The organism is Bifidobacterium parmae, assembly GCF_002860365.1.
Taxonomy (GTDB): Bacteria; Actinomycetota; Actinomycetes; order Actinomycetales; family Bifidobacteriaceae; genus Bifidobacterium; species Bifidobacterium parmae.
The window spans coordinates 1-57,671 of record NZ_NMWT01000009.1 but is presented as its reverse complement, the minus strand read 5'-3'; the positions used below and the strand labels follow the sequence as shown (position 1 = coordinate 57,671).

Genomic DNA, 57,671 nt, shown 5'->3' with positions numbered 1-57,671 from the left:
TTCCGGGATTGTCCGGCACAGCGCTCAGCCGCGCAACCTCATCCAGCCTATCTACAAGGTTGTCCGGCATAATCCCCTGCCGTATAAGCTGCGTAAAGCCGTATCGCGGGTTGTCCGGCACGATTTCCAGCCGCGCAACCTCGTTTTCCCCTGTTCGCAGGTTATCCGGCGCGACGATTCCACCGGCTCTCAATGACGCAGTCGGTTCAGGGCGCGACGGGCCACGTCGTGCGAGGAGCCCGCGCCGTTGCCGCGCACGCCGAAGGCGACGAGCAGCACCATGATGAAGCACAGGAACGCGGAGATGCGCAGCGCCCACTGGATGCCGGCGATGTTCGCGAGCGTGGCGGACATGCCGCCCGCATGGTACATGGCGGTGAACGTCTCCATCAGGATCACGAGGATCGGCGCGCCCATCGCGCCCGCCACCTGACGGGCCGTGTTCGTCACGGCCGACCCGGCGGAGATCTCCGACGGCTCCAGGCAGTTGAGCGACCACGTGGTGATCGGCATCAGCAGCGATCCCATGCCGATCTGGCGCACGAACTGGCAGATCGACACCCACCAGATCCATGTGTCGGCGGCGATCAGGCTCATGCCGATCGTGCCGACGGTGAGCGTGACCGCGCCGAACAGGGCGACGGGCCGTGCGCCGAACCGGTCGAGCGCCTTGCCACCGAACAGCTGTGAGATGCACTGGCCGATCGCGCCGGGCAGCATGATGAGGCCGCTCATCGTCGCGGAGTAGCCGCGGTCGTTCTGGATGTAGAGCGGCATGATCACGAGGATCGAACTGAACGCGAAGAACGCGAGCGACGCGGTGACCGTGCCGACGGTGAACGAACGGTTCCGCAGCACGCCCAGGTCGAGCAGCGCCGGTTCCGGCCGCTCCCCGCGCGCGACGCCCTCACGGTAGCGCCGCGCGTGCCGCACCTGCCGCGCGACGAACCAGATGATGCCGACCACGCCGACGAGCATCGACGCCCACACCATCGGATGTGTGAACGGATAGTTCTCGATGTTCGTGAATCCGAACATCAATCCGCCGAATCCGAACACGGACAACGCGACGGAGAAGAAGTCGGCGCGCGCGGCCGCGTCGTTCTCGCCGAAATCATGCAGCCACAGCACGGCGGCGGCGAGCGAGAGCGCGCCGATCACCGTGAGCGTGAGGAAGATGGAACGCCATCCGTTCGCGTCGGTCTGGAGGCCGCCGAGCGTCGGTCCGATGGCGGGGGCGACGCTCATCGCGATGCCCACCATGCCCATCGCGCCGCCGCGGCGCGACAGCGGGAATATCGAGAACACGGTGATCTGCAGGACCGGCCACATCACGCCGGTGCCAACGGCCTGCAGCACGCGGCCGGCGAGCAGGACGAGGAACGTGGGCGCGAGCCACGCGCACACGGAACCGAGCGTGAAGACGATCATCGACGTGATGACGATCTGACGCGTGGAGAAGCGGCGCGTGAGGAACGCGGTGAGCGGCACCATCACGCCCATCACGAGCTGGAACACGGACGTGAGCCACTGTCCGGTGGTCACGTTGATGCGGAATTCGTCGACGATCGACGGCAGCGCGGCGGACAGCTGCAGCTGCGTGAAGTTGCCGACGAACGTGATGAACGTGAGGATGGCGAGCGAGACGAACGCCGTGTGCGTCAGATGCCCGTCGACGTATGACTCCTCACGCGTGAGCGTGCGCTTCGATCCCAGCTTCGTCACCATATGCCGCATACTTCTTCCCGTGCGATTCCCGAAGGGGCGGCCGCCGTCGACCACGATGCGGCTCCCCGAAAGCACGCGAATACGCTATACCCAGCCGTGCCCAATCCGCGCCCAATCTCGCTGTGAGCGAGGTCACGGCGATATCGCGGGGAATCCGCGACATCTTCCTTGCCTCGCCGGGAGCGGTCATTTATATTACGGAATCGTGAGCGAACTGAAGGGCAAATCGATCGAACCGATCCACGATCACCGCGCGAACGTGCTCTACCAGCACGGCACGCTCGCATTGCTCGTGCCGGGCCTGCTGGAAGGCACCACGACGATGGGCGAGCTGCTCACCCACGGCGACACGGGCATCGGCACCGGCGAAGGGCTCGACGGCGAGATCATCGTGCTCGACGGGCACGCGTGGAAGGTGGGACGCACCGGCGAGGTGGAGGCCGTGCCGGACGACCTCACGCTGCCGTTCGCGAACATGCACCGGGCGGCGTTCCAATACCAGTGCGAACGCAGCGACATCGGCCTGGAGGAGCTCAACCGGCGCATCGTCGAGGCGAACGGGCGCGCGAACACGTTCTTCTCCGTCATCGTGCGCGGCACGTTCAGCTTCATCAAGACGCGCGCCGTCATCAAACAGCAGGCGCCGTACCCGACGCTCGAGGAGGTCGCGGACCGGCAGGCGATCTTCCTCGCCCACGACGTCAAAGGCACGATGCTCGGCTACTTCTCCCCCGTCATGTTCCACGGCGCGGCCGTCGCCGGATTCCACGAGCATTTCCTCGCCGACGACCATTCGATCGGCGGCCACGTGCTCGACGCGGTGCTCGAACGCGGCGAGATCCTCAGCCAAGTGTTCGACACGATGGTCACGCATCTGCCGGTCGACAATCCCGACTACCGCAATCACGACTTCACCCGCGACAACATCGCCGAGGCGATCACTAACGCGGAAGGCGACGTGAAGACGGACTGAACCGGCCCGACGTCGCGCCGGAACCGTCGCGCCGCTCGTGCGCGGGCTGGCGTATACTGTCTGCGATTCGACCGCAACCGCGAGACAGAGGACCAGAGAGATGAGCGACAGCGAAGCCGGCACGACGGCGGAGGCGCGCGCCGACGCCATGACGGCGACGGCGGAGGCGCGCGCCGACGCCATGACGGCGACGGCGGAGACGCGCACCGGCGCGACCGCCGACCCGACCACCGGCACCGAGAAACACACGAAGCACGCGCTGCACACGAACCTCAAGCGCGGCATGGAGGCGCGGCACCTGCAGATGATCTCGCTGGGCGGCGTGATCGGCACGGGCCTGTTCCTGAGCTCCGGCTACACGATCCAGCAGGCGGGCCCGATCGGCACGATCCTCGCCTACGCGATCGGCGCGGTCATCGTATACCTGGTGATGCTCACGCTCGGCGAACTGTCCGTGGCGATGCCGGTGACCGGCTCGTTCCACGTGTACGCGGAGAAGTTCATCGGACCGGGCACCGGCTTCGTGATCGCCATCCAGTATTGGCTCACATGGACGGTGGCGCTCGGCTCCGAATTCACGGCGGCCGGCCTGCTCATGCAGCGATGGTTCCCGCACACGCCCACATGGGTGTGGTCGGCGGCGTGCATCGCGCTGATCTTCACGCTGAACGCGCTCTCCGTGCGGTTCTTCGCCGAGGCGGAGTTCTGGTTCGCCTCGATCAAGGTGTTCGCGATCTGCGCGTTCATCCTGATCGGCACGCTCACGATCTTCGGCATCATCCCGATGAAGGGGTACACGCACGCGCCGATGTTCGACAACCTGTTCAAGGACGGCGTCTTCCCGAACGGCTTCATGCCCGTGTTCGCGACGATCCTCACCGTGAACTTCGCGTTCTCCGGCACCGAGCTGATCGGCGTGACCGCCGGCGAGACGCGCGACCCGGAGAAGGCGGTGCCGAAGGCGATCCACACGACGCTGTGGCGTCTCGTCCTGTTCTTCATCGGCTCGATCGTCGTGATGAGTGCGCTGATCCCGTGGCGTCAGGCGGGCGTGGGCGAAAGCCCGTTCGTGCTCGTGCTCAACTCGGTGGGCATCCCGTACGCGGCGGACATCATGAACTTCGTCGTGCTCACGGCCGTGCTCTCCGCCTCGAACTCCGGCCTGTACGCCTCGACGCGCATGGTGTGGTCGATGGGCCACGAGGGCATGATCCCGCGCTGGTTCGCGAAGACGAACCGCCGCGGCGTGCCGATGCTGGCCCTGTGCGCGGCGATGGCCGGCGGCCTGCTCGCGCTGCTCTCCTCCGTGGTCGCGGCCTCCACCGTGTATCTCGTGCTCGTGGCCCTCTCCGGCCTGTCGGCCGTGGTGGTATGGATCGCGATCGCGTACTGCCAGATCGTGTTCCGCCGCCGCTGGATCGCCTCCGGGCATACGGCCGCCGAGCTCAAGTACGCGACGCCCGGTTACCCGTGGACCTCGTGGGGCGCGTTCATCCTGTGCACCGCCTCGTTCCTGCTCGTGTTCTTCGACAAGGAGCAGCGGTTCGCGCTCGTCGCCGAGCTGCTGTTCATCGTCGTGTGCTACGCCGCGTACTTCGTGCAGAAGTGGTGGCGCGACAAGCATCCGGCGGCCGAGGTACAGCTGCCGTAGCGCGTCGGGTGAACAGCCCGCTACGCCGCGATGAAATCCGTCACCTACGTAGATACGGACCCGCGTGCGCTCCCTACACTGGGAATCGTGAACATCATCGCGTCGCGCCCCCTGCGCGTACTCGTCGTCAGCGAATCGTCGCTGGAACAGACGAACGGCGTGTCCGGCAGCATCCGGCACATCCTCGACCGGTTCGCCGAACGCGGGTTCGACGCGCGCGTCATCGCGCCCGGACCGGCGCCGGAGGGCGGCGCCTACGCGGGATACCCCGTCGAGGAGGTGCCGTCGTTCCCGATCCAACGGTTCAACGTGGCGGTCACGACGAAATCCTCGGTCATCCGCGACATCCTCGACGGTCCGAGACCGGACGTCATCCACGTGGCCGCACCGATCTCGAAACTCGGCCATGCGGCGCTCATCGCCGGCGACGAACTGCACGTGCCGACCGTCGCCATCTACCAGACCGACGTGGCGCAATACGCCCGCCGGTTCGCACGCGAGGCGGTAACCGGCGAGAAAGGCGTGGACGGCACGGCACCGGCGGCGGGCGGCACGGGCGATGCCGCCCCGAAACGGGACGGAGCGTGGCCGAAGCACACGAAATGGCTCCGGCGCATCGGCAAGGCGGCCGGCGAACAGGCGGAACGCATCGTGGCCGACCGCATCGCGCGCATGCACAACCTCGCCACCATGACGCTCGCCCCCACCGAGGACGCACGAGGCCGGCTCGAAACATTCGGCGTGGAGCCCGAACTCATCCGACTGTGGGGCCGCGGCGTCGACACCGCACTGTTCTCGCCCGCACGCGCCGACGACCCGCAGGCCCGCGCATGGCATCGGGAATGGAGCGACGACGGGCGGCTGCCGGTCGTCGGCTACGTGGGCAGGCTCGCCCCGGAGAAGCAGGTGGAGCGTCTCGCCGCGCTCGCGGGGCTCCCCATGCGGCTGGTCGTCGTGGGCGGCGGCGTGAGCGAGCCGGAGCTGCGCGAGCGCCTGCCGCACGCGGTGTTCACCGGAATGCTGCACGGGCGCGATCTGGCCGACGCCTACGCGGCGTTGGACGTGTTCGTGCATACGGGCGCGGAGGAGACGTTCGGACAGACCATCCAGGAGGCGATGGCGAGCGGCCTGCCCGTGGTCGCCCCGGCGAGCGGAGGCCCGCTCGATCTGGTCGACGAGGGCGCGACCGGACTGCTGTTCGACCCGCGCGACGAGGACGATGCCGACCTGCGCGACCGCGTGGACAGGCTCATCGGCGACGGCCCGCTGCGGCGAAGCATGGGTGCCGCCGGATTGGAGGCGGTCCGGGAGCGCACGTGGCCGGCGATGGTCGACCGGCTCATCGACTACTATCGTCTCGCCATGGAACTGCGCATGGCGCAGGACGGATGAACGTGTTCCGCGAGGCTAGGAGGCCGATATGACCGGTCGGATCAGGGCATGCCGCTTCGGCGTGACCATGCTGCGCATCTTCTGGTGGACGACGCTGGTCGCGAGCGTCGCGTTGGCGGTGACGCTCGCGACGATGCTGGCGGTCTCATGGCCGGTCTCCTGGGGTTCCGGAGGCTGGGTGCCGTGGCTCATCGCGCTGGGCGTCGTCGTGGTGGTCGAATCGGTGGTCTTCTGGATCGGCATCATCACCGTGTATCTCACGTCGGTGCAGCTGGGACTGAAGATCCGCGTGATCGGCGTCCTGTGCGGGTGGATCCCGATCGCGAATCTCATCGCGTTGCACCGCATCATCCGCACCGTGGCCGAAGAGGTGCGCTTCGAATCGGCGAAGGAGACGCTGGACCGGTCGCGCGCCGCCGCACGCGTGTGCGCGACGCGCTACCCGGTCCTGTTCGTGCACGGCGTCTTCTTCCGCGACACGAAGGCGCTCAACTATTGGGGGCGCGTGCCGGCGGAGCTGGAGCGCAACGGCGCGGTCGTCTACTACGGCGAACATCAGTCGGCGGCGTCCGTGGCGGACAGCGCGCGCGAACTGACCGCACGCATCCGGCGGATCGTCGAGACGACCGGATGCGGGAAGGTGAACGTGATCGCCCATTCGAAGGGCGGATTGGACATGCGCTACGCGATCGCGCGATGCGGCGCCGGGCGGTGGGTGGCGTCGCTGACGACGATCAACACGCCGCACCGCGGCTGCGGGTTCGCGGACTACCTGCTGACGAACATCCCGATGGCGGCGCAGCGGCGCGTCGAGGCGGCGTACAACATGGCCGCCTCGCATCTGGGCGACACACGGCCCGACTTCATGGCCGCGGTGCACGACCTCACGCAGGCGGGATGCGCGCGGCTCAACGCGGAGATCGGGGATGCGGCATTGCTGGAGGAGGGAGCACGTGCGGCGGCGATGTCGGGCGGTGCGGCGGGCACGGTGACGATGTCGGTGCCGGGCAGTGCGGCTGGTCGCACGGCGCCGGGGGCGACGGGGCCGGTCGGCGCTGCAGGACGCACGGCGGCCGGGCCCGGTCTCGGGCCGTTCGCGGGCATCCTGTGCCGCAGCGTCGGTTCGAAGCTGGCACATGCAACGACCGGCAAGTTCCCGTTGAACTTCACGTACCCGCTGGTGAAATGGTTCGACGGGCCGAACGACGGACTGGTCGCGCGGCCGTCGTTCCCGTGGGGCGAGAGCTTCACCTGGCTGGAGCCGAACGGCGTGCGCGGCATCTCCCATGCGGACATGATCGACCTGAACCGCGAGAACATCCCCGGCTTCGACGTGCGCGAGTTCTACGTCGGTCTGGTCGCGGACCTGAAACGCCGCGGTCTGTGAGCCACGTCTCCGGGGTCATGGACCCATGGCCTTCGGATATGCGAAAGGCCACCGCTTGTGGCGGTGGCCTTGGTGGTGGGCGATGTAGGAATCGAACCTACGACCCCTTCGGTGTGAACGAAGTGCGCTAGCCGCTGCGCCAATCGCCCATATCGCGCGTCGATTCCGCTCATCCGAGCAAAACCGGCGTTTCGACGAAAAAACCGGCGGACGCCGGTTCCTTCTTCGAGTGGAGCTAAGGGGATTCGAACCCCTGACCCTCTCCATGCCATGGAGATGCGCTACCAGCTGCGCCATAGCCCCAGATTCTGTTATCACGCGCCTGCCGAAGCAGTCACGATCGTGGGCGATACAAGATTCGAACTTGTGACCCCTTCCGTGTCAGGGAAGTGCGCTACCTCTGCGCCAACCGCCCGGTTGACTTCCAGCCGAATCGCTTCGGCCTTCCGAGAGCGGACAACGGGACTCGAACCCGCGGTCTCAACCTTGGCAAGGTTGCGCTTTACCAACTAAGCTATGTCCGCAGTTGTTTGCTGCTCCGTGAAGCAACGAGTGAATAACATACGCGGGTTTGCGCCGTTACGCAAATCGAGACGGTCCATCGGCGTGTCGCGCACGATTCCAAGAGCTTCGCGACGTGCCTCCATCATCGCGAAAACCGCACGAAATCGCCGATAATGACGCATGGAAGCCGCCTTAAGCACGACTAGACTGAGTGGTTGAACGCGACGGACCGCAATCAAGCGCGAGGAGGCCACCGGACGGCCGGACGGATGGACGACCGGACGGATGGACGACTGGACGACCGAACGCCGGCATCGCGGCATCGCACGGCAAACGCACGGAAGGAGACGCCCATGGGCAACGTGTTCGACTATGTGGCCGTTGAACGACGCCCGCTCACCGATCCGGACGCGCCGTTCAACGAGGTGGACGCGCTCGTGTTCGCCTCGCTCTCCTACGAGGATGTGGCACGCCTCTCCCCCACGCTCGCGCTCGACGAGACGAAAGGCGCGGGCAGCGGCAAACGCGGCGGACTGGGCGGCTCGTTCGCGGCCCGGCTGCGCGCGTTCGAGCCGCGCCACCCGTGGCTGTGGATCAAGGGGCTGGTGCGCGAGCCGTTCGAGTCGGTCACGCTCGCCGAGGCGGAACAGGCGCTGCGCCGCGAGCTCGACGGCGGGAGCGGCGACGGCGATACCGGCACAGGCGGAGACGCCGACGGCGCCGCCGGCCGTGTCCGCGACGACGTGACCGGCGACGGCGACGGCAACAGCAACAGCAACGGCAACGGCGAACACACGCCCGACACACCCGCCCCGGCCGACACGGGCAAGCCGGATGTGCAGATGGTCGGTCTGACCGATCCGAACGAGACGCACGACTTCTTCGCCGCCGTGGCCGCCTCGCCGCGGTTCGCGGCGACGCGGCTCGGCGCGGTGGTCGAACACGTGAATCCGGGCGAGCAGACGCAGTTCGCGGCGATGACGTTCCGACTGCCGGACGGCCGGGATTGGCGAGGCCGCCCGCGCGTCAAGGATCCGACGCGCCGCGGCACGCTGGTCATCGCGTTCCGCGGCACCGACGATTCGCTCATCGGCTGGAAGGAGGACTTCAACATGGCCTTCCAGTACCCGGTGCCGGCACAGCGGGCGGCGAGCGCGTACCTCGACATGGTGGCGAGGCTGTGGCGCGGGGACATCGTGCTCACCGGGCATTCGAAGGGCGGCAATCTGGCGGTGTACGCAGCGATGAACGCGGACGACGAGGTGCGCCGGCGCATCCGTCACGTGTATTCGCTGGATGGTCCGGGATTCCCGCCGAACGTGGTCACGTCGCGGCAGTATCTGGACATCCAGCCGCAGGTGACGAAGATCGTGCCGAGCTCGTCGATCGTGGGGCAGATCTTCGAGACGCCGGAGCCGTGCCGCGTGGTCACGTCGGATTCGGACGGGATCATGCAGCATTTCTCGTTCTCCTGGCAGGTGGAGGGCGATCGGTTCGTGACGGAGCCGGATCTCGCGTCGAGTTCGCAGCTGTTCAACCAGTCGTTGAACGCGTGGATGGCGGGGTTGACGATCGAGCAGCGCGAACGTGCGGTGGACGCGTTGTTCGCGGTGCTGCATGCGAACGGCGCGACGACGTTCTCCGAGGTGATGGCCGGGTTCCCGGCGTCGATTCCGGCGATGATCGCGTCGATGCTGGGATTGCCGGCGCAGGATCGGCGTCATCTGCTGGAGGCGGTGGCGATTCTGGTGCGCGCGACGATGGCGCGCAGCAGGCGCCGCGGCGGGAGCGTCGGCGCGTCCGGCGGGACCGTCGACAGGACCGATACGGCCGATGCCGCCGCCAAGACCGGCGCCGCAGCCAAGGCAGATGCCGCCGACGATTCGGACGTCTCCGCGGCGTGAACCGCGCCGCGGCTTCCGGGAAGGCCGGCGGCGCTCTCTTCTCATGTCGCGTTATTGGTTATACTGTCTAGACAAGTTGTCTAGACATAGTGCTGGTACAGCCATCATCGATACGCCCACAAGGAGGGACCATGCCACGCCCACGCAGCGACTCGAACATCCCACCGGCCAGGGAGCGCATGGAGAACGCGTTCTGGAAGCTGCTCGCCGACCGTGAATACCGGCGCATCACCGTCACCGACATCGTGCATCTGGCGCAGGTGAACCGCAACTCGTTCTACTACCATTTCTCCGGATTGTCGGAACTCGCCGACGCGGCGATCCTCGCCGAAGTGCAGACCTCGCCGCTCATCCAGGAGGCACCGAAGCCGGACGCCGACCCGCAGGAGCAGTGGCGCAAACACGTCACGCACTTCATGAACACGCCGCGCGAACAGCAGCGTCTCGACCGTCTCGCCCTGCTCGCCGGACCGCACAGCTCCCCCGAACTCGTCGAATCGCTGCATGATTTCGCACGGCTGTCGCTGCTCCAGACGCTCGACCTCGACGCGGACCATCTGGACCTCAAAACCGACCTGCTGCTCGACTTCACGGCGGGCGGACTGCTCACGATCCTCAAACGCTGGCCCGAACTGCGCCAGAACGTCTCGATGGACGACCTGCTCAACGAGGACGTGGCCGTGCTCGCGATGGGCATCTACATGTCCATGTCCAAGGAGAACATGCTCGCCTACTGGAACCGCATCTTCAACAAGTAGGGTGTGCGGTTTCTCACAGAGGGGAATCATCGCTCCGGCATGGCGTTTTCCGCGTCGAGGCGACATCATGGAGACATGACGAACGAGACGAACGCAATGAACGCGGCGGACGACGGCACGATGCGGACGGGCGGCGCTGCGGCGCCGGTCCGCATCGAACACGACTGCATCGGCGAGCTGGCGGTGCCGGCGAACGTGTATTGGGGCATTCACACGCAACGCGCGATCGGCAACTTCCCGGTCTCCGGCATCACCGACTCGCAGCATCCCAAACTCGTCCGCGCCTACGCGACGGTCAAGCGGGCGTGCGCGAGCGCGAACGAGGAGCTGGGGCTCATCGACCCGGACAAGGCGCGGTTCATCCGCGAGGCGTGCGTCGAGATCGAGGGCGGCAAGCTCGCCGACCAGTTCCCGGTGGACGTGATGCAGGGCGGCGCCGGCACCTCGTCGAACATGAACATGAACGAGGTGATCGCCAACCGCGCGCTGGAGCTCGCCGGGCGCAGGCGCGGCGACTACGTGTACATCCACCCGAACGACGACGTGAACGAATCGCAGTCCACGAACGACACGTACCCGGCGGCGTGCAAACTGGCGCTCATCGACGCGATCCATCCGCTCGCCGAGGCGACGAAGCGTCTCGCGAAGGCGTTCCACGATCTGGCGGACAAGCACATCAACGACGTGACGCTCGGCCGCACGCAGCTGCAGGACGCCGTGCCGATGACCTACGGTCAGGAGTTCCACGCGTTCGCGACGCTGCTCAAATCCGATCTGGCGGGCTTCGAACGGCTTGTGCCGCAGCTTGCGCAGCTCAACCTCGGCGCGACGGCCATCGGCACCGGCATCTGCGCGGATCTGCGGTTCCGGCGCGCGGCGACCGAGCATCTGGCGCGCATCACCGGCCTGCCGATCACGGCGGCGCCGGATCCGGTGGCGGCGATGACCGACATGGGCGCGTACGTGTCGACCTCCGCCGCGTTGAAGAACCTCGCCGTGCACCTCAAGAAGGCGGCCGACGACCTGCGTCTGCTCAACTCCGGCCCGCGCGCCGGATTCAACGATCTGGACGTGCCGGCGAGGCAGGCGGGTTCGAGCATCATGCCGGCGAAGGTGAACCCGGTGATCCCGGAATGTGTGAACCAGTGCTGCTTCATGGTGTTCGGCATGGACGTGACGGTGAACTGGGCGGTGGCCGAGGGCCAGTTGCAACTCAACGCGTTCGACCCGGTGATGGTGCACGAGCTGCTCACCGGCATGTCGCTGCTCACGAACGCGATGGACGTGTTCCGCGCCAACTGCATCGAGGGCATCGTCGTGCACACGGAGATCGGGCGCGCGCACGCCGAGTCGACGCCGTCGATCGCGGCCGCGCTGAACCATTACATCGGCTACGAGAAGGGCTCCGCGATCGCCGCCGAAGCGGTGCGTTCGGGCCGCACGGTGCGCGAGGTGGCCGGCGAGATGACCGACCTGCCGGCGGAGAAGCTCGACGAGATCCTCGACCCGATCCGTCTGGCACGGGGATTGGGCCAGACCTGCCGCGAACACCAGGAGTAGGGAGCGCGTTGTTCTTTGCTCCCCCCTCAGGAGGGTGCGATTCTTTGTCTTGCTCCCCCTTGAGGGGGAGCTGGCGCGGAACGCGACTGAGGGGGTGTCCGCCGCACGCGACACGCCGGCACGCGGTTTTGCGGATATTTTCCGGTAGATATGTACCGGCTTCCAGCGGCCGTGTTTATCGTGGTGCGCATGGAAAACTTCGATGACATGATTGCGGCCTGGTTCCATGCGAACGCAGGCAAACTGCTGTGGCTGTGCATGGTGGTCGTCGCCGCGTGGGTGGCGGACCGCGCGCTGCGCCGACTTCTGCGCAAGGTGCTGGATAATTCGCAGATTCCCAGCGCCTCCATCTTCATCAACCTGATGCGCGTGGTGGTCTGGTGCGCGGCCGCCACGATGGTGCTGCAACCGGTGTTCGGCATCAATCCGACGACGCTGGTCACCGCCCTCGGCGTCGGCGGCGTCGCGCTGTCCCTTGGTCTGAAGGATACGATCGCGAATGTGATCGGCGGGTTCGGGCTGATGCTCGGCCGCGTGATCCAGCCGGGCGATCTGGTGTCGATCCAGGGCGTGACGGGCACGGTGGTGGACATCACGTGGCGCCATTCGATGATCGAGACGCGTGCGGGCGACCGGATGGTCATCCCGAATTCGATCCTCAACACCGCGTCGCTGACGAAGCTCACGACGGTCACCGAGGGCATGGCCACGGTGCCGTTCACGGTGAAGGGCAGCGCCGACCCGGACGAGGTGAGCCGCGACATGCTGCGCCGCGTGGAGGCGGGTGCGAGCGCGGTGCTGCGCCCGGAGAATCCGCCGCTGGTGAAGTTCACCGGGTTCTCCCCGTACGGCGCGGAGGGCGAGATCCTGCTGTTCGTGCGCGAGGGCGTGCTGCTGTCCACCGCGAGGGACCGCGCGGCGCGCGCCATCGCCACCGCCGACTATCTCGTCAAGGACGGCGGCGCCTCCGAATGAACGCAACGGGCATCGCGGTCAGAGGAGCGTGATCAGCCTCATCTGCCACAGTCCGAGCACGATGGTGAGCACGACGTAGACTGCCATGCCGGGGTTGAGGAACGCGAGGCGCGCGCCGTACCATTTCGGCAGCTGTTCGGGCGGATCGTAGAATTCGAGCCGCCTCGCGTGCAACGCGATGATCACCGCGCCGGCGATGGTGAGCGCGACCAGCAGCACCCCGTACAGGCCGAGCAGCATGACGCCCGCCATGGCGGTCGGATTCGTCTCGGCGAGACGCATCATCTCCGCTTCGCTCATCGAACCGTCGGTCAGCTTCGCGACGTCGCCGCCGCCCGAGCCGACGAGTTTCAGGATGGCCGGTCCCACGAGCGAGCCTGACGTGTTGATCACCATGTGCATGATGATGCAGTAGCGCAGACGGCCGGTGCGCATGTACGCGTAGCCGAGCACGAGGCCGATGCCGAACGCGTAGAAGAACTGGTACAGGTTCATGTGGAACAGCGCGAACGTGAACGCGGACAGCACGATGGCGGTGCGTTCGCCGTAGCGGCGCGTGCGGTCGATGATCTGCCTGCGGAACAGCCATTCCTCGAAGATGGGGGCGAGCAGCACGACGAACAGCGCGTTCACCCACGGGTCCGACTGCATCACCATGTCGGAGACGCGGTTCGTGGTCGCGCCGCCGGAGACGGCTTGGGACAGCCAGTTCCCGATGAGACCGCCGACGGTCATGATCGGGAAACATGCGACCATCAGCATCCAGAACCGTTTGCCGCCGAGCGGGAACTCGCGGGCCTTCAACGCGGGCACGCGGGAGAGCACGGTCAATCCCAACGGCATCGCGACCGCGTACAGCGGACCGGACGAGATGAGCATCGAAAGCCACATGGGCGCGCCGCCCGGGCCGGGGAACAGCGGCCGCAGCAGTCCGGACAGGACGATGTTCAATCCCACCCAGAACGCGATCGTCACGCACAGGCCGACGCCGATCAGCGTGAACCGCCGGTGCGCCTCCAGAAAGAACGGCCGATACGGGTCCCCCGGCTGGGACTGCTGGGACTGCTGGGACGGTGTCATCTGCGACGGTGTCATCTGCGGCTGCTCATCACTCATACACCCAGCTTACGGCACTCGGTTCCGGCGCAAAACCATGACCGTCAGTCGAACAGGTCACTCATGCCCACCAGCCGCACCGCATCGTCCGCCGCGGCGATGGCATCCAACTGTGGCGTGAACCCATGCAACGAGAACATCATGAGCAAGCGCTCGTCGACCTTGAGCTTCGCCGCGCGGGCGCGCAGCACGTCGAGCATGGCGGGGTCCATCGGATTGTTCCGGAACTTACATTCGCCGGCGATGGCCTTCCGCCCGGTGCGATCGAGGGCGACCACGTCGATCTCGTCGGTTTTGTCCCACCATCGGCCGACGCGGTTGACCCGGTACGGCAGTTTGCCGCGCAGGCTTTGCCGACGCAGCCATTCGCGGCACATCCGCTCGAAGGCGCTCGCCGCGAAATCGTGGAGCGCGGGGGCGACGACCTCCTCATACACGCCGTCCATGTCGCCGCTTTCCAGTTCGGAACGGTTCGGGTATACGAACGAATACCAGAATCGGAAGAAATCGTCCGCCAGCCGGTAGAGTCCCCGCGTGCCCTTGGCCTGTTCGGCGAGTTTCGCCGTGACGGGGAACTCGCGTTCCACGATGCCGACCTCCATCAGGGACGACAGGTAGAACCCCAGGGTGCCGATCGGAATCAGCGTATGCGTGGCGATGTCATTGAGCTTGGTGTCGCCCAACGCTATCGCGCGGATGATCGTGTTGTATTTCGCGGTCTCGCGGAACTCCTCGCGCATCAGCACATCGGGTTCGGCGTACAGGGCGGCGCCACGGCGGAGCACGTACCGTTTCAGGTTCCATGCGAGCGGCCGTTCCGGGTCGAAGGTGGCGAGGTATTGCGGCACGCCGCCGAGAATCGCATAGGCCAGCGCCTTGTCTTCCGCGGAGTAGTCGGGGAAGAACCGCACTGCGTCCCAGTACGGCATGGGCAGCATCTTCAGCACGCCGGTGGCGCGGCCGTACAGGGGGGCCTTTTCGGACAGGATCTCCTTTTCGATGAAGCTCATGGCGCTGCCGCACAGCACGATCATCAGGTTCTCGTGGCGGAGCCGATGGTCCCACAGGTTCTGCAGGACGGACGGCAGCGTCGGATCGGATTTCACCAGATACGGGAATTCGTCGATGATGACGAGCCGTCGTCTCCCGTCGGCGGGCTCCGGCAGTTCGGTCAGATCGCCGAGGGCGTCGCTCCAGTTCGCGTATCGGCTGAGGTATTTCCCGGCCGGCGCGCCCTGTACGGCCATGCGTTGCGTGAATTCGGCGAGCTGCTCCTCCTTGGTGCCGGTCTGTGCGACGAAGAACAGTGTGGGCTTGTCTTGGGAGAAATGCACGAGCGTCTCGGTTTTGCCGATGCGCCGACGGCCATACAGGATGACCAGCTGCGCCTTCGCATCGTCATAGCAGTCCTGGAGAAACGCCAGATCGTCGTCGCGTCCGATGAACACCATGCCGCCCACCATAAACTATGGGCGTGACTATTATAGTTACGACTATAATAGTCACGCCCATAGTAAAGGCCGCATCGAATCAGAACACGACCGGAGCAACAGATTCCGCCGGGCTCCATCACAACTTTCCCCGTACGTTGTTGTCAAAAGTGTGTTGTTCCGACACTTTTAACATGTTAAAAGTGTGTTGATTGCACACTTTTGACAACAACCGCCGTGGGAGGCCGTGCAAGACGATGCAAAGCGACGCGGAACGGCGCATGCCACCAGCACGCCGCCGACGCACGCCGCGCAGGCGCTCAGCAGGCGAGCGCGGCGACGGGACGCGGCGTGACGACCACCTCGTCGCCGACGGCGAGACCGGCGGGCAGCTCGTTCGCAGGCAGCTGCACGGTGACCTTGAGCTGCTCGCCCTTGTTCCAATGCTGGTATTCGCCGCTGGAGATCTCGCAGTCGACGCGGGCCACGGCGCCGAGGAAGTGGATCACCTCGACGCGGGCGCGCTCGCCGGCCGCGGACGTGGCCGCGTCGGCGCGCACGAGCGCGATGTTCTCCGGGCGCACGAGCACGGCCACCGGATCGCCCTTCCTGGAGCCGGGCAGCAGCGGCACGCGCTGGCCGAACACGACCGCCTCCTCGCCGTCGGAGGCGCCGGGCAGACGGTTCGTCAGGCCGATGAACGTGGCCACGTATTCGGTGGCGGGACGCTGGTAGAGGTCCTGCGGGGCGGCGATCTGCTCGATGCGGCCGTGGTTCATCACGCCGATGCGGTCGGCGACGGCGAGCGCCTCCTCCTGATCGTGCGTGACGAACACGGTGGTGGTGCCGGTGTCGAGCTGGATGCGGCGGATCTCGTCGCGCAGCTGGACGCGCACCTTCGCGTCCAGCGCGGAGAGCGGCTCGTCGAGGAGGAGCACGCGCGGCTTGATGGCGAGCGCGCGGGCGAGCGCCACGCGCTGCTGCTGGCCGCCGGACATCTGCTGGGTGAACTTGTTCGCCTGGTCGGCGAGGCCGACGAGTTCGAGATGCTCCATGGCGGTGCGTCGGCGTTCGGCGCGGCCGACGCCGCGCACTTCGAGACCGAATTCGACGTTTTCGACGGCGGTCATGTGCGGGAACAGCGAGTACGCCTGGAACACCATCGACATGCCGCGCTTGTTGACGGGCACGCCGGTGACGTCCTGTCCGCCGACGAGGATGCGGCCGCCCTGGATGTCCTCAAGGCCGGCGAGGGAGCGCAGCGCGGTGGATTTGCCGCAGCCGGAGCCGCCGAGCAGCACGACCATCTCGCCGGGCTTGATGTCGAGGTTGAAGTCGTCGAGCGCATGCACGGTGGAACCGGGGTAGATCTTGACGACGTCCTGCATCTGGATGCCGCCGCCGCGGGTGGCGGAATCCTTGAGCAGGGCCTTGGCGGCCTTGGTCACGTCCTTGCCGCGCACGCCTTCGAGCGTGGCGGTCGGATCGTTCTTGAACTCGTGTTCGGTCTGCTTGGCGCCGCCGGCCGTGACGTCGTTCTGTTGTACGAGGGACATATCGGTTACTTGCCTTCCTTGGTTTCGCCCGCGCGCGTCCTGCCGATGTGTTCGGAGATGAGGTCGAGCGCGACGAGCAGCACCACGCCGAACAGCAGCGCGAGCAGCGACATGGCGGTGGAGATCTGGGAGTTGGATTGGCCGAGCTGGTAGAGCGCGACCTGCAGGTTCATGCGGCCGAGCAGCGAGGCGACGGTGTATTCGCCCAGCACCACGGCGATGGAGATGAAGCTGGCGGACAGAATCGACTGCCACAGGTTCGGGATGATGACGCGGAAGAACACCTTCGGCCAGGAGGCGCCGAGCGAGCGGGACGCCTCGACGAGGGTCTTCACGTCGATGGAGTTGAGTCCGACGGCGATGGCGCGGAAGGCGAACGGCATGACGAGCACGACGTAGGCGAAGCACAGCCAGATCGGGTTGGTGTCGAGCACGGCGGAGCTCAGCCAGCGGTAGATGGGGCCGAGGCCGACGACGAGCACGATGGCGGGGATGGTCAGCGGCAGCGTGGCGACCCATTCGATGGCGCGTTCGAGCGCCTTGGAGCGGATGTGCACGATCACCATGGTGGGGACCATGAGCAGCAGCATGAGCACGACGGTCACGGCGCACAGGGCGAGCGAGGCGCCGAGTCCCTGCCACAGGACGGTCAGGTCGGCGCCGAGCGATTCGCCGTTGCCGGTGAAGATCGCGATCCACGGGGCCGCGGACCAGCGTCCGGACAGCGGGTGGCGCAGCGTGAAGACGAGCATGGAGATGAGCGGCACGAACAGGAACGCGAGCGTGACGAACAGGATGACGAACTTGATGACGCTCTGCTTGCGCACGCGGGCGGCGCGCAGCTGCGGCGGCATCGCGCCCTTGGCGGCGGCGCCGGTCGCGGCGGCGCCGGTGGTTTCGATGGTGGTGTTCACTGCCAACGTCCGGCCCTCTTTTCCACGGCGTGGCTCAGCAGCATGACGATGGCCACGACGATGATCATCGCGAATGCCAGCACCTGGGCGAATCCCTGCTGGTTGGGATCCATCTCGTTGCGCATCGCGCCCTGGATCATCAGCGGCACGAGGATCGAACGCTGCGAGAACAGGGCCGCTGCGGTCGCGTACGCGGAGAACGCGGAGGCGAACAGCAGCAGGAACGCGGAGATGAAACGGGGGGTGAGGATCGGCAGGGCGATGCGCGTCCAGTACTGGAACGTGTTGCCGCCGAGCGATTCGCATGCCTCGCGCCACTGCGGTCGGATCGAATCGACGGCGGGCAGGAAGATGATGATCATCAGCGGGATCTGGAAGTAGCAGTACACGGTCACGAGGCCCGGCAGTGAGCTCAGCCAGTTCGGGTTGACGGTCAGTCCGGTCACCTGTTTGATGAGCATCGTGCCGATGCCGTTGATGCCGATCGTCGCGATGAACGCGAACGCGAGCATCACGCCGCCGAACTGGGCGAGCACGGAGGAGATCGCGGAGACCATGCGGCGCAGCAGGCCGTTCGGCTTCGAGCCGATGACGAGCGCGTAGGAGGCGAGGCCGCCGACCACCGCGCCGATCACGGAGGACGCAACGGACACGAGGATGGAGGTGACGAACGCGGAGACGGTGTTCGGCTCGAACAGTTTGCCGAAGTTGTCGAGCGTGAAGCCGCCGTCACGGGTCTGGAACGCGCCGACGACCACGATGACGGTCGGGGCGAGCAGGAAGCACGCGGTGTACGCGAAGAACGGGATCGTCACCGCGAAGGTGCCGAGCTCCTTGCGATGCCGCGCGATGGCGGAGGAGGTAGCGGACGGACCCGCGGCCTTGCCGGCGACGGGTCCGTGCTGTGCGATTGCTGCGGTCATGGGGTATGTTCCCTTGGACGCTGCGGATGTCCGACCGGCTCAGTTGCCGATCGTCTTGTCCCAGTTGTTCTGCAGCCAGTCGGTGATGCGGGTGGCGTCGTCGTTGGTGTAGCTGACCGGCTTGCCTTCGATGGTGACGGCGTCCTTGAGGGTGGCCTGGTCGACGGTGCCGTCCTGCTTCATCGAGTCGAGCAGCACCGGGTTGGCGCCGCCCTTGAACCACAGGTTCTGGGCTTCGGCGGTGTACAGGTACTCCTCCCACAGGCGGGCGGCTGCCGGGTGCGGCGCGTCCTTGTTGATGGCCTGGTTGTAGTAGCTGACGACCTGTGCCTTCGGGAAGGTCTTGTACTCCCAGTTGACGCCCTTGCTCTTCAGCTCCTTCTTGTAGGAGGCCTGGTTGTAGGTCCAGTCCATGACGACGCCGGTCTGGCCGGAGTCGATGGTGCCGTTGGTCACGTCGACGGTGGTGAGGTTGCCGGCGTCCTTGAGCTTCTTGAAGAAGTCGAGGCCGGGCTGGACGTTCTTGATGTCGCCGCCGGCCAGCTGGTTGACCATCAGGTAGCCGTTGAAGGCGGCGCCGGCCTCGGCGGGCTTGCCGTTGAGGGCGACGGTGCCGGCGAACTTCGGGTCGAGCAGGTCGTTGAAGGACTTGATTTCGCCGTACTTGTCCTTGTTCCAGCCGATCGACATGATGCCGGTGTAGTCGGCGTAGTAGGCGCCGTTCGCGTCCTTGTCCTCATCCGGGATCTTGTCCCACGCCTGCACCTTGTACGGGGCGAAGGAGTCGGTGGAGGTGGCGGCGATCTGCTGGCCGAGGTCGAAGACGTCCGGGGCGGCGTCGGTGCCCTTGTTGGTCTTGGCGGCGTCGAGCTCCTCCTTGGAGGAGGCGTTCGGGTTGAGTTCGGTGATCTTGATCTTCGGGTACTTCTTCTTGAAGGTGGAGATGACCTCGCCGTAGTTGGACCAGTCGTGCGGCAGGGCGATGACGTTCAGCGCGCCTTCCTTCTCGGCGGCCTTGACGAGGTCGTCCATGGTGCCGAAGTCGGCGAGGGAGGTGGCCTTGGCGGACTTCTGGTCGACGGTGACGGACTTGCCGGTGGAGCCGGAGCCGTTGCTGGAGGAGGCGTTCGACGAACCGCAGGCGGCCATCGAGAACGCGAGCACGGTGGCGATGGCGCCAGCCGCGATCTTACGCAGGTTCTTCATGGGTGTTCCTTTACTCAACTTGCCTCTAGGGAGTTGCCTCTAGGGAATCGGGGTCTTCGTCCGCGCCGTGGGCGCGCGACCCGTAATCCAATTGAGAAAGGTACGTCCGTTATCCGTCCCGACACCGACGCCCCGGTGAACGCCGTGCGACCTTGCGCGACGAATCGATGAACACTCGGAATCCGCAGATGAATTGTGACGCTTACGTTGTTTGCGTCAACATCGGGGCGAGGGGGAAAAACGCGGGGAGGGTCCCGCCGCGACGGCGGGACCCTCCCCGACGATCGACCGGCGTGCATCACCGGCCCGACATCCAGGCGTCTAGCGCAGCACGCCTTCGATGAGGCGGGTGATGAGCGCGGTGTAGCTCACGCCGGTCGCGTCCCACGCCTTCGGATACATGGAGATCGGCGTGAAGCCGGGCATCGTGTTGATCTCGTTGACCATCACGGTGCCGTCCGCGGTGACGAACGTGTCCACGCGGCTCAGGCCGGCGCCGTCGACCGCGACGAACGCGCGTCGGGCGACGTCACGCACGTCCTCGAGCACGCTGACCGGCAGGTCGGCGGGCACTTCGACATGGCTGGCGGACGCGTCCATGTACTTGGAGTCGAAATCGTAGAACTGGTCGTCGTCCTGATGGTCGAGCACGATCTCGCCCGGCCAGCTGGCCTCCGGCTCGTCGCCGGGGGCGGCGGCGAGCACCGCGCACTCGATCTCACGGCCGTCGATGCCCTGCTCGATGAGCACCTTCCAATCATGCCTGCCGGCTTCGGCGATGGCGGCGCCGAGCTGGGAGGCCTGCGCCTCCGGCGAATCGGCCTCCTCGACCTTCGTCACGCCAAAGCTGGAGCCGGCGCGCGACGGCTTGACGAACAGCGGGTACGCGAGACCAGCCTCGGCGACGCGCTCCAGCGCCTCCTCGGGGCGGACGGAACGGGCGTCGACCATCACGCCGGGCGCGGTGGAGATGCCGGCCGCGTTGAGCACGACCTTCGTGTAATGCTTGTCCATGCACGCGGCGGACGCGAACACGCCGCATCCGACGTACGGCACGTCCATCATCTCAAGCAGGCCCTGCACGGTGCCGTCCTCGCCGTACGGGCCGTGCAGCACGGGGAACACGGCGTCGACGTGGCCGAACGGCTCGAGCGTGCCGTCCGCATTGCGCGCGAAGAAGCCATCCTGGCCGCGCGCCACGTCGAGCACGACGTCGCGCGCGCCGGCGGTCCTCTCGACGGTCGGCAGCGCGCCGCCGTCGAGGTTCCAGCCGCGCGGGTCCTCGCCGTCGACGATCCACTTGCCGTCCTTGGTGATGCCGACCGGCACCGCCTCGAAACGGTCGGCGTCGAGCGCGTTCAGCACGCCGGCGGTCGAAATGCAGGAGATCGAATGCTCGTCGGCCCTGCCGCCGTACAACACCACGATGCGCTTCTTGGTCATAGTCGTTTTCTCGTCCGTTTCTCTAGTGCTCTTTGCCGAATTACCGAATCGTTCCGGATACCGTATCCTACTCCGCGGTGATTTCGCGGCCGAACAGCTGGGACAGCATCTCGGCGCAGGAGATGCCCTCGTCGAGCACGCGGCTCATCGCGTAGGCGAGCGGCGTTGGCACGCCGAGCTCGTCGCCGAGCGCGACGACCGCGTCGGTGGTGGGCACGCCTTCGGCGACGCCGTTGCTCACCTTCGTCGCCTCCTCCTTGCTCAGGCCCTTGCCGAGGTTCGCGCCGAACGTGTAGTTGCGGCTCAGCGGGGAGCCGCACGTGGCGATCAGGTCGCCCACGCCGGCGAGACCGGCGAAGGTCTTCGGATCGGCGCCGGCGGCCTTGCCGAGCGCGGTGAGTTCGGCGAGACCGCGCGTCTCGATCATCGCGGCCGTGTTCTCGCCGTAGCCGGCGCCGCGCGCCATGCCGACGGCGAGCGCGACGACGTTCTTCAGCGAGCCGCACATCTCCAGTCCGATGACGTCGGTGGTGACGAACGCCTTGAAGTAGTCGGTGGTGCACGCCTTGGCGACCTTGGTCGCGTTGTCGAGGTTCTCGCAGCCGACGACGGTCGCGGCGGGCTGGCGCAGCGCGATCTCCTTGCTCAGGTTCGGGCCGGAGACGGCGGCGAAACGCTCGGCCGGCAGGTCGAGGGATTCGCGCACGACCTCGTCCATGCGCTTGTTCGTGTTGCGTTCGATGCCCTTCATGAGGCTCACGACGATCGCGTCGTCGGGGATGAGGCCCTTGAATTCGGCGAGCGCGACGCGCGCGAACTGCGCGGCGATCGCGACGACGACGATCTCGGCGTCCTTGACCGATTCGGCGCGGTCGCCGGTGGCGGTCATATTGTCCGGCAGATGCTCGATGAACGGGAGCCTCACGTGGTTGCGGTGGTTGTCGCGGATGCCTGCGACGATTTCGGGCTCCATCGCCCACATCGTCACGTCATTGCCCGCGTCGGCCAGCACCTGGCCGAATGCGGTGCCCCATGCGCCGGCGCCGAGAACAGTGATCTTCATGCTGTGTGATTCCTTACTTTCGATTCGTGACTGTTTCGTGACCTTCGTGCCATGCTACTCGCCGCTCACGCCGAAGCGATCGGCTTGCGGCTCATCGTGCGGTAGTCCCAGTAGCCTTCCGCCGGGAACTTCTCGCCGCGGATCTCCTCAAGCAGTTCGTTGAGGCGGATGAACATGCGCCATTTGAGCGTTTCGACGGCTTCGGCCGGCGGCTCGTCGCCCCAGTGCTCCATGCCTTCGAGAAGGTCCGCGTAGTCGAGCTGGTGGTCGTAGCACATGACGACGTTCTTGCGCGGCCACGGCCACCAGTGGTTGATGGAGGCGGCGCCCCACGTGGCGGCGCAGAACAGCGGCACCTGCCTGCCGAGCCGGCGGGACGCTTCGAGCGCGATGTAGGCGGCGCCCTCCTTGATGCTCATCACCCATTTCTGCGGGTCGCGGGTGACGGTGCCTTCGGGCCAGACGGTGAGCGGACGGCCGGAGACGAGGATGTCGATCGAGGTCTCCTCGATCTGTTTGGCCTTGCCGGAGTGGCGTTGGACGGGCTGCATGCCGACGATCTGGAACCATTTGCCGATGAGCGGCCATTTGGCCATCTCGGCCTTGGCCATGTAGCGGGGGCGGCGGCCCATGTGGAACATGCTGGCCATCGGCACGAACACGTCGAACATGGTCACGTGCGAGGCGGCGGTGATGAACGGGCCGTCCTCGGGGATGTTGTCGAGTCCCCACGCGCGAGTCTTGCAGCTCGCGTTGAAGACGACGTCGACGCCTTTGAGCAGGCGGCGCGTGCCGTTCGGGTTCTGCGCGTCGATCTCGCGCTGGTTGATGCGGCGGTCGGGGCCGGTGGGCAGGTCGCGCATCGGGTCGACGAGATGATGCTTCTTCGCGAGGTTCGCCACCTGCGCGTCGGAGAGCGGTGTGACCGCGGAGCGCGGCGACGGTTTTCCTTTGGATGCCATGCGCCTTATTCTACGTTCGCCCCCTACCGCGGCCCGTGCGCCGAGCCTTCCCCGCCCCCGCCGGCAAAGCGGACCCGGCCCGACCTTTTCCCTCGCCCCGCTGGCAAAGCGGACCCGGCCCGGCCTTTTCCCCCGCCCCGCCGGCAAAGCGGACCCGGCCTTTTTCCCCGCCCCCGCTGGCGGGGGCTCCCGCGAAGCGGGTGGGGGTGGTCTCAATCGCACCCGCGAAACCACCCCCAGTCAGCCTACGGCTGACAGCCCCCGCCAGCGGGGGCAAACAGTCCGCCAGCGGGGGCGAGCATGACGGCGACGTCAGTCGATGTCGGCGCCGAGCTGGTGGAGTTTACCGCGGAAGTCGGCGTAGCCGCGGTCGATGAGGCTGATGCCCTGCACGTTGGACGGGCCCTTCGCGGCGAGCGCCGCGATCAGGTGGCTGAAGCCGCCGCGCAAATCCGGCACGTCGATGTCGCGGCCGGTGAGCGGGGTCGGTCCGAAGATCACCGCGGAATGCTTGTAGTTGCGCTGCTGGAAGCGGCACGGCAGGGAGCCCAGGCACTCGCGGTACAGCTGGATCGTCGCGCCCATCTGCACCAGGGGCTTGGTGAACCCGAACCGGTTCTCGTACACGGTCTCGTGCACGATCGACAGGCCGTTCGCCTGCGTCAAAGCCACGACCAGCGGCTGCTGCCAGTCGGTCATGAAGCCGGGGTGCACGTCCGTCTCGATCGCGACCGGCTTCAAGTCGCCGCCCGGATGCCAGAAGCGGATGCCCTTGTCGGTCACGTCGAACTCGCCGCCGACCTTGCGGAACACGTTGAGGAACGTCATCATCTCCGGCTGGGTCGCGCCCTTGACGAAGATGTCGCCGCGCGTGGCCAGCGCCGCCGACGCCCACGAGGCCGCCTCGATGCGGTCGGTGAGCGACGTGTGCGTGTAGCCCTTGAGCTCCTTGACGCCCTCGATGCGGAACGTGCGGTCCACGTCCACGCTGATGATCGCACCCATCTTCTGCAGCACGGCCACCAAATCCATGATCTCCGGCTCGATCGCCGCGCCCGACAATTCGGTCTTGCCCTCCGCGAGCACGGCCGCGAGCAGCGTCTGCTCGGTCGCGCCCACCGACGGGTACGGCAGGTGGATCTTCGCGCCCTTCAACCCGTTCGGCGCGGTGATGTGGATGCCGTCCTTGTGCTCCTTGTCGACGTTCGCGCCCAGCTTCCTGAGCGTCTCCAGATGGAAGTCGATCGGACGGCCGCCGATGTTGCAGCCGCCCAGCGCAGGGATGAACGCCTCGCCCAGACGATGCACCAGCGGGCCGGAGAACAGGATCGGGATGCGCGACGAACCGGACAGCGTGTCCACGTCCGCCACGTCGGCGAGCTGGACGTGCGTCGCATCAATCGTGACGACGCCATGATCGCCGTCCACATCGACGTCCACGCCGTGCAGGCGCAGCAGGTCCGACACGACATGCACGTCGCGGATCTCCGGAACGTTCTTCAGCACCGACTTGCCCGGCGCGAGCAGCGCGGCGACCATCGCCTTGCTGACGAAGTTCTTCGCGCCACGCACCTTGATCGTGCCGTTCAGCGGCTTGCCGCCTTCGACGTGCAGCACGTCGTTCTCGTTTTCGCCCACGATTACCTCTTTCGATTCAACAGGACCGCGAAACACTATCAAACAGTGTGCCATAAGGCATGTGCGAACACCGTGAAGCACGTGGCGATGCGGCTGGCGGCGTAATCGCCGCCGCCATCGCCGCGACCACCGCCGCGATTGTGACGCGCGTCACAATCGCCGGCGATCGCCGCGTGCCCGGCGGACCCGTCGTCGCCGTTTTGCTATGGTGGGCAGCAGAGGTGAACGTTCACGGAAGGCAGGCGATCGGAGACTGCCGGAACGCGCCACCCGCACCACTACGCAAAGGAGCATAATCCATGACCACCGTCGCCATCGTCGGATGCACGCACGCCGGCACCTTCGCCGCCACGTCGATCCTCGCCGAGCATCCCGACTGGACCGTCCACGTGTTCGAGCGCAACGGCACGCTGTCGTTCCTCTCGTGCGGCATCGCGCTGTGGGTCGGCGACCACGTGTCCGACCCGAAGAAGATGTTCTACTCGTCGCCCGAGGCGCTGGCCGAGGCGGGCGCGACCATGCACATGCGCACCGACGTGACGTCCATCGACGTCGCCGCCAAGACGCTCACCTACCGTCCGGTCGACGCGATCGGCGTGGGCGTGGGAGACTCGGCCGGAGAGGAGCGGACGCTGCACTTCGACAAGCTCGTCGTCACCACCGGCTCGCGCCCGGTCGTGCCGCCGATCCCCGGCATCGACAGCCCGCACGTGCTGCTGTGCAAGAACTGGGACCACGCCATCGCCATCAAGGAGAAGGCGAAGGAGGCGAAGTCCGCGGTCGTGATCGGCTCCGGCTACATCGGCGCGGAGATCGCCGAACAGTTCTCGCTCACCGGCGTCAAGACCACGCTCGTCGACGGCCTCGACCGTCCGCTCGCCAACAACTTCGACAAGCAGATCACCGACCAGGTAGCCGCCGCGTTCGAGGAGCACGGCGTCACGCTCGCGCTCGGCCAGAAGGTAACCGCCTTCCGCGACAACGACGACGACACCGTCACCGTCGTCACCGAGAAGGGCGAATACACGGCCGAGATGGCGATCCTCGCGGTCGGCTTCCTGCCGAACACGGACCTGCTCAAGGGACAGGTCGACATGCTGCCGAACGGCGCAATCGTCGTCGACGACTACATGCGCGCCTCCGTGCCGGACGTGTACGCGTGCGGCGACTCGGCGACCGTCTTCTACAACCCGACCGGCAAGCACGACTACATCCCGCTCGCCACGAACGCGGTGCGCCAGGGCCTGCTCGTCGGCCGCAACATCGCGGAGCCGACCGTCAAGTACCTCGGCACGCAGGCGACGAGCGCCGTGCAGCTGTACGACCTGTCGCTCGCCGCGTCCGGCCTGACCGCGGCCGGCGCGGAACGCCGCGGCCTGACGGTGCGCGAGACCGAACTGACCGAGGACTACCGCCCCGACTTCATGCTCACCACCACGCCCGTCACGTCGATCCTCACGTGGGATCCGGAGACGCGCGAGGTCAAGGGCGGCCAGTTCTGCTCGAAGGCGGACATCTCCGGCGCCGCGAACGTGATCTCGATGGCGATCCAGGCGAGGTTCACCATCGACCAGCTCGCGAACGTGGACTTCCTGTTCCAGCCGAACTTCGACAAGCCCGTCTACTACGTCGGCGCCGTCGCCATGAAGGCCGCCGCCGAAGCCTGACAATGCCGCCCCCGAAGCCTGACACATGCCGCCCCCGCTGGCGGGGGCTCCCGCGAAGCGGGTGGGGGTGGCTCGACGCGTCCCCACGCGCAACCACCCCCAGTCGGCTGACGCCGACAGCCCCCGCCAGCGGGGGCATGACGGAACGGTACCCCTCGTCTACGGGGCCGATCTTCTCAAGACCGCTACAGACTCGCCTTGATCTTGCGGGCGAGGTCGGCGTCCCACATCGCGCCGGTGGCGGACATCACGCTGTCCGCGCCGGCGCGCTTGTACGCGGCAAAATCATCCGGCGTCACGACGCCGCCGACGCCGTTGATCGCGAAATCGAGTCCGCTCTTCTCGCGGATCGCGGCGAGGCGCGAGACCATGTCGAGACCCGCGCCGCGGATCGCGTGCCCGCACACGCCGGAACGGTCGCGGCCCTTGCCCGGCAGGGCCTGGCGGCCCTCCGCGTCGACGAGACGCGCGGAGATCGTGTTGATCGTGCTGAAGCCCTGCACGGTGCCGCGGCCCACGGTCGACCGCACCATGAGCTCGAGCGCCGCATCGTCGGGGATGTAGGCGAGCTTCACCATAAGCGGCGTGTCGCCGATCTCGTTCTTCACCGCCTCGGCAATACGGCCGACGAGCAGCGGGTTATGGCACAGCAGCACGTTGTGGCCCTCGTTCGGGCAGCTCGTGTTCATCACCATGACCTTCGCGCCGGTCTCCTTGACGAGGCGCGCGGTGGTCGCATGGTCGGCGATGTACTCCTCCTCGGTCATGCCCTCCACGCGGGAGCCCTGGAAGCCGGGGACGAGCAGCTGGCCGGGGCCGGCCGCCGCGATCGCGCGGAACATGTCCGGCTGCCACAGGTCCGGGTCCTGCGAGGGCACGCCGAAGCTGTTGGAGATGGAGATCGGACGCTCGTAGTTCGTGTCGGCGAGCACGCCCTCGTCGAGTTCGGGACTGCCGGGGGTGAGTGAGCCGTCCGCGGAGCGCGGGTGCACGGCGAGCACGTTCGGGAACGGGTTGCAGCCCCACGCGCGCGAGCGCACCGTCTTGTAGGTGGCCAGGTCGAAGCCCATGCGGAACGCGGCCGTCGTGAAACGGCTGTTGAGCAGCGGCCCGGCCGGGATGCCGAACGCGAGGTTCACCGGCACCCCGAGGAACGAGTCGGCGGGAGTCTCGGCGGAGACAGCCTCCTCATCCCGCTGCAGCGCTTCGGCGAACGCGCCGAACGGGCCCTGCTCGTAGTTGTCCTCATAGGTGCGGTTCACGTCGTAGAACGGTTCGGACTGCTGGATGTCCTGACTCATGGTGTTCTCGATTCTCCTCGGCTCTGTGCGTGTGGCTGTGCGCGTGTCCGTGCGCAGAGAACGACTGCGCGATGACGGTGCGTCCCTGCGCGACGTCGAGCGGAAATCGCCGCAATCGGCGGATACGCTCGCCTATCTGTCCATTCTCCAGCATAAGCACCGTCATACACAAACGACGCGCCTTCAGAGGTACATCGCTCGCCGCGCAATCCCCCATCAGTCATGGTGCGTTCCCGCTGATCATGGTTCGTTCCCCGATTCGCCACGGAAAACCGATGGAAATCACGGAGCGAATCCATGCATACCCGGGAGCGAACCGGGCCGCCCGCGGAACGAACCGCACGAAATAAGACAGGATGGAGGCCGCATGCGAGCACGGCATCGCTCCGTTCAGCCGAGCATCGCGGAGACGAACGAGATGATCGCATACAACGCGTTGAGCACGACGAACACGATGAACGCCCACGACGTCCAACCGAAATACGTGTCCTGACCGCTGCGGTTGACGCGCAGGAACCCGCCGATCTGTTTCCGCCCGACGATCAGCACGATGATCGCGCCGACCACGCCGACCAACGCCAATGCGAGCGAGAAGATGCCATACCCCATGTTGCTGAGGAAATGGCTGGCGAGACCGTCGACCACGCCGGACAGAATCGCGTTGTTGAAGATGTGCAACGCGATCGACCAGACCAGCGAATACTCCATCGCGACATAGCCGAGCACCAGACCGAACAGGAACGCGAAGAATCCCTGCACCACGTCGTCATGGAACAGACCGAACGCGAGCGCCGACGTGAAGATCGCGAAGTTCTTGCCGAGCGGCTTCAATTCCTTCATCAGCACGCCGCGGAACATCATCTCCTCGCAGATCGGCCCGACCAGACCGATGTACAGCCACATGCTCACGGTGACGGCGGATTCGTTGATGCTGTCCGACGTGGGCGATGCCAAATCAGTGCCGAGCATCGAGAACGCGAGCTGGATGAGGACGATCACGCCCTGCACGCCCAACGCGACCACGATGATCGCGAGGCAGGCGAGCGGCGTCATGCGCCGGCCGCCATACTGGCTGACCGTACCCACCTGGTTCATCTCGCCGTAGGTCTCCCGATGCGGGCCGCCCAACCAGTATTCGCGGGTGAAGATGTCGCGGTGGCGCATGAGGATGAGGAATCCGACCGCGGAGAACACGGCGATGAGACTCATCACGCCGGTCCACCGGTTGAACGCGCTGTCATAGGACGACGAGCCGCCGCCCGGATTCATCGCGGCGTAGATCACGCCGAAGACGATGCCGACGACGATGCTCATGCCCACCATCACGGCGTCATAGGCGAGCGTCAGACCCATCGCGCGGTTGACGACCTTGCGCCGCCATGTGCGCCACCATGCGCGCGGGTCGATGGCCGCGAACGTCGGCACCGCCATCGGCATGGGCATCGGCTGTGCGTAGTAGGTGGGCCACATCGGCTGGGGTTGGTACTGGGGCTGGTACTGGGACTGGGGTTGAGGTTGAGGTTGGGATTGGTACTGAAGCTGGGGCTGAGGTTGGGATTGGGATTGAGGCTGCGGCGGGTAGATGGGAGCGGCCCCCGGCGTAGCGATGGCAGCGGCCCCCGGCGTAGCGACGGCACCCGGGGCTCCGGCGGTCCCCGTCGGCGCGCCCATCGGAATCGTCGGCATGCCGGCGGCCGCGGGAACCGGGGAAGCCGGCGAAGCAGCAGGGGCGCCCGCAGCATACCGCGGGTACTGCACGGATTGCGGCGCGTATTGGGCGGGCCTGAGCTGGTACTGGGAGGGTTGCGGCTCGTACTGAACGGATTGCTGCGGATACTGGGCAGGCTGCGCCGGGTACTGGGCGAAGGGCGCCGCCTGCCGGGAATACGGCGTGGGTTGCGGCCCCATATCTACCGCCCACTCCCCCGGATTCGGCTGCATCGGCTGTTGATATGGGGAACCGGACCATGACGACGAGAAATCCACGGGAGAAGCCTGCGGATTCACGTCGCCGGACTGCGGCACGCCACCTTGGGAGACACCGCCTTGCGGAACACCGCCTTGTGGAACACCGCCTTGCGGAACACGACCTTGCGGAACACGACCGACCTGCGGTGCTCCAAGGCCAACCTGCATGGTTTCGGCACCTACCTGCATGGTTTCCGGTGCAACGTGCGGAGTTTCGCCGGCAACGTGTAGGTTTTCAGTCGCAACCTGCGCAGTCCCCTGCTGAAGACCGGCGCCCGGCACTGTCACCGGGTTTTCGGAAACCGCGGTATTCCGCGGATTTCCCGAACCGGCAAACGGTCCGGCAGGAGCTTCTACTCGACCACCCCGTACAGGTTGGCCCGCGGCATCTACACGTTCGTCCCCAAAACCTACAGGTCGCCCCTCGGACCCTACACGTCCGTCCGAAAACCCTACAGGTCCATCTCCAGACCACGCAGGTTCGCGCCCCGACCATGCAGGTTCACCCGGAACCCCCACGGTCCCCTCCTCGTTTCCTGCGGATTCCGGAGGCCGTACCGATTCCGCTGGCAATACCGGCTCCCCCGGCCTCACCGGCTCGCCTGCCTGCGCAGGGCTCCCGTACCGCGACCGCTGTGTCGCATCCCATTGTTCCCGTTGTTCCTGCTCGGATTGTTGCGCCTGTGGATTCGCATCCCCCTGCGGACGCCCTTCATTCGTATTCATGGTGCCAACCTATTCCCCGTTCCTGAACGTAACATGACCGTTCATTGAACATCATGGCCAAGCATCGTGAGCCGACCACCATGGCGAATCGCAAAGCCCGCAAGCATACGTATGGACGGCAGCGCCACGCCTCGCTCGATACACCTCGATTCGATATATTCGATACAGTGAAGCGTATGAACGGACTCAAGGAGGGCATCAACAACATCAGAGGGTGGGAGCACGACCACCCCCAGTCGGCTGCGCCGACAGCCCCCGCCAGCGGGGGCAGAACGGGGAACCCGGACGGCACGGACGGAACGAGAAACCCGGACTACGCGGGCGGAACGGGGAACCCGGACGACGCTGGCGAAACAGGGAACCCAGACGGCACGGGCGGAACGAGAAACCCGGACTACGCTGACGAAACAGGGAACCCAGACGACGGAGCGGAACAGGGAACCCGGACAGCGGGAGCAGAACGAGAAACCCGGACAGCGGGAGTGGAACGAGGAACCCGGGAGGCGGCAGACATGACGCGCAACGACCACACGGGGAGCGGCGACATGGCCGAAACCGTGTGGCGTGCGCTGCCGGAGCGGGTGCGGACGGTGTGGCTCATCAACGAGGCGATCCAGTGCGCGGTCTGGCTGGCGGCGTGCGGCGTGTTCATGGCGATCTGCATATCCCACGATTGGTGGGGGTTCTGGACGCAGCTGGTCGCCGCGCTCGCCGCGGCCTACGCGGTCGGCGACCTCGCGACCCAGCCGTTGCAGACGAAATACCGGTACGCGTTCACGCGTTTCCGCATCGGCGAGCGCGACCTCGCCACACGCACCGGCTGGTTGTGGCGCAGATCCACGACCACTCCGTACAACCGCGTGCAACATGTGGACACGCGGCAGAATCCGGTGCAGCGCCGGTTCGGATTGACCACGGTGGTCGTGCATACAGCGGCCGACACGACCGAGATCGCCGCGTTGGACACCGCGGAGGCCGAACGCATGGTCGCGACGATCGCGGACCGCGTGGCCGACGCCAGGGAGGACCTGTGATGCCCTCTCCCGCCACAGCCTCAGCCCCCTCAGCCCCAACTCCCGCAGCACCCGCTCCCGCCACAGCCGCACTCCGCTGGCGTCGGCTCCACCCGGCGGCGCTGATCGTGCGTGTGGCGTCGAACGCGAAGGGCACGGTCTCGCTGCTGCTCTCGTTCATCGTGATCGTCCGCGTTTCGCTGATGCGGCATGAATGGTGGCTGTGGCTGGCGGCCGCGGCGATCGTCGCCTACGTGGCGGTCGCGCCGCTCTGCGCGTGGCTGTCGACCCGATACCGACTGTCCGCCACGATGCTCGAATACCGTTCCGGCGTGCTGTTCCACAGGCGTCGCGCCATCGCCTATGGTTCGATCCATGCGGTGAACAGCGCGAGCCCGTGGTGTCTGCGCCCGTTCGGCGTGATCCGCCTGACGGTCTCTCCGGTCGGCGACGACGCCGACATCGATCTGAGCGCGGTTCCGGCCGCATTGCAGGATGAGTTGGAACGCCGACGTGCCGACGCGTCCGGCGCGGCACGATTCGGCACCTCGACACCGCGGACCGACGCCGATTCCCCGACCGGAGCCTCCACGACCGGGACCGCCACGGATGGGGTCGCCACGGCAGCCACCGACACGGTAACCAGCACCGCGACCGTCCCCACCACTCCGCGCGCCGGCATCGTCACCTCCTGCCCCACCCGCGCACCCGTGTTCCGTGCATCGACGCGCGACATCCTTCTGTTCGCCGTCACTGATCCGCGTATCGTCGCGGCCGCGATCGTCGTGTTCGGGTTCGTCCAGAATGCGCAGGACATGCTGCCCCACGCGCTCACGCGCACCGCGGAACGGTCGATCGGCGACTACGCCTCGCAGGGCGCCGTTGCGATCGCGCTGCTCGTCCTGGCATGCGTCGTCCTGCTGATGCTCGTCAGCGTCGTGATCTCCCTGCTGCATTTCCACGGGTTCGAGGTGCGGCGGCGCGGCGACGACCTGATCGTCGAACGCGGCCTGTTCACGCGTCGCGCGACAACGATTCCGACGGCCCGCGTGCAGACGATCGTCGTGTCGCAGTCGTTGCCGCGCCGCGCGTTCGGATTGTGTTCGGTGCGGCTCGGATTGTCAGCCGCGACGAAGGATGACGATGTCGCGTCCGCCGCGGTCGTGTTGCCGGTCATCGGCGCACGCCGCGTGGCTGTGACGTTGCGCGTGATGCTGCCCGAATGGGATGTCCCGGACATGTTCGCCGCGACGGCACCGACCCGTCGCACGGGTCTCGGCCTCGCACGGTACTACGTGACGATGCCGCTCGCCGCGACGGCCGTCGCCACACTGCTTGTGGGCGTGGGCGGCCCGGCGACCGGCTCGTGGCCGTGGTGGGTGATGATCGTGCCGCTTGCGGCGGGATCGTGGTGGACGGTCTGCCGGTGGCTGCAATCGCGAACCGAGGGGTACGTGATTCTGCCGGATGGCGATGCTCTTCCGCACCGGATTCTGGTGACGGGGGCGACGCGGTGGGGGTTGTTCGCGATGGTGACGCGGCGGGCGCGCGTGCAGTCGGTGACGCGCATGACCACGCCGTGGCGCGACGCGCGTGGCGTGGAGGGTCTGCGCATGCGCCTGTTCGTGATGAACGGCATGGCCCGGATCCGGTTCCGGTTTCTGCAACGTGCCGACGCGGACGCGCTCGAAGCGTGGTTCACCGGGCGGTGACGGCCCGTGATGTGGGGCGAATACGCGAAGTGGCCTCCTTCCCGGATGGGGAAGGAGGCCACTTCAGGGGGCTGATTCGTCGGCGGCAACTACCGCTGACCGGTTTCACGCGTTCGGTTCAGCCCTGCGGACCGGGGCGCGTCACTGCTTCTTGCGCTTGGTGAGAACGAAGAGCGCGACGGCGGCGATGACCAGCAGCACGACGATGACCGCGATGATCGCGACGCTGGAGCCGGTGGTCGTCAGCGTGTTGTTCGCGTTCGTGTTGTTGCTCGGGGTCTGCACCAGCTTGTCGCCGGAGGTGACGGTCACGGTGGCGGTCACCTCGTAGTCGGTGCCGTTCACGGTGGCGACGCCCTTCACGGAGAAGGTGCCGGCCTTCGCGTACTTGGCGGCGGGCACGTCGTTCCACGTCACGGCCGCGTCGGTCGTGGAGCCGTCGGACCAGTGGGCCTTGACGGTCTTCGGCAGGACGGGCGCCTTGCCGGCGGTGGTCGTGACCTTCACGTCGCGGTCGACGGACTGCACGGTGGCCGCCGTCACGGTGACGGTCGCCTTGATCGTGTAGTCCTTGCCGTCCACGGTGAACGGGTTGCTTTCAAGCTCGAACGAACCGGTCGTGTCGAGCTTGTCTGCGGCGATGGCCGGCCACGTGACGGCGATGGTGTCGGTCTCGCCGTTGGACCACTCGGCGGTGGTGTGATCCGGCAGGTTCGGCTGCACGCCGACCGTGGTGCCGATGGTCACGGGCTCGGTGTGGACGGTCACGGTGGCCGGGTTGACCTTGACGGTGACGGTCACGTCGAGTCCGGTGGCCTTGCCCTTGACGGTGAAGGAACCGCCCTCGCGCTTCGCGTAGTCGTCCTTCGTGTAGGACGTGGTGACCCACGTGATCGGGCTCGTGGTCGTGTCGCCGTTGGACCAGGTGACGGTCGCGGTCTTCGGCAGCTCGCCGGTCGGATCGGTGCCGGAGTCGACGGTGACCGTGGTGGTGCCGTCGGCCAGCTCGGCCTTCTGCGCGGTGGCCGGATTGACCTTGTAGGTGGCCTTCACCGGGTAGTCCGTACCGGCGATGGTGACGGTGCCGTTGACGGGGAACGTTCCGCCCTTACGGTTGGTGTAGTCGGCCTTGTTCGGCTCGTCCCATGTCACGGATTCCTGCGTCGTGGTGCTGTTCGACCACGTGACGGTCGCCTTCAGCGCGTTGAGCGCGGTTTCGGGCGACGTGCCGGAGTCGACGGTCACGTTGGCGTCGGCGCCCGCGGCGAGCTGCGGGGATTCGACCTTCGTGACGGTGGCGTTGACCACGGTCACGGTGACGGTGACGTCATGCTTCGTGTCGTCGACGGTCACAGAACCGGTGACCTGCACGCGGTCGCCTACGGTCTTGAACTGGTCCTTGGTGAGCTGCGGCCAGTCGATGCCCGCAGTCTCGGTGTCGCCATTGGAGTAGGTGACGGTCGCCGTGATGCTGCTCAGGTCCGGCGTCTGGTCGACGACGGTCTGCGCGGTGGTGGCGGACGGCTCGACGGACTGGACGGTGGCGGGCTTGACGGTCACCTTGAAGGAGACGCCCTTCGCGTATCCGTCGACGGTGCCGTTGACGGTGAACTCGCCGCCGGCGCGCTTGCCGTACTCGGCCTTGGTGAGCTTCGTCCACGTGACGTTCGCGGTGCCGGTTTCGCCGTCGTTGTACGTGACGTCGACGGTGTCCGGGTACGTGGGTTCGTTGCCGGAGTCGACGGTCTGGTCGGCCGGCGCGGTGACGGACGCGATGGTGCGCGCGGTGACGATCACCTTCACGGTGACGGTGAAGGACTTGTCGCCCACGGCGACCGTGCCGTTCACGTCGAAGCCGTTGGCGTTCTCAGAGGCGTACTGGTCCGGGGTGACGGCATCCCACGTGACGTCGGCCTGCTGCGTGGCGCCGTCGGAGTAGGTAACGGTCGCCTTGACCTGGCTCAGATCGGGCGCGTGCGTGGCGATCGTGGAGACGGAGGACTGCGCGGCGACGGCACCGGTCGGCACGGCGTCGGTCACGTTCACCGTGACCTTGGCCTTGATGGCGGTGCCGCTGACGGTGCCGTTCACGGTGAAGCGCTTACCCGCCGTGGCGTACTTGTTCGGGGCGATGGAATCCCACGTGACATCGACCGGCTGCTCGGAGCCGTCGCTATAGTGGGCGGTCACCTGTGCGGGCAGGGTCGGGGCCACGCCGGCGGGCGTGGAGACGGCGGTGGCGTCATCGAGCGAGGTGATGGTGATCGGATCCCACTTCGCGTACAGGGTGATGTTGCCGGTGACGCCGGAGTTGAAGTCGTACTTGGTGGTGAGCTTCGCGTCGGAGTACCAGCCGCCGAACGTGTAGCCGGACCTGGTCGGCGCGGTCGGCGAGGTCGCGACGCTACCGGAATCCACGGTCTGCGTGGCCACGGCGGAACCGCCGTTCGAGTCGAACGTGACGGTGTACTTCTTGCCCAGCTCATTCACCTTGGCGACGTAGGCCTTGAAATCGCTGAGATAGTTGGAAGCATCGTATTCATACCCGGATGAACCCATCCACTGCATGCCTCCATACACCTGAGATTGAGTCATGCCATTCGCATAATCGTTTCCATTGAAATTCGCGTGCCGAGCAATGGCCAAACCAGTCGTGGAGAACGGAAGAACCTCAACCTTGGTCTCATTCGTGACACAAATCTTATTGGTCAAAGCACGGTAATGGCCGATTTGGGCAGAAGAGCCACAATCCAACGGATGGTCATCGTAATTACTGATTTCCGAATACCAGCTTTTTACCGCCGCAGACTGATTATCCGAGGTCCACGGATTGTAGGCACTACTGGTATAGAGATTTTCGAGAGCGAAATCCCAATTCTGACCGTTATTGGCCGCATGCCCCCAATGATGCGATGAATAATTGACATTGGACTGCGACGCGGCCATCATCTTATCGGTGACCTTCAGAGGAGTCAGCCCGCTACCATTATCATCACATGCACGAGCCGGGTTTCCCTTCGGCAAATCAGTGCGGCACGGCTCATTCGTCAATGAAGAGCGGAAAGCATTGATGGAAATAATCTGTTCGATGGAAACTTCCATGTTAGCCAAGGACGTTGCATCATCCGCGGCTCCGATATTGGTCAAATCCTTAAAATGGGCGGTCTTCAACAAATCGGCCGCATCCGCAGCGGTGGCCTTCTCGGAGGCATCCGACGCGTTCTCGGACTTCCAGACGAAGTAGCCGTAGGACGACTTCTTTTCCGTAGTGGACAGCGCACTCCAACCGGTGGCCGCCTGAGCGGGCAGGGCACAGAAGAGCATCGCCGCGCTGGCGAGCGCGCCGACGACCCCCATCCCCACTCGCGTCATGATGTTCTTCGACATCTTCCTTCTCCATACTTCACGATCGTGAACGCCCCGGAGCGCCCGCGGCGGCGAAGCCGACAAGCGACGGCGAGGGCATCCTTGCATACGCGGTCAAGTATAGAGCGATGTCTTGATAGACGGAACGAATGGCCCACAGGAGGAAAGCAAAAGGCGCCCCCACCGGCGGAGGGCGGTCGCCCGCGCGACGATAAGGAAGAAGTCGCCCCAAGCCCGCCCCACCGGCGGAGGGCGATTGCGCATCCCGGCTGTCGGGCGCCCTACGGGTCAGAGCTCGCCCCCGCTGGCGGGGGCTGTCGGCGAAGCCGACTGGGGGTGGTTAGTGGCGCGATATCGGGGCCGGCCGGAAGACCACCCTCAAAGACCACCCTCAGTCTCACTGCGTTCGACAGCTCCCGCCAGCGGGAGCGAGAGCACTCAGCCGGCCTGCAGGCGTCAATCCCCACCGGCGGGGAGCACTCGGCCGGTCACAGCCGACGCCTCCCGTCGGCGGGGCCACCCTCAGTCAGCCTGCGGCTGACAGCTCCCGCCAGCGGGAGCGACAAGGTCAATCAGATGATGCCGCGATCGGCCAACGGGCCCGCCCAATCGTATTCGGGCTCGCGGGCGGAGGCTACGGGCTCTTCGGGGAGGTGCTTGGCGGGGATGGTCTTCGGCTTGAACGGGAACTTCTCGGCGCGCATCTTCTCGTAGGCGGCGATGTCGTCCTCATGCTGGAGCGTCAGGTCGATGTCGTCGTAGCCGTTCATCAGACGCCAGCGCGTGTAGTCGTTCACCTCGAACGGGAGGGTCACGTCGCCGCAGGTCACGGTGCGGTCCTCGAGCGAGACGGTCATCGGGCGGCCCGGCTCCTCTTCGAGGAGCTTCCACAGCAGTTCGACGCTCTCCTGCGGCATGATCGCCGCGAGCACGCCGTTCTTCGCCGTGTTGCCGTAGAAGATGTCGGCGAAGCTCGGCGCGATGACGACGCGGAACCCATAATCATGCAACGCCCACACCGCATGCTCGCGGGAGGAGCCGATGCCGAATTCGGGGCCTGCGACGAGGATCTGGCCCTTCGCGTATTCGGGCTTGTTGAGCACGAACTCGGGATCACGGCGCCACGCGTAGAAGAGCGCGTCGTCGAAGCCGGTCTTGGTGACGCGCTTCAGGAACACGGCGGGGATGATCTGGTCGGTGTCGACGTTGGAGCGGCGCAGCGGCACGCCCACGCCGGTCAACGTGGTGAGTTTTTCCATGATGAAAGTCCTTTGTGATGTCGCCCCGCTTGTGAGGGGGGGCTGTCGGCGGAGCCGACTGGGGGTGGTTGGCGTCGTGACCGCACGGACCACCCTCAGTCGGCCTTGCGGCCGACAGCTCCCGCCAGCGGGAGCGGAATGGGGGCGTCCGTACGATCGGGCACGGGAATCGTCCGCGCGTCCGCGGCGCGCGGTCCGTTTACAGATCGGCGGGGCTGGAGATCGTGCCGCGGATCGCGGTGGCGGCGGCGACGGCGGGCGACGCGAGGTGCGTGCGCGAGCCCTTGCCCTGACGGCCTTCGAAATTGCGGTTCGACGTGGAGATCGAGCGCTCGCCCGGCACCATCTTGTCCGGGTTCATGCCGAGGCACATCGAGCAGCCGGCGTTGCGCCATTCCGCGCCGAAGTCCTCGAACACCTTGTCGAGTCCTTCCTTCTCCGCCTGCAGGCGCACGCGCGAGGAGGCGGGCACGACGAGCACGCGGTGGATGTTCTTCGCCTTGTGGTGGCCCTTCATGATCGCGGCGGCCTGACGCAGGTCGTCGATGCGGCCGTTCGTGCAGGAGCCGATGAACACGGTGTCGACGGCGATGTCCTTGATCGGCATGCCCGGCTTCAGGCCCATGTACGCGATGGCGCGCTCGGCGGCGGAACGCTTGGTCGCGTCGGCAATGTCCGCCGGGACCGGCACGTTCGCGGTGATCGGCAGGCCCTGGCCCGGGTTGGTGCCCCACGTCACGTAGGGTCCGAGCTGGGACGCGTCGATGTCCACCTCCTTGTCGAAGACGGCGTCGTCATCGGTCTTCAGCGTCTTCCAGTACGCGACGGCCTTGTCCCACATCTCGCCTTCCGGCGCGTGCGGACGGCCCTTCAGGTATTCGAACGTGGTCTCGTCCGGCGCGATCATGCCGGCGCGCGCGCCCGCCTCGATGGACATGTTGCACACGGTCATGCGCTCGTCCATCGTGAGGTTGCGGATCGCCTCGCCGCGGTATTCGATGACGTGGCCCTGGCCGCCGCCGGTGCCGATCTTCGCGATGATCGCGAGGATGATGTCCTTCGCGGTGGCGTCCGCCGGCAGCTTGCCGTTCACGTTGATCGCCATCGTCTTGAACGGCTTCAGGGACAGGGTCTGCGTGGCCATCACGTGTTCGACCTCGGAGGTGCCGATGCCGAACGCGAGCGCGCCGAACGCGCCGTGCGTGGAGGTGTGCGAGTCGCCGCACACGATGGTCATGCCCGGCTGGGTGAGGCCGAGGATCGGGGCGAACGCGTGCACGATGCCCTGGTCGGCGTCGCCGAGCGCGTGCAGACGTACGCCGAACTCCTTGCAGTTCTTCTCCAACGTGCTCAGCTGGAGGGCGCTCGTCTTGTCCGGGTTCGGACGGTCGATGTCCACCGTGGGCGTGTTGTGGTCCTCGGTGGCGATGAGCTGATCGACGTGGCGGGGCTTGCGGCCTGCCAGTCGCAGACCCTCGAACGCCTGGGGGCTCGTGACTTCATGCATGAGCATCAGGTCGATGTACAGCAGGTCGGGCGCTCCGTCGCTGCCCTTCCGTACCAGATGATCGGCCCAGACCTTCTCGGCCAGTGTCGTTCCCATGGGGATTCCTCCTAAATTTCTCGGCGCTAGGTCTTGTGTTTGCGCCGTGTTCGTGGTAATAGAGTATGCGGTCAACATGGGGGCGACCATATCCCGGCCGGATTATGAGATGTGCCGTCGGGAGTGTGGATTCCCCTTGGATTTCGGCCGGAATTCCGCCGAAATCGCCGTCTCTCCCCCGGTGGCGCGAACGTCATGCAACGCCGTTGTCATGCGCGTTTCACCGCCCGTGGACAATGTGAGCGCACACAGATTCCATTACTCGGTCATCCGCCGACATGCGGAGTTCGTCACGTGGTACACTGCCCCGATTTGGCATTTCACTATGTGAGATGGTATAAACGGAAACCATGACTTCCATGCACTCAGATACCGCTGTGGCCGAAGAGCCGGTCGCCGAGCAGGACACCACCGACGACAAGGCCCCCAATACCGCCGCCACCGCGCAGACCGCCGAGAAGAACGACGGCGAGGTGCATTCCGGCGTCGGCGTGCTCGACAAGACCGTGAAGATTCTCGACGCCCTCGAAACCGGCCCCTCCACGCTCGGCCAGCTCGTGGCCGCCACCGGTCTGGCCCGACCGACCGCCCACCGACTCGCGATCGCGCTCGAACGCCACCGCTTCGTGCTGCGTGACCAGCACGGCCGCTTCGTGCTCGGCTCCCGTTTCGCCGAGCTCGCCGCCGCCGCCGGCGAGGACCGACTCCTCACCGCCGCCGGCCCGATTCTCCAGACGCTGCTCGACCGCACCGGCGAATCCGCGCAGATCTACCGCCGTCAGGGCGACCAGCGCGTGTGCATCGCCGCCGTGGAGCGCGCCTCCGGCCTGCGCGATTCGATCCCCGTCGGCGCGATGCTGTCGATGGAGGCCGGCTCCGCCGCGCAGATCCTGCTCGCCTGGGAGGACTCCGAGCGCATGCACCAGGGCCTGCGCCACGCGAAGTTCAACGCGACCAAGCTGGCCGCCGTCCGCAAGCGCGGCTGGTCCGAGTCGGTCAACGAGCGCGAGGAGGGCGTGTGCTCGATCTCCGCGCCGATCCGCAACGCGTCCGGCCAGGTGATCGCCGCGATCTCCATCTCCGGCCCGTCCGGACGTATGGGCAACGCCCCCGGCCGTCGCTACGCGCCGCTCGTCATGGCCGCCGGCAAGTACCTGACCGAAGCCCTCATCAAGGCCTCCTCCGGCCGCTAAGCCGATATTCCCGGTCCGACGGACCACCCCCAGTCACGCTTCGCGTGCCAGCCCCCGCCAGCGGGGGCTTCTTCATATCGCCCCACCCATACCATCTCGCCCCGCCATGTGCCCGCACCTCGCCCCCGCCGGCGGGGCTCCCTATACACCGCAAACGCACCATTACACAGCCCCCGCCGGCGGAGCTGTCGCCGTCTCACCTACATCCCCGGCGGAAACGCGCCACCTCGCCCCCGCCAGCGGGGCTCCCTATACCCCGCAAACGCACTGTTACACAGCCCCGCCGGCGGGGGCTGTCGGCCGCAGGCCGACTGAGGGTGGTCGGCGGCCGCAGGCCACAGGAATGTCGCAGCGGTCGGAGACCGATTCCGTTTCCCGCGGCCTCCGGCCGCTGCCGCACCTCGCCCCCGCTGGCGGGGGCTCCCGGCGAAGCCGGGTGGGGGTGGTCATCACATCCACCAATCACGCGAAGAGGCCCTTGATCTGACCCCAGAGAGTGGGCCTGCGCAACAGGTCGTCGCCTTCGCCGTCCTGCGGGGGCTTCGCGTTCAACGCGTACGTGTACGCCTTCTTCGAACTGGGCTTGCCGACCAGTTCGCCGAACTCCAGCAACTGCGTGCGCGGCTCATGCGGATGACGGATGTCGAATTCGATGAGCCTCGTCGCACGCTTCGCCGGCGCGGGCCCATACGAGCCGAATCCGCAGGTCGGCGTCGCCGCCAACAACACCCCGTCCAGTTCACCGACGAACCAGTTGCGATGGTCATGGCCAGTCGCCACACCTATATAAGGGAACACACCGGCGCGGGCATCATCCGCATCGGCATCACCGATCACGCGGGCGTCATCCGCATCATCCGTCACCGCGCGAATCGCCGCATCGTCGCCGCGCAACACCGCGAACTCACGCGACGCATCCGGGCAGCTGATGCCCTCACCCAGATATCCGCCGGGACGCACCTTCGCCTCATCCAGCACGTAATACCGCGCGGCGTGGTCGCGATACCCCTGCATCGCGTACGGCGTGGTCGCGGTGACGGGCGTGAGCAGATCGTAATACTCCGGCAGCGGCATGTGCTGGAACAGGGCGGACCGCGCGCCGATCATCGCCGGCACGCGCGCGAGGAACGCGAGCGCGTCGTCCGCCGGCGCGGCGAACCCGCCACCGTGCGCGTAATCGCCGGAATCGAGGACGACGATGCCGAGCACCGTGCGCTTGTGCGCCTCGTCGGCGACGGGCAGCGCGAACGTGCCCGCCGCATGCGGGTAGACGACCTGATCGGGCAGCAGCGAATGCGCCGACAGCACATCCGCCTCCACGCCCGGCGTCGGATTCACGCAACCGGGGAACTCGCGGTAGATCGCGTCAAGCTCGTCGTTCGACAAACCGCACTGGAAATCATGATTGCCGTACGTGACGGCGAACGGCACCCTGCGCGCGATCAGCGGCGCGAGGAACTGGGCGATCGCGCCGCGCACCGACTCGCGCGTGCGCTCGTGCGCCGCGGCGGCGGTTGCGGCGTCGGCCGGGTCGGTCGCGGCGGTTGCGGTGCCGGATGCGGCGGATGCGGATGCGGCGGCGTCGGCGGGGGCGCTCCAGCGGCGTTTGCGGAACGTCTCGGCGAACGCGGGATCATAACCGGCGATCTGGTTGCCGGTGAAGACGACCAGATCGGGGCGGACCGCGTCGAGACTCGCCTCGATGAGCCGAATCGTGTCCTTCGCGACCTTCGGACCGTCCTGAATGTCGGCGACCTGCAGCACACGGAACTTGCCGGAATGGTGGAACTGAAGACGCCCCAGACGGGCCGACACGGACAGCGGACGGGTGTCCCCCGTCTCCGCCGGTCGGATCCTCGGCCTTGAAGACAGCCCCTCGGGCGCGCGCGTGTTTTCCGTCATGGCTCCTACTGTAATGCGCCCGGCCGCAATGCGCCTACCGCAATGTGTTGCGGCGCGGTTCGCGCGGTGCGGATGTCGAGGACGGCCGACACGAACATCACGGACAGCCGGGGCGAACATCACGGACGACCGGCGCAAGAAATCCCGGGAATCCGCCTTATCGCCCGGGATTCTTTGCACTGAGATGACGTCAACGCAATGATTCCCGGACAACAGCCGCTTCCCCCGGGATTCTTCGCACTGAGATGGCATCAACGCAATGATTCCCGGACAACAGCCGCTTCCCCCGGGATTCTTCGCACTGAGATGGCATCAACGCAATGATTCCCGGACAACAGCCGCTTCCCCCGGGATTCTTCGCACTGACCATGCCTCAACACAATGATTCCCGGGCAACAGGGATAATCGCCGGGATTGTTTGCGCTGAGGAACAATCCGTTGTTACTGAGCCCTCGACCCGGGCTATAGGAACCGACCTCCAACCCTTAACCCTCGTCTTCCGCAACCCCGACAACTGCATCACCAGAAGCCGGCTCCACACCGGTGGATTCAGACAAGCCATCCAATCCCACCTCTAACCCCAACCCCTACACGCCAAAATGCGAAGAGCCCCTTAACCCCCTAGACCCGGCCATAAACACCACGTCTGGTTCCTATAGCCCCAACATGGCGACCTGTCATTAATCCCCGACGCAGTCGATGACTCGGTCAAGGCCGCCCGCGCCCTATGCGATGCAATCATCGACGTCAGCAAGACCCATAAAATCGACGAACAACGCCCCCGTCACGCGAAGACCCGACCATTCTGACCGGTCTAAAGCACCACGTTTGGTTCCTATAGCCCGTAAAGGACGCTGAAACAAGAAAACCCCCGCTTGCGCGAGGGTTTTCATTGGCTGGGGTGCCTGGACTCGAACCAAGAATGGCTGAACCAGAATCAGCTGTGTTGCCAATTACACCACACCCCAATTTGGCTGGCGTGTAACTCCGAAGAGTTCCGCGTCGTACCCCCAACCGGATTTGAACCGGTGTTGGCGCCGTGAGAGGGCGTAGTCCTAGACCGCTAGACGATGGGGGCTTATTCTGTTTTCGACGTTTCCGCCGTGTTGTTTGGTTCTTGGTGAACCGCGCAACGAGTGATTAATATACGCGCATGCGGGTACGTGCGCAACTTACGGCGTGTCGCCAGTGTTTCCAACGGTTTTGAGCATCACCAGACGGCGTCCGGCACACGTCCGCATCCCCATATTCGCGGCATATCGCGCACGAAATCGCTCCGCACCGCTCCGCCGCGCATACCGTCACACAGCCACCGCACACGCCCGCGCATACATGCCCGCGCGTACGTACGCAACGCGACGTTCGACCACGCCGACGAACCCTGCCCGTCGTACCGGCATACCGGCGTACGTTCACGACGGGATTATCGACGTCCACCGTGGCAAACGTACGGTGAGGAATCGTCAGTGTACGTTTGCCACGGAAAGAATGGATAATCCCCTCGCAAACGTACGGCGAGGAATCGTCAGCGTACGTTTGCCACGGAAAGAATGGTTAATCCCCTCGCAAACGTACGGCGACGGAGACAGTACGGCGACGGAGACCTACGGCGAGGAGAAACACGCGACGAAGTGGATGTACGGCGAGGAGCGGGCGATATGAGCGGCAGGCAAACGGCGGCGGCCGAAACGGACGTGCCGGCAACGGCCGACGCCGACGGGAGCGCCGACAGGAATGGGCGGATACGCGAAGGACCCCGACTCGATGAGCCGGGGTCCTTCCTGTTCGTACCCCCAACCGGATTTGAACCGGTGTTGGCGCCGTGAGAGGGCGTAGTCCTAGACCGCTAGACGATGGGGGCGTATTCATTTGTCGGTGTTTCCACCCGCCGCGGCGAACCACAACGAGTGATTAATATACGGGAGCCGCACGACTTCGTCAACATCGGCGTGTCACATTGTGATTCCTTGGTTGACAACTCTGCTGTAACCGCTTTCCGCCATCCAGCCCGGCGACTTCCGGCCACTTTCCCAGTGACCGACGAATCGCCCCGCTCTCCGACAAAGAGCGGGGCGATTCCGATTCTCACGAGCCGTGGCTCACGGCCTTATACCGGCACCGAACCTACGGGCCACCTACGAGGCCCGCATAGACCGCACCACCGGCGCATCAGGCACGTCACAGGTGAGCGCGCAGGCCCTTGAGGCGCGCGAGGGTCAGGTCGCGGCCGACGATCTCCATGGACTCGAACAGCGGCGGGGAGACGCGGCGGCCGGACATGGCGACGCGCACCGGGCCGAAGGCGAGGCGCGGCTTGTAGCCGCCATCCTCCACGAGCGCCTTGTTCAGCGTCTCGTGCAGGGTGTCGGTCTTCCAATCATCCTCAGAGACGGCTTCCAACGCGGCGATCGCCAGGTCGAGCACGGCCGGCGCGGAGTCCTTGAGCTGCTTCTTGGCGCCATCGTCCGGCTCGATGTACTCGTCGGTCGACAGCAGGGAGCCAACCATGCCGGCGACCTCGCCGAGCAGGCGCACGCGCGTCTGGACGAGCGGCGCGGCGGCGGTCAGGATCTCCTGCTCGCGGGAGGTCAGCGCGTCCCACGAATCCGCGGAGACCACGCCGTCGCGCTTGAGGTACGGCACGGAGCGACGCAGGAAGTCCTCGGGCTCGAGCATACGCACATGCTCGGCGTTGATGGAGATGGCCTTGTCGAGGTCGAAGCGGGCCGGGTTGGCCTTGACGTCGCGCACGTCGAACTTGGCGATCATCTCGTCCATCGAGAACACGTCGCGGTCGGGCGCGATGGACCAGCCGAGCAGCGCGAGGTAGTTGAGCAGGCCCTCGCGGATGAAGCCGGCGTCGCGGTGGTTGAACAGGTTGGATTCCGGATCGCGCTTGGAGAGCTTCTTGTTGCCCTGGCCCATCACGTACGGCATGTGGCCGAACAGCGGGGTCTGCTTGGCGATGCCCAGCTCGATCAGGTAGCGGTAGAGCACGATCTGGCGCGGGGTGGAGCTCAGCAGGTCCTCGCCGCGCAGCACGACGTTGATGTCCATCATCGCGTCGTCGACCGGGTTGGTGAGCGTGTACAGCGGGTCGCCGTTCGGGCGGACGATCACGTAGTCCGGCACGGAGCCGGCCTTGAACTCAATGGTGCCGCGGATGAGGTCGTCGAAGGCGATGTCCTCGTCGGGCATGCGGATGCGCAGCGCCGGCTTGCGGCCTTCGGCGCGGAAGGCGGCCTTCTGTTCCTCGGTCAGGTTGCGGTCGTAGCCGTCGTAGCCGAAGGCCTTCGGACGGCCGGCGGCCACGTTGCGGGCCTCGATCTCCTCGGGCGTGGAGAAGGATTCGTAGGCGTAGCCGGCTTCGAGCAGCTTGGCGGCGACGTCCTTGTAGATGGCGGTGCGCTCGGACTGGCGGTACGGGCCGTGGGGACCGCCCACGTCGATGCCCTCGTCCCAGTCGATGCCCAGCCAGCGCAGGGATTCGAGGATCTGGTTGTAGCTTTCCTCGCTGTCGCGCTGGGCGTCGGTGTCTTCGATGCGGAAGACGAGCTTGCCGCCGGTGGCGCGCGCCTCGGCCCAGTTGAACAGGGCGGTGCGGATCATGCCGACGTGCGGGGTGCCGGTCGGGGACGGGCAGAATCGGACGCGCACGTCCTTCGGCAGTTCGGGCTTGTGGTTTTTCGCGGATTCGTTCGCGTGTTCGGCTTCAGTCATAGTCCCCTATTGTGCCGCGCGTGCCGGACGCGCGGGATGCGTCGCCCTCCGGCCGACGTCCGCCGCGTCCGCCCGCGTTTCACGCTTGTCAACCGGGTTGTCCACAACCGCCCACCGCCCACTCGTCATCGTGGACCTCCTGCCCCGGCGGCCCTATCATCGACGGATATCCGCGAGACCTGTCCCGGCAGATGCGGGACACCCGACATAGGAGCCGATGACGATGACGCACGACGACCACGACGACACCCATCGGTTGTATGACAATCGTCATACAACCGACTACAATGAGCGACAACCCCCGAGAATCGAGATTCATCCGCACGCACTGCACACGCACCACATCGAGCGCAGCCAGATCGAATCAGCCTTCGCCACGCGAATCGGACCGGCACGCATCCGCAGCCGCGACCGGAACGCCGAACCACCCCGTTGGGCGACCATCGGCTTCGATCAGCAGCAGCGCCTCATCGAACTGGTGTACGTGAAAACGGCCGACCCGGAGCCGCTGGTCATCCACGCGAACTATCTCACCAAGGGGTTCTTCAAGGAATGGAGCAAGGCATGACACAGTACATCGCCGAAGACGGCACTCCCATCACCGACGACATGATCGAACGCTGGGCACGGGAAGCCGAAGACGGATTCCCCGGCGCCACGATTACCCGCGAACCGGATCCGTTCCCGGCCGGCAAATCCGATATGAGGGCGCATACCATACGCGTTCCGGACGAGCTGTGGGAGCTGGTGGAGACCGCCGCCCGAACCAAACGGATGACGCCGAGCGAGTACACCAGACAGGCGCTCAGCGAAAGTCTCGCACAGTCCGGACTCACCCGCGAGGAGAAAATCCTCGTCTACGCCCGGACACATAGCCTCACCCGCGAGGCGGCCATCAACGAACTGCTCGACAAGGCCTTGGCCTGATCGGGACACAGGCCGGAAGCGCGAGACCACCGGACGCGTGCGGGCGGCGGGGAAGCGCCGCCGGGCGGAATCGGCGGGAACCGTGACGGGCTCCGTACAATGGGAGCGGAACCATATCGGGAGATCATGGCGATCATGATTCGAAAGGGGAAGCATGAGCGATCCGAACCACACGCCGCTGCCGCCGAATCCGGCGCAGCCGCAGCAACCCGGCGGGGAAGGGACTCCGGGGGATTCCGGCGCCCAGACCAACGCCAATCCGAATAATCCCAACGCCTACGTCCAGCCGATGCCGCCGCAGTACGGGCAGCAGCCGGCCTACGGGCAGCCCGCGCAGCAGCCCACGCAGCAGCCCGCCTACGGGTATGCGCAGCCCGCGTACGGCCAGCCTGCGTACGGCGCCCCCGCGCAGCCGGTCCAGCCCGCACAGCCCGCTTACGGCCAACCCGCGCAGCCGGGCTACGCACAGCCCGGATACGCGCAGTACGGCCAACCCGCGCAGCCGGGATCCGGCTACGCGCAGTACGGCCAGCCGGCCCAGCCGATGCCGCCGCAGTACGGTCAGCCCGCCTTCCCCACCTATCCTCAGTCGCCGCAGTCCGCGACGACCGCGACGCCGGACGTTCCCGCCGCACCGGTCACTCCCGAGACGCCCGTCACGCCCGCCGCCCCGGCCGCTCCTGAGGCACCCGTCACCTCGACGGCTACGCCCGCGGCCGCCCAGCCGACGACCGACGACGACTACGATGCCGACGCGACCGTGCTGGGCAGCGCCCACCCGGTACCGCCGGCCGCAAACGTGAATGTCGATGCCGACGCATCGCACGCCGACGCATCGCACGCCGACGCGGCTCCGCTGCCGCCTGCAACGACGCCGGCCGAGCCGGAGCCGACGCCGGGATCGACGCCGTTCGGCTCCCCCGCGTCCGACGCCCAGGGCGTGCCGTTCCCCGGCTCCCCCGCATCCCCCGCGCCGGGCACCCCCTACGGCGCTTCTGCGCCCGTGCCCGCGCCAGCCGCGCCAGCAGCACCCGCACCAGCCGCGCCGGCACCCAACCCGTACGCGTACGCAGCCGGCGAACCGTCGATCGACGAGCCGTACTACGGCTGCTCGATCGGCACGGCGTTCCTCCGTTTCTGGAAGAAGTACGTCGTGTTCTCCGGCCGCGCCTCGCGCAGCGAGTTCTGGTGGGTGATCCTGTGCAACGTGCTCGTCGGATTCGTCCTCGGACTGTTCACCGCGATCGTCTACCGCGCGACCGGCGTGAATCTCGGATTCCTCATCACCCTGTACGAGCTCGCCGTCATCATCCCGACGCTGTCGCTGTCGGTCCGTCGTCTGCATGACACGAACAAGCCCGGCTGGTGGATCGCGATCATCTACGGCGTGATGTTCGTGGCCGGCATCCTCCAGGCCGTGGGCGGCGCGTCGTTCATCGTCGGCGGCATCGGCAGCCTGTTCGGCGGCGACCGCGGCTACGGTGCGGCAGCGGCCGGCGGCGGCGTCATGTTCATCCTCGGCATCGTGCTGGAGATCGCCGCGAGCATCGTCTACATCGTGTTCATGGCCCAGTCGAGCAAGCCGGAAGGCGCCCGTTTCGACAAGGCTCCCGTCGCCGCGGCGCCTGCGACGCCGTACGGCGTTCCGGCTCCGGGCGCCCCGTACGGCGCCGCTCCGGGCAATCCCTACACGCCCGACCCGAACGCCGTTCCGGTGTACAGCACGTCGACGCCCGGCTACGCGGCGGGCGACGCGCCGGTCCCGCCCGCGCCGGCCGCCGACGGCACGGCGCCGGCCGCGCCCGACGTGCCGGTTCCCGGCGACGTTCCGGCCGCTCCGGCCGCGCAGGACGATCCGTTCGCCGTGCCCGCGCCCGCCGACCCGTTCGCGGTTCCGGCCACGACCGAACCGGCCACGACCACCCAGACCGACAACGGCGACAACGACGACAATGTCGACATGGACGCGACCGTGCTGGGCAATCTCCCGCACACCGGCGGCCAAGTCCAGCCGAACGTCCAGCCGTCCGATCCATATGGCCAAGGACAGAAGCCCTGGCAGGGACAGTGACCGCCCGATGACTCCGGGCCGGTCACGGCTCACTCCCGCACGATAACGGTTCGCTCCCTGGTCTGCCACGGAAACACGTGGCAGACCAGGGAGCGAACCGTTACTTATAGGAGCGGAACCGTATCAGCCCCTGACCGCCGGCCCCGGACCGGCCCCGCCGGTCAGCGCAGGGCGCGGCCGGCGCACCACACGTGCCGCACGGCCCACGTGGCCGGGTCGAGCAGGTTGAGGTCGGCGGCGTACCCGGGAGCGACCAGACCGATCGGCGCACCGGTCACCGGGTTCGGCCGGTCGAATCCGAACGCGCGCGCCGGGGTGAGCGTCGCCGCCTCCACGGCCGCGGTCGGCTCGAATCCCAAGGCGAGCACGGCGCGCTGCACCGCCACCTCCAATACGAGCGTCGACCCGGCGATCGCGCCGTTGGAGACGAGCCGCGCGTGCCCGTCGACCACGTTCACGTCGAGTTCGCCGAGCTTGTACGCGCCGTCCGGGCATCCGGTGGCGGCCATCGCGTCGGTCACGAACGCGATCCGGTGCGGCGCGAACCCGAATCCCAACCGCACCATCGGATCGTCCACGTGGAACCCGTCGTTGATGAGTTCGATCGTGACGCGCGGATCCTCCACGGCCGCCGGAATCGGTCCCGGCTCGCGGTGACGCAGGCCGTTCATCGCGTTGAACATGTGCGTCATGATGCCCGCGCCCGCGTCGAACCCGGCTTTCGCGGTCGCGTAATCGGCGTCGCAATGCCCGACCGCGGGCACGACGCCCGCCGCCGCGAACCGTCGGATCGCCGAAATGCCGTGTTCCAGCTCCGGCGCGATCGTGACCTGACGGATGCAGCCGAGCCGTCCCGCGCCGCCGACGCCCGCCGCCGTATGCCGGCCGACCGGCCGCGCCGACGCGCCGGCACCACCACCGACACCACCGGCACCGGCGCCGCGCGCCCCGGCCACATACCCGGACGCCTCCAGCATCTCGTCGACGATCTCGTCGACCGGATCCTTCAGGCAGTTCGGATCATGCGCGCCCTTGCGCTTCAACGCGAGGAACGGACCCTCCAGATGGCATCCGAGCACGTCCGGCCGCCCCGACGCCATCACGTCGCGCACCGTGCGGATGTTGCGGCACATCACGTCCACCGGATTCGTGATCAGCGACAGCACCTGCCGCGTCGTGCCGTGCATGGCGTGCCCGGCGCGCGCCACGTCGATGCCGTCCGCGCCGTCGTCGAACGAACGCTCCCACGCGCCATGCGCGTGGATGTCGACGTATCCGGGCGTGAGGATCATCCCGTCCGCGTCGATCACCGTCTCGCGCGACGCCGGATCGAGACCGACCGTGCGGCACGCGTGCTCGAACGCCTCCTCGCCGTCGCCGCCGCGCGCGACGCCGGACGCGACGATCACGCCGCGAGCGTCCGATACCGTCCACCAACCGTCGCGCACGCCCGCGGCGTCCACCTTGCGCGCGCCGCGGATCGCGACCGGGTGCGGCGCGCCGTGCAGCGCCGCCGTCACCCGCGCGACCGTCTCGCTTCTGTCAGTCATATTCGTTCCTTCCATCGTGATGTCGTATCACGGCTCTTCCGACCACCCTCAGTCTCGCTACGCGAGCCAGCTCCCGCCGGCGGGAGCAAGGGAATGCGTCAGATGCCCTGCCAGGCGGGCTTGTGGGCGTAGGCGTAGCGGTAGTAGTCCTTGTGGCGCAGGCGGCTGGCGGCCTCCTCGTCGATGATGATCGTGGCGTGCGGGTGCAGCTGGAGGGCACTCGCCGGGCAGAACGCGGAGACGCCGCCTTCGACGGTCTCCTCGATGGCCTCGGCCTTGCCGGCGCCGAACGCGAGCAGCACGAGATGCCTCGCCTTGAGGATCGTGCCGATGCCCTGCGTGATGCAGTGGGTCGGCACCTGGTTGATGTCGTCGTCGAAGAAGCGCGCGTTGTCGATGCGGGTCTGCTCGGCGAGGGTCTTGACGCGCGTGCCGGAGGCGAGCGACGAGCCGGGCTCGTTGAAGCCGACGTGGCCGTCGGTGCCGATGCCGAGGATCTGCACGTCGATGCCGCCCGCGGCCTCGATCGCCGCGTCATAGGCGGGGCCGGCGGCGGCGATCTTGTCGCCGTCCTCCAACGGCGCGCCGTTCAGCACGTCGCCGGGCACGTGGACCTTGGCCGGGTCGAGGCCCAAGGGCTCCACGACGGTGCGGTGGATGGTCGAATGGTAGGACTCCGGGTGGTCGAGCGGCAGGCCCAGATACTCGTCGAGCGCGAAGCCGCGCACCTGGGAGACGTCGATGTGCTCCTCCTTCACGATGCCGGCGAGCGCCTGGTAGGCGGCGAGCGGGCTCGATCCGGTGGCGAGGCCGAGGACCGCGTCGGGCTTGGACTTGATGAGGTCGGCGACGCAGCGGCCGTAGATCGCGCCGGCCTCCGCTTCGGTCTTGACGATGATGATTTCCGCCATGGTGCTTCCTTGCTTCCTTTCCGCATGTCACGCGGCGGACCGGCTCCGTCGCCGGTCGTGGCATCCGCCATGCTTCCTTCATCGTAATCGACCCGCACCATTAATGCAAACCTTCTTTACATTAACGGTGCGGGTCGTTGCGCCCGCGACGGAGGACGCCGTGGCGGCCGGTTCCGTTCCCGGCATGCCGGGTCTACAGCTCGACGGTCTCCGTGTTGTCGTTCTTGACGTGCGCGAATTTGGCGGCGAGCGCGGCCTTGTTGCGTTTCTCGTCCTCCTCCTTCGCCTTCTTCTTGGCGGCGGCGGGGTCCCACAGCACGTCCTCGCGATGCTTCGCCCATTCGGCGGCGGCGAGCGGCGCGACGAACGCGGCGGTCGCGTCGAGCGTGGCGGCGTCCCCCACGCCTGCTGTCGCGCCTTCCGCCGCTTCCGTCGCGGCGTCGGCGAGCGCGGCGGCGCGGGCGGCGAGCAGGTCGCGGACCTGCACGTCGGTCAGGCAGATGCGCGGCACGGAGATCTGTTCGCGCAGCTCGTTGACGACGAGCAGCAGCGGCAGCACGGCACGCACGGCTGCGGCGTCGACGGGCGTGTCGGCGGCGACCGGAGCGGAGGCCGCGTCGCCGGCACCGGAGTCCTCGACGGCGGCGAGCAGCGCGTCGCACACGGTGAGCGCGGCCGCGAACCGGTGCGCCATCGCGTCGACGAGCGCGGGCGACGGCTCGAACGCGTCGTCGTCGACCGGCATGGCGGCGGCACCGGCGGCGTCCGCGGCACCGGCCGCGCCGCCGGACGCGCCGCCATCGCCGGTACCGTCGGAACCGCCGTCGGCGACCGCGTACTCCCCCGCGTCGAACGTGCCGTCGTTCACGGCGGCTTCGACGGCGTCCAACGTCCCGTGCACGCGCACGGACGCGGCGTCGTCCCACGTGACGCCGAGGTCGGCGGCGACGTCGTCGACGAGCGTCGCGTCGCCGGTGTCGGAGAAGTCGGCGATCGCGTCGTAGGCGTCGTTGGCGGCGAGCAGCGCGTCGACGATCGTCTGCGGGCGTCCGGGAATCGCGTCCGCGCCCTCGTACACGTATTCGGCGTCGGGCACGGTCACGTCCTCGCCGGTGAGGATGCGGGCGAAGGCGCGCGTCACGCGCACCTGCAGGTTCTCGCCGTATTTCGCGTCGTTGTCCATGCGCATCGCGTCGGTGAGCGGCCACAGCGCGATGAGGCGCGCCGCCTCGCGCGCCGCCTCGCGCACGGCGGGCGCGGCGGCCACGCGCGCGATGCTTGCGGTGTTCAGTTCGGTCATGTTGCTCCTTTGCGTCCTGTGCGGGAGACCCGCGGGCGACCACCCTCAGTCTCGCTGGCGCTCGACAGCTCCCGCCGGCGGGAGCAGGTCCCCCATCCACGTGTCGATTCTAGTGTGCGTCTATTGGATTCCGGCGGCGGGGTCGACATACGTGATGGACATCACACGGCCGGTCTCGCAGTCGAACGTGATGGAGGTGATCGAGGCGAGCGCGGTGTGGCGCAGGAACATCCAGTGTTCGGCGTGACCGGTTTCGAGCAGGTGGCGGAACGACCAGATCGGCGATTCGTGGCTGACGACGATGATCTGCTCGCCGGGATGCTGGCGGACCTTCTCGCGCGCGAAGTCGCCGACGCGCGCGGCGATGTGCGCGTACGACTCGCCCCAGCTGGGCTTCCACAGGTTCGCGACGAGCTTCCAGTTGCCGTTCCTCCACAGGGCGCCTTCGCCGTGGCCGATGCGCTTGCCTCGGAACTCGTTGCCGGCCTCGATGACGCGTTCGTCGGTCGTGAGCGTGAGCGGCTCCTGCCCGCGCGCCTCGCGCACCGGGTTCAGCGCGGCGAGGATCGCGCCGGCGGTCTCGCGCGTGCGGTCGAGCGGCGACGAATAGACGGCGGACACGGTGTTCATCTGCGGGCTGGCGGCGATGTACGCGCCGGTCGCCTCGGCCATGCGGCGGCCCACGTCGGACAGGTGGAAGTCGGGCAGACGCTCATAGAGCAGGTGATCGGGGTTGTACACCTTGCCGTGGCGGACGAAATGGATGGTGGTGGCGGTCATCGCCGGCCTCCTTCGGAAATCGGTGGACGGTTCGCGGTATGCATTCCGGATATGCATTCCAATCTACCGCGGTGCGGCCGCGTGTCGCGGCGCACGCGCGCGTAGAGTGGCCGCGACGCAAACGTGCGTGCATGCGCGGGAGCCCGCGGACGCACTCCTTTGCGCGACCAACAGGACAAGCACACATCATTCGATGAGGGCTTCGCCGGCCAACGCCACGGCCGTCGGGGGACATCCAATCGGGAGCGGAAAGGAGAAGGTGCAGTATGTCCAGCAACGTCATCACAGGAATCAAGGATGTCGCCGGCAAGGTGTTCGGCGGGTATGCGGAGCTGCTGCGCATCCCGCACACGGCACGGTATTCGATCGGCGGCGTCGTCGCGTGCATGCCGTTCCCGATGATCGGCATGACGATCACGATCTCCGTGCAGCATTATTACGGCAACTATTCGCTCGCCGGCATGCTGACCGCGATCCAGGCGATCGCGCTGGCCGTCGCGACGCCGCTGCTCGGCAAGCTCACCGACAAATTCGGCCAGCGTCAGGTGTCGATTCCGACGATCATCGTGTGGATCGTCGCGGCGATCGCACTGACCACGTCAATCACGAACCGCGCGCCGGAATGGGTGCTGTACTGTCTGACGCCGTTCCTCGCCGCGATCCCGCCGTGGGGCGCGATGAGCCGCGCGCGCTGGACGCGCCTGCTCAAGGGCGACCGCGAACGCACCGACCGCGCGCTGTCGCTGTGCGGCGTGCTCGACGAATGCATGTGGGTGGTCGGCAATCCGCTCGCCTCGACTTTGGCCGTGATCTCCGGTCTGCTCGCGTTCTCGTTCACCGGCGTGTGCGTAATCGTCGGCGCGTTGATGTTCCTCACGGAACTTTCGACCGAACCGCCGTCGCAGTCGGACCTCGCGCGGGCGGAAGGTATCTCGCGCAAGGAGTACCGCGCGCGCGAGGCGGCGAAGGCGGAGGCGCTGCGCGCCGAGACCGCCGCCGAGGAGACGCGCCGTCGTCTGCGCCGCGAGGGCGTGACCGACGAGGCGGTTGTTTCACGTGAAACGCTGCGCGCGATCGAAGAGGCGAAGCAGGGGCGGAAGGCGTCGATCTGGGGGCCGGGACTCATCGCCGTGTGCGTGACGTGGTTCGGTCTGGGCGCGTTCCAGTCGGCCGCCGGCATCTCGATCATCGCGTTCGCGACCGAGTCGGACATGAAGCAGTACACGGGATTCGTGTTCGCGTGCTTCTCGATCAGCTCGCTGTGCGGCGCGCTCGTGTACGGCGCGAAGAACTGGACGATCCCGCTGTGGAAACGGTTCTACTTCTGCCTCGCGGTGGTGAACCTCGGCATCGGGTCGTTCATGTTCGCGAAGCACCTGTGGGTCATCATGATCATCTACCTGCTGATCGGCGTATGCCAGGCGCCCACGTGGATCAACGGCAACCAGCTGATGCTGCACCTCGTGCCGCCGTCGCGGCTCACCGAGGGCATGGCGTGGATGGGCGCGATGAACTCGATCGGCTCCTCCGCCGGATCGGCGATCGCCGGCCAGTTCATCGACCGCATGGGCTCGCACGGCGGCTTCATGGTCGTCACCGTCCTGGCGATCGGCTCGCTCGCGATCGCCCTCGTAGGCCTCAAACAGATCAAGACCTCCACCGAGCAGCCCACCCTCACCGAAGTGAGCGTGTGAGGTGGCATCGGCGTGAGGCAAGTGCCAGCGTGAGGCAAGTGCCAGCGTGAGGCAAGTGCCAGCGTGAGGCAAGTGCCAGCGTGAGGCAAGTGCCGGCGTGAGGCAAGTGCCGGCGTGAGCCAAGTGCCGGCGTGAGGCAAGACGCTCGCGTCCGGCAACCACCCTCCGGCGCTACGCGCCACCTCCCGCCAGCGGGAGGAAGACACGGACCCGCCTCGCCGTTTGCCACTTTCGATATTGGTAATAGACCTCCCGCCAGCGGGAGGAAGACACGGACCCGCCAAAGACGGGACAGTATCATCCGCCCCCGCTGGCGGGACCATCTCGACGACGGCATCGCACAGCCTTGGACCTCACCGTCATTCGCCCCCGCTGGCGGGGGCTGTCGGCGAAGCCGACTGGGGGTGGTCGGCGACTGCGCACCCGGCGGACGCCCCAACAGGCAGCTCAAACGACTACCACCAGACACACATTCTGGCCTACACCCCTCAGATACCCCGTGAAATGCAGAGACCCGTGTGATGGATGTCCATCCACACGGGTCTCTGCGTTTCACGGGCCACCCCCCTCTTGGCACCAGCCCTTTACTTCGGCCAGCCCTTCGGGGTGTGCTCCAAAGACCAGACGCCGAGCTTGTGGGAGAAGCTGTTCTGCCACTTCTCCTCGAGCTGTTCGGCGGTCAAGCGGTTCTCGGCGGACTTGAGACGGTTCATCGCGTTCGTGTGGGTGTCGTCGAGCAGCCACTTGCGGATGAGGAAGTTCCACACCATCACCACGGCGGTGGCGATCAGCTTGCCGACGTTCGTGCGCAGCAGGTACTCCGCGTGCTGCGTGACGTAGGCGTCGTGGTTCATGCCGTAGGTGGAGATCCAGATGATCGCGTCGTTCATGAACAGGCCGATCACCGCGCCCACGACGAAGATGACGATCTCCATCCAGCGGGCCATGTCGTCACGATGCTTGAACACGAACTTCATGCTCGCCAGATAGTTGAAGATCAGCGAGATGATGAACGAGATGGTGGCGGCGATCACGTTGTGCATGTGGAACACGCCGACCAGGATGTTGAGGATGCCCCAGTCGATGATGAAGGCGATCACGCCGACGATGCCGAATTTCATAAGCTGTGCGATCAGTTTTCTCACAAAGGGCCATTCAACACCATCCATCTGACCGGCAGGCCGCTCCCCCGCCGGTCAGCCAACAATCTCCCCATTCGTCGAGCCGGCCGGCGGGTACCGGTCCACAACCGCGCGGCGATAGACTGGAGCGGAAGCATCCACCATCAAGGAGGAATCATGCCCGTCATCCATACCCATGTGTCCGTGAAGACCACGAAGGAGCAGCGCGAGGCGCTGAAGGCCGCGTACGGCAAGGCGATCACCGCTGTGCCCGGCAAGTCCGAAGGCTGGCTCATGTGCCCGTTCGAGGACGACATGCCGATCTACTTCGGCGGCTCCGACGACCAGCCGGCCGCCTACGTGGAGGTCAACGTGTTCGGCCGCGGCGCCATCCCCGGCTCCGCCTGGGAGAAGCTCACCCAGCAGATCATGGCCGCGCTCAACAGCGAGCTCGGCATCCCCGAGGACCGCACGTACATCCGCTACACCGCCACCTCCGACTGGGGCTGGAACGGCGGCAACTTCTGAACCGAACGAATCTCGTCCGCGGCTTTCCGCCGCGCTCGGCACAAGAATTCCCGGAAGAAAACCCAATCTTCCGGGATTTATTGCACTGACTATGTCTCAGCGCAATGATTCCCGGAAATCATCCGCTTCATCCGGGAATTGTTGCACTGGCAAACAGTCAGCGCAATGAATCCCGGAAAAAGCCACATATTCCCGGGAATCATTGCGCTGGCGTCCTATGCACCCACGCACTCCATGCCACTGTTATGGCGGTGACGACCAAATATGGAAAACCCC

41 protein-coding genes, 7 tRNA genes and 1 pseudogene are annotated in these 57,671 nt (G+C 66.6%); 18 read left to right on the top strand and 31 right to left on the bottom strand.

Going from position 1 to position 57,671, the window contains the following annotated elements:
• Positions 1-189: 189 nt before the first annotated feature.
• Positions 190-1,728, bottom strand: a complete 1,539-nt coding sequence (locus tag Uis4E_RS04200; RefSeq protein ID WP_243394320.1) for an MDR family MFS transporter — start codon at positions 1,726-1,728, stop codon at positions 190-192.
• Between the two features lie 205 nt (positions 1,729-1,933).
• Between Uis4E_RS04200 and budA the strand changes: the two genes are divergently transcribed.
• The 4 genes from budA (at position 1,934) to Uis4E_RS04180 (ending at position 7,131) form a co-directional block, all read left to right on the top strand.
• Positions 1,934-2,701 (top strand): acetolactate decarboxylase, encoded by a 768-nt coding sequence (budA, locus tag Uis4E_RS04195; protein WP_207764545.1) that lies wholly within the window; start codon positions 1,934-1,936, stop codon positions 2,699-2,701.
• Positions 2,702-2,882: 181 nt separating this feature from the next.
• Positions 2,883-4,352 (top strand): amino acid permease, encoded by a 1,470-nt coding sequence (locus Uis4E_RS04190; protein ID WP_423734909.1) that lies wholly within the window; start codon positions 2,883-2,885, stop codon positions 4,350-4,352.
• An 87-nt stretch (positions 4,353-4,439) separates the two neighbouring features.
• A complete protein-coding gene (locus Uis4E_RS04185) occupies positions 4,440-5,744 on the top strand; it encodes a glycosyltransferase family 4 protein (protein WP_165784845.1) in 1,305 nt (434 codons plus the stop codon).
• A gap of 28 nt (positions 5,745-5,772) precedes the next feature.
• Positions 5,773-7,131 (top strand): esterase/lipase family protein, encoded by a 1,359-nt coding sequence (locus Uis4E_RS04180; RefSeq protein ID WP_243394319.1) that lies wholly within the window; start codon positions 5,773-5,775, stop codon positions 7,129-7,131.
• 73 nt (positions 7,132-7,204) lie between these two features.
• Here the strand turns inward: Uis4E_RS04180 and Uis4E_RS04170 are convergent.
• From Uis4E_RS04170 to Uis4E_RS04155, 4 genes are all read right to left on the bottom strand, one after another.
• Positions 7,205-7,280, bottom strand: a tRNA-Val gene (locus tag Uis4E_RS04170).
• 81 nt (positions 7,281-7,361) lie between these two features.
• Positions 7,362-7,434, bottom strand: a tRNA-Ala gene (locus Uis4E_RS04165).
• A gap of 40 nt (positions 7,435-7,474) precedes the next feature.
• Positions 7,475-7,546 (bottom strand) — tRNA-Val (locus Uis4E_RS04160).
• A 36-nt stretch (positions 7,547-7,582) separates the two neighbouring features.
• Positions 7,583-7,655 (bottom strand) — tRNA-Gly (locus Uis4E_RS04155).
• Between the two features lie 333 nt (positions 7,656-7,988).
• Here Uis4E_RS04155 and Uis4E_RS04150 point away from each other — a divergent pair.
• From Uis4E_RS04150 to Uis4E_RS04135, 4 genes are all read left to right on the top strand, one after another.
• Positions 7,989-9,539: a DUF2974 domain-containing protein gene (locus Uis4E_RS04150; RefSeq protein WP_243394318.1), complete on the top strand. Its 1,551-nt coding sequence runs from the start codon at positions 7,989-7,991 to the stop codon at positions 9,537-9,539.
• 131 nt (positions 9,540-9,670) lie between these two features.
• Entirely contained in the window at positions 9,671-10,297 is a 627-nt protein-coding gene (locus Uis4E_RS04145) for a TetR/AcrR family transcriptional regulator (RefSeq protein WP_101621996.1), read from the top strand.
• 120 nt (positions 10,298-10,417) lie between these two features.
• Entirely contained in the window at positions 10,418-11,857 is a 1,440-nt protein-coding gene (locus Uis4E_RS04140) for an aspartate ammonia-lyase (RefSeq protein ID WP_101622019.1), read from the top strand.
• Positions 11,858-12,046: 189 nt separating this feature from the next.
• Complete coding sequence (locus Uis4E_RS04135) at positions 12,047-12,832, top strand: mechanosensitive ion channel family protein (protein WP_101621995.1); 786 nt, start codon at positions 12,047-12,049, stop codon at positions 12,830-12,832.
• An 18-nt stretch (positions 12,833-12,850) separates the two neighbouring features.
• Here the strand turns inward: Uis4E_RS04135 and Uis4E_RS04130 are convergent, their stop codons facing one another.
• The 10 genes from Uis4E_RS04130 to murA form a co-directional block, all read right to left on the bottom strand.
• Positions 12,851-13,948: a CPBP family intramembrane glutamic endopeptidase gene (locus tag Uis4E_RS04130; protein WP_101621994.1), complete on the bottom strand. Its 1,098-nt coding sequence runs from the start codon at positions 13,946-13,948 to the stop codon at positions 12,851-12,853.
• Between the two features lie 44 nt (positions 13,949-13,992).
• Positions 13,993-15,399, bottom strand: a complete 1,407-nt coding sequence (locus Uis4E_RS04125; RefSeq protein ID WP_101621993.1) for an ATP-binding protein — start codon at positions 15,397-15,399, stop codon at positions 13,993-13,995.
• A gap of 299 nt (positions 15,400-15,698) precedes the next feature.
• A complete protein-coding gene (locus Uis4E_RS04120) occupies positions 15,699-16,934 on the bottom strand; it encodes an ABC transporter ATP-binding protein (RefSeq protein ID WP_101621992.1) in 1,236 nt (411 codons plus the stop codon).
• Between the two features lie 5 nt (positions 16,935-16,939).
• Positions 16,940-17,788, bottom strand: coding sequence for an ABC transporter permease (locus Uis4E_RS04115; RefSeq protein WP_101622018.1), 849 nt, complete (start codon positions 17,786-17,788; stop codon positions 16,940-16,942).
• Between the two features lie 56 nt (positions 17,789-17,844).
• Positions 17,845-18,771 carry an ABC transporter permease gene (locus tag Uis4E_RS04110; RefSeq protein ID WP_101621991.1) on the bottom strand — a complete coding sequence of 309 codons (927 nt, stop codon included), beginning with the start codon at positions 18,769-18,771 and terminating at the stop codon, positions 17,845-17,847.
• Positions 18,772-18,810: 39 nt separating this feature from the next.
• The gene (locus Uis4E_RS04105) at positions 18,811-19,977 is read right to left on the bottom strand and encodes an ABC transporter substrate-binding protein (protein WP_101621990.1); all 1,167 of its coding nucleotides are present in this window, start codon (positions 19,975-19,977) and stop codon (positions 18,811-18,813) included.
• 321 nt (positions 19,978-20,298) lie between these two features.
• On the bottom strand, positions 20,299-21,420 hold the full coding sequence (locus tag Uis4E_RS04100; RefSeq protein WP_101621989.1) for a D-alanine--D-alanine ligase family protein: 1,122 nt from the start codon (positions 21,418-21,420) through the stop codon (positions 20,299-20,301).
• Between the two features lie 67 nt (positions 21,421-21,487).
• On the bottom strand, positions 21,488-22,483 hold the full coding sequence (locus Uis4E_RS04095) for an NAD(P)H-dependent glycerol-3-phosphate dehydrogenase (protein ID WP_101621988.1): 996 nt from the start codon (positions 22,481-22,483) through the stop codon (positions 21,488-21,490).
• A 65-nt stretch (positions 22,484-22,548) separates the two neighbouring features.
• The gene (locus Uis4E_RS04090; protein ID WP_101621987.1) at positions 22,549-23,445 is read right to left on the bottom strand and encodes a lysophospholipid acyltransferase family protein; all 897 of its coding nucleotides are present in this window, start codon (positions 23,443-23,445) and stop codon (positions 22,549-22,551) included.
• A 312-nt stretch (positions 23,446-23,757) separates the two neighbouring features.
• A complete protein-coding gene (gene murA, locus Uis4E_RS04085; protein ID WP_101621986.1) occupies positions 23,758-25,083 on the bottom strand; it encodes a UDP-N-acetylglucosamine 1-carboxyvinyltransferase in 1,326 nt (441 codons plus the stop codon).
• A 299-nt stretch (positions 25,084-25,382) separates the two neighbouring features.
• On the opposite strand from murA, the gene Uis4E_RS04080 reads away from it, so the two are divergent.
• A complete protein-coding gene (locus Uis4E_RS04080) occupies positions 25,383-26,750 on the top strand; it encodes an NAD(P)/FAD-dependent oxidoreductase (protein ID WP_101621985.1) in 1,368 nt (455 codons plus the stop codon).
• 185 nt (positions 26,751-26,935) lie between these two features.
• Here the strand turns inward: Uis4E_RS04080 and Uis4E_RS04075 are convergent, their stop codons facing one another.
• Together Uis4E_RS04075 and Uis4E_RS04070 are read right to left on the bottom strand one after the other, a co-directional pair.
• The gene (locus tag Uis4E_RS04075; protein ID WP_101622017.1) at positions 26,936-28,039 is read right to left on the bottom strand and encodes a beta/alpha barrel domain-containing protein; all 1,104 of its coding nucleotides are present in this window, start codon (positions 28,037-28,039) and stop codon (positions 26,936-26,938) included.
• A gap of 402 nt (positions 28,040-28,441) precedes the next feature.
• A complete protein-coding gene (locus Uis4E_RS04070; protein WP_243394317.1) occupies positions 28,442-29,494 on the bottom strand; it encodes a CPBP family intramembrane glutamic endopeptidase in 1,053 nt (350 codons plus the stop codon).
• 1,763 nt (positions 29,495-31,257) lie between these two features.
• Between Uis4E_RS04070 and Uis4E_RS11835 the strand changes: the two genes are divergently transcribed.
• The gene (locus Uis4E_RS11835; RefSeq protein WP_165784844.1) at positions 31,258-31,779 is read left to right on the top strand and encodes a PH domain-containing protein; all 522 of its coding nucleotides are present in this window, start codon (positions 31,258-31,260) and stop codon (positions 31,777-31,779) included.
• 113 nt (positions 31,780-31,892) lie between these two features.
• Positions 31,893-33,470, top strand: a complete 1,578-nt coding sequence (locus tag Uis4E_RS04060) for a PH domain-containing protein (RefSeq protein ID WP_165784843.1) — start codon at positions 31,893-31,895, stop codon at positions 33,468-33,470.
• A 141-nt stretch (positions 33,471-33,611) separates the two neighbouring features.
• Here Uis4E_RS04060 and Uis4E_RS04055 read toward each other — a convergent pair whose 3' ends face one another.
• Both Uis4E_RS04055 and Uis4E_RS12415 read right to left on the bottom strand, forming a co-directional pair.
• Positions 33,612-36,038, bottom strand: coding sequence for an Ig-like domain-containing protein (locus Uis4E_RS04055; RefSeq protein WP_243394316.1), 2,427 nt, complete (start codon positions 36,036-36,038; stop codon positions 33,612-33,614).
• A 147-nt stretch (positions 36,039-36,185) separates the two neighbouring features.
• Positions 36,186-36,572 (bottom strand): annotated as a pseudogene (locus tag Uis4E_RS12415) (CAP domain-containing protein); the annotation flags it as partial.
• Here Uis4E_RS12415 and Uis4E_RS12175 point away from each other — a divergent pair.
• The gene (locus Uis4E_RS12175) at positions 36,571-36,714 is read left to right on the top strand and encodes a hypothetical protein (RefSeq protein WP_243394315.1); all 144 of its coding nucleotides are present in this window, start codon (positions 36,571-36,573) and stop codon (positions 36,712-36,714) included. The pseudogene Uis4E_RS12415 and the gene Uis4E_RS12175 overlap by 2 nt on opposite strands.
• Positions 36,715-37,408: 694 nt before the next feature.
• Here Uis4E_RS12175 and leuD read toward each other — a convergent pair.
• Positions 37,409-38,095 carry a 3-isopropylmalate dehydratase small subunit gene (gene leuD / locus Uis4E_RS04050; RefSeq protein ID WP_101621981.1) on the bottom strand — a complete coding sequence of 229 codons (687 nt, stop codon included), beginning with the start codon at positions 38,093-38,095 and terminating at the stop codon, positions 37,409-37,411.
• 199 nt (positions 38,096-38,294) lie between these two features.
• Entirely contained in the window at positions 38,295-39,698 is a 1,404-nt protein-coding gene (leuC, locus tag Uis4E_RS04045) for a 3-isopropylmalate dehydratase large subunit (protein ID WP_101621980.1), read from the bottom strand.
• Between the two features lie 350 nt (positions 39,699-40,048).
• Between leuC and Uis4E_RS04040 the strand changes: the two genes are divergently transcribed.
• A complete protein-coding gene (locus Uis4E_RS04040) occupies positions 40,049-40,891 on the top strand; it encodes an IclR family transcriptional regulator (protein ID WP_101621979.1) in 843 nt (280 codons plus the stop codon).
• A gap of 462 nt (positions 40,892-41,353) precedes the next feature.
• Here the strand turns inward: Uis4E_RS04040 and Uis4E_RS04035 are convergent, their stop codons facing one another.
• The 5 genes from Uis4E_RS04035 to gltX form a co-directional block, all read right to left on the bottom strand.
• Positions 41,354-42,793 carry a metallophosphoesterase gene (locus Uis4E_RS04035; protein WP_101621978.1) on the bottom strand — a complete coding sequence of 480 codons (1,440 nt, stop codon included), beginning with the start codon at positions 42,791-42,793 and terminating at the stop codon, positions 41,354-41,356.
• An 893-nt stretch (positions 42,794-43,686) separates the two neighbouring features.
• Positions 43,687-43,761, bottom strand: a tRNA-Gln gene (locus tag Uis4E_RS04030).
• A 37-nt stretch (positions 43,762-43,798) separates the two neighbouring features.
• Positions 43,799-43,871 (bottom strand) — tRNA-Glu (locus tag Uis4E_RS04025).
• Positions 43,872-44,581: 710 nt separating this feature from the next.
• Positions 44,582-44,654, bottom strand: a tRNA-Glu gene (locus Uis4E_RS04020).
• Between the two features lie 317 nt (positions 44,655-44,971).
• Positions 44,972-46,513 carry a glutamate--tRNA ligase gene (gltX, locus tag Uis4E_RS04015; RefSeq protein WP_101621977.1) on the bottom strand — a complete coding sequence of 514 codons (1,542 nt, stop codon included), beginning with the start codon at positions 46,511-46,513 and terminating at the stop codon, positions 44,972-44,974.
• Positions 46,514-46,736: 223 nt separating this feature from the next.
• Between gltX and Uis4E_RS12065 the strand changes: the two genes are divergently transcribed.
• The 3 genes from Uis4E_RS12065 to Uis4E_RS12305 all read left to right on the top strand — a co-directional run bounded on the left by Uis4E_RS12065 (position 46,737) and on the right by Uis4E_RS12305 (position 49,511).
• A complete protein-coding gene (locus Uis4E_RS12065; RefSeq protein ID WP_207764544.1) occupies positions 46,737-47,081 on the top strand; it encodes a hypothetical protein in 345 nt (114 codons plus the stop codon).
• Positions 47,078-47,440, top strand: a complete 363-nt coding sequence (locus Uis4E_RS04005; RefSeq protein WP_101621976.1) for a hypothetical protein — start codon at positions 47,078-47,080, stop codon at positions 47,438-47,440. Before Uis4E_RS12065 ends, Uis4E_RS04005 begins: the two co-directional genes overlap by 4 nt.
• A 154-nt stretch (positions 47,441-47,594) precedes the next feature.
• Positions 47,595-49,511, top strand: a complete 1,917-nt coding sequence (locus Uis4E_RS12305) for a DUF805 domain-containing protein (RefSeq protein ID WP_101621975.1) — start codon at positions 47,595-47,597, stop codon at positions 49,509-49,511.
• A gap of 161 nt (positions 49,512-49,672) precedes the next feature.
• Here the strand turns inward: Uis4E_RS12305 and Uis4E_RS03995 are convergent, their stop codons facing one another.
• The 4 genes from Uis4E_RS03995 to Uis4E_RS03980 all read right to left on the bottom strand — a co-directional run bounded on the left by Uis4E_RS03995 (position 49,673) and on the right by Uis4E_RS03980 (position 54,052).
• The gene (locus tag Uis4E_RS03995) at positions 49,673-51,061 is read right to left on the bottom strand and encodes an N-acetylglucosamine-6-phosphate deacetylase (protein ID WP_207764543.1); all 1,389 of its coding nucleotides are present in this window, start codon (positions 51,059-51,061) and stop codon (positions 49,673-49,675) included.
• Between the two features lie 98 nt (positions 51,062-51,159).
• Complete coding sequence (gene nagB, locus Uis4E_RS03990; protein WP_101621974.1) at positions 51,160-51,972, bottom strand: glucosamine-6-phosphate deaminase; 813 nt, start codon at positions 51,970-51,972, stop codon at positions 51,160-51,162.
• Between the two features lie 193 nt (positions 51,973-52,165).
• Entirely contained in the window at positions 52,166-53,272 is a 1,107-nt protein-coding gene (locus tag Uis4E_RS03985; protein ID WP_101621973.1) for a hypothetical protein, read from the bottom strand.
• A 120-nt stretch (positions 53,273-53,392) separates the two neighbouring features.
• Positions 53,393-54,052 carry a histidine phosphatase family protein gene (locus Uis4E_RS03980; protein WP_101621972.1) on the bottom strand — a complete coding sequence of 220 codons (660 nt, stop codon included), beginning with the start codon at positions 54,050-54,052 and terminating at the stop codon, positions 53,393-53,395.
• Positions 54,053-54,318: 266 nt separating this feature from the next.
• Between Uis4E_RS03980 and Uis4E_RS03975 the strand changes: the two genes are divergently transcribed.
• A complete protein-coding gene (locus Uis4E_RS03975; RefSeq protein WP_101621971.1) occupies positions 54,319-55,746 on the top strand; it encodes an MFS transporter in 1,428 nt (475 codons plus the stop codon).
• A 584-nt stretch (positions 55,747-56,330) separates the two neighbouring features.
• Here Uis4E_RS03975 and Uis4E_RS03970 read toward each other — a convergent pair.
• Positions 56,331-56,867 carry a GtrA family protein gene (locus Uis4E_RS03970; RefSeq protein WP_165784846.1) on the bottom strand — a complete coding sequence of 179 codons (537 nt, stop codon included), beginning with the start codon at positions 56,865-56,867 and terminating at the stop codon, positions 56,331-56,333.
• 177 nt (positions 56,868-57,044) lie between these two features.
• Between Uis4E_RS03970 and Uis4E_RS03965 the strand changes: the two genes are divergently transcribed.
• A complete protein-coding gene (locus tag Uis4E_RS03965) occupies positions 57,045-57,395 on the top strand; it encodes a phenylpyruvate tautomerase MIF-related protein (protein WP_055427924.1) in 351 nt (116 codons plus the stop codon).
• The last annotated feature ends 276 nt before the right edge of the window (positions 57,396-57,671 follow it).

What these genes read in the sequence shown, in the direction of transcription:
- Uis4E_RS04125 (WP_101621993.1), bottom strand. Translation starts at nt 15,399, where the DNA reads ATGGTGTTCATCGGACGCGACGACGATCTGGCGTTTCTCCAGGACTGC.
- Uis4E_RS12175 (WP_243394315.1), top strand. Translation starts at nt 36,571, where the DNA reads ATGTTAGCCAAGGACGTTGCATCATCCGCGGCTCCGATATTGGTCAAA.
- Uis4E_RS04055 (WP_243394316.1), bottom strand. Translation starts at nt 36,038, where the DNA reads ATGCAGTGGATGGGTTCATCCGGGTATGAATACGATGCTTCCAACTAT.
- Uis4E_RS04150 (WP_243394318.1), top strand. Translation starts at nt 7,989, where the DNA reads ATGGGCAACGTGTTCGACTATGTGGCCGTTGAACGACGCCCGCTCACC.
- Uis4E_RS03980 (WP_101621972.1), bottom strand. Translation starts at nt 54,052, where the DNA reads ATGACCGCCACCACCATCCATTTCGTCCGCCACGGCAAGGTGTACAAC.
- Uis4E_RS03975 (WP_101621971.1), top strand. Translation starts at nt 54,319, where the DNA reads ATGTCCAGCAACGTCATCACAGGAATCAAGGATGTCGCCGGCAAGGTG.
- nagB (WP_101621974.1), bottom strand. Translation starts at nt 51,972, where the DNA reads ATGGCGGAAATCATCATCGTCAAGACCGAAGCGGAGGCCGGCGCGATC.
- Uis4E_RS04095 (WP_101621988.1), bottom strand. Translation starts at nt 22,483, where the DNA reads ATGAAGATCACTGTTCTCGGCGCCGGCGCATGGGGCACCGCATTCGGC.
- Uis4E_RS04110 (WP_101621991.1), bottom strand. Translation starts at nt 18,771, where the DNA reads ATGACCGCAGCAATCGCACAGCACGGACCCGTCGCCGGCAAGGCCGCG.
- Uis4E_RS03965 (WP_055427924.1), top strand. Translation starts at nt 57,045, where the DNA reads ATGCCCGTCATCCATACCCATGTGTCCGTGAAGACCACGAAGGAGCAG.
- Uis4E_RS04180 (WP_243394319.1), top strand. Translation starts at nt 5,773, where the DNA reads ATGACCGGTCGGATCAGGGCATGCCGCTTCGGCGTGACCATGCTGCGC.
- Uis4E_RS04040 (WP_101621979.1), top strand. Translation starts at nt 40,049, where the DNA reads ATGACTTCCATGCACTCAGATACCGCTGTGGCCGAAGAGCCGGTCGCC.
- Uis4E_RS04080 (WP_101621985.1), top strand. Translation starts at nt 25,383, where the DNA reads ATGACCACCGTCGCCATCGTCGGATGCACGCACGCCGGCACCTTCGCC.
- Uis4E_RS04035 (WP_101621978.1), bottom strand. Translation starts at nt 42,793, where the DNA reads ATGACGGAAAACACGCGCGCGCCCGAGGGGCTGTCTTCAAGGCCGAGG.
- gltX (WP_101621977.1), bottom strand. Translation starts at nt 46,513, where the DNA reads ATGACTGAAGCCGAACACGCGAACGAATCCGCGAAAAACCACAAGCCC.
- Uis4E_RS04200 (WP_243394320.1), bottom strand. Translation starts at nt 1,728, where the DNA reads ATGGTGACGAAGCTGGGATCGAAGCGCACGCTCACGCGTGAGGAGTCA.
- Uis4E_RS04070 (WP_243394317.1), bottom strand. Translation starts at nt 29,494, where the DNA reads ATGCCCATGCCGATGGCGGTGCCGACGTTCGCGGCCATCGACCCGCGC.
- Uis4E_RS04145 (WP_101621996.1), top strand. Translation starts at nt 9,671, where the DNA reads ATGCCACGCCCACGCAGCGACTCGAACATCCCACCGGCCAGGGAGCGC.
- leuC (WP_101621980.1), bottom strand. Translation starts at nt 39,698, where the DNA reads ATGGGAACGACACTGGCCGAGAAGGTCTGGGCCGATCATCTGGTACGG.
- Uis4E_RS04120 (WP_101621992.1), bottom strand. Translation starts at nt 16,934, where the DNA reads ATGTCCCTCGTACAACAGAACGACGTCACGGCCGGCGGCGCCAAGCAG.
- Uis4E_RS04115 (WP_101622018.1), bottom strand. Translation starts at nt 17,788, where the DNA reads ATGCCGCCGCAGCTGCGCGCCGCCCGCGTGCGCAAGCAGAGCGTCATC.
- Uis4E_RS03970 (WP_165784846.1), bottom strand. Translation starts at nt 56,867, where the DNA reads ATGAAATTCGGCATCGTCGGCGTGATCGCCTTCATCATCGACTGGGGC.
- Uis4E_RS04005 (WP_101621976.1), top strand. Translation starts at nt 47,078, where the DNA reads ATGACACAGTACATCGCCGAAGACGGCACTCCCATCACCGACGACATG.
- Uis4E_RS04140 (WP_101622019.1), top strand. Translation starts at nt 10,418, where the DNA reads ATGCGGACGGGCGGCGCTGCGGCGCCGGTCCGCATCGAACACGACTGC.
- Uis4E_RS04090 (WP_101621987.1), bottom strand. Translation starts at nt 23,445, where the DNA reads ATGGCATCCAAAGGAAAACCGTCGCCGCGCTCCGCGGTCACACCGCTC.
- Uis4E_RS04105 (WP_101621990.1), bottom strand. Translation starts at nt 19,977, where the DNA reads ATGAAGAACCTGCGTAAGATCGCGGCTGGCGCCATCGCCACCGTGCTC.
- Uis4E_RS04190 (WP_423734909.1), top strand. Translation starts at nt 2,883, where the DNA reads ATGACGGCGACGGCGGAGACGCGCACCGGCGCGACCGCCGACCCGACC.
- Uis4E_RS12305 (WP_101621975.1), top strand. Translation starts at nt 47,595, where the DNA reads ATGAGCGATCCGAACCACACGCCGCTGCCGCCGAATCCGGCGCAGCCG.
- Uis4E_RS03985 (WP_101621973.1), bottom strand. Translation starts at nt 53,272, where the DNA reads ATGACCGAACTGAACACCGCAAGCATCGCGCGCGTGGCCGCCGCGCCC.
- leuD (WP_101621981.1), bottom strand. Translation starts at nt 38,095, where the DNA reads ATGGAAAAACTCACCACGTTGACCGGCGTGGGCGTGCCGCTGCGCCGC.
- Uis4E_RS04100 (WP_101621989.1), bottom strand. Translation starts at nt 21,420, where the DNA reads ATGACCAAGAAGCGCATCGTGGTGTTGTACGGCGGCAGGGCCGACGAG.
- Uis4E_RS12065 (WP_207764544.1), top strand. Translation starts at nt 46,737, where the DNA reads ATGACGCACGACGACCACGACGACACCCATCGGTTGTATGACAATCGT.
- Uis4E_RS04130 (WP_101621994.1), bottom strand. Translation starts at nt 13,948, where the DNA reads ATGAGTGATGAGCAGCCGCAGATGACACCGTCGCAGATGACACCGTCC.
- Uis4E_RS03995 (WP_207764543.1), bottom strand. Translation starts at nt 51,061, where the DNA reads ATGACTGACAGAAGCGAGACGGTCGCGCGGGTGACGGCGGCGCTGCAC.
- Uis4E_RS11835 (WP_165784844.1), top strand. Translation starts at nt 31,258, where the DNA reads ATGACGCGCAACGACCACACGGGGAGCGGCGACATGGCCGAAACCGTG.
- Uis4E_RS04135 (WP_101621995.1), top strand. Translation starts at nt 12,047, where the DNA reads ATGGAAAACTTCGATGACATGATTGCGGCCTGGTTCCATGCGAACGCA.